Here is a 57,671-nt window from a genome sequence, read left to right on the forward strand (position 1 = left end):
GACTCGATCACCGGGTAGTCGGCGCCCTTGAGGTTCAGGCCCTTCGGGACGTACCGCGCGAGCACCTGCCCGCGGCCCGACACGTGCACGAGCGACGGGCTGTACTCGTCGACCAGCCAGAACGTCCCGTCGTTCGCCCGGACGATGCCTTCGGTGTCGAGGCCGTTCGGGTTGATGCCGAGACGCGTGGAGGCGTCGAAGTTGTACGGGAGCTCGTCGCGGCTCTCCTGGTTGGACAGGCCGGTGACGGGCTTGCCGTGCCGGGTGGTGATCGGGATCGCGTCGATCACCTTCAGCTTCTTGCCGTCGACCTTCACCTTCACGATCGCCGGGTCGAAGCCCGGCACCGGGAACGTCCGCCGGTTCACATCGTCGATCTTGATCTGCCCGTTCGGCCCGCGGTCCGTCACGGTCCAGAACTCACCGCTCTTACCGGCCGGGAAGATGTCACTCCCGATCCCGCCGAGGTCGACCTTCCGGTCGTTGTCCACGGACCCGCGGATCAACCCGTTGGAGAACTTCGCCAAGGAGATGTCCGGCAACGTCGCCGTCCCCACCACCTTCGGCCCACGATCACCGGCCACGGCGGTCTGCGCCGTACCACCCACCAGCGCAGCAACCCCGACCAGCGAAGCCGCCACCACCCACTTACCACGAGACATGCGAACTCCCCTCACAGACGTCCCCGCGACCCTCGCCCGGCCGCGTGAACGTCACGTGAACACCACCCAAGACCTACTGAAAGGCTCAGGCGCGGGAACGCATTTCGGTGGCGAACGACTCTTGGAGGCGGCGCATGGCGGCGGCTTCTTGTGGGTCGGCGAAGAGGGTGGGGAGGTCGGCGGGGTTTACGTCGTAGAGGTGGGTTTGGATCCACCAGATGTTGCCGGCGGGGTCCTTGATGCGGGCGCCGCGGTCGCCGACGATTCTCGAGGTCGTCAGTTCGGTGACGATGGTTGCGCCGGCGGCGATGGCGCGGTCGACCGTCGCGTCGGCGTCGTCGACGAAGACGCTGAGGAAGCTCGGGGTGTCCGGCCAGTCGGGCTGGGAGTCGAAGGCCATCACTACCGAGTCGCCGATGGTGATCTCGGCGTGGCCGATCGTGCCGTCCTCGTTGGGGACGGCGAAGGCCGGCTGGGTGCCGAACGCCTCCTGCACGAACTCGAGCCAGGCCGCGGCCCCACGAACGGCCACATACGGAGTAACAGTCGACTTACCACCGGGATATTTGCTCATGGGTCTACTCTGCTCGCAGTAGTGGTCAGCTCCTGTCCTCTATTCAACACTGGCGGCCAACGGGCATCAGTTGGCTTCGTAGCGGTAGCAAGCCACGCGCGGATCTTGTGAGATTGCCTCATGACGACGTTCGTGCTGGTTCCCGGTGGCTGGAAGGGCTCGTGGGCTTATGAGGCGGTGGTTCCGCTGTTGGAGGGGCATGAGGTCCATGCGCTGACGCTCACCGGGCTGCGACCGGACGACGACGAGGCGACGGTCGCGACGGCCAACCTCGACACGCACACCGACGACGTACTGCGGTTGCTCGATCGCGCCGACCTCACCGACGTGACGCTGGTCGGGCACAGCTATGCCGGGATGGTGATCACGGCCGCCGCGGATCGCGCAGCAGACCGGATCTCGCGAGTGGTGCATCTCGACGCCTTCGTACCGCACGACGGCGAGTCGTGGTGGACGTTGACGAACGACTACTTCCACCAAGTCGCGACGGCCGGTGCCGCGACCAGCGGGTACGCCGTACGCCCGCCGGGCGACAAAGATCCCCGTCGCCGTCCTCAACCGCTCGCCTCGTTCATGCAGGCGATCCGGCTCACCGGCAAGGTCGACGAGATCCCTCGCCGGGACTTCGTCTACTGCACGGGGTGGGAGGACCAGACGCCGTTCGCCGAGCTCCACGCCCGGCTCCAGGCCGATCCTGCCTGGCAGGTCCACGTCGTCCCGACCGGCCACAACGTGATGAACGAGGCCCCGGAATTCGTCGCGAAGCTCCTACTCAGCTAGGCAGGTGCGAACGGCGTCGACCAGGCGGGCCGAGCGGGCGTCGCCGTGGCCCACCATCCTGTTGGCGGTGTACGCGAAGGCGATGCCGTGCTCGTCGTCGCCGAAGGCGAACTGGCCGCCCGCGCCGTCGTTCGCGAGGCTGCGCGGACCGAGGGTCGGGCGGAAGGGTGAGTCCAACAGGAAGCCGGATCCCCAACGAGCGCCGGCGTCGAAGCCCAAGTAGCTCGTTCCGGCGGAGACCTCGCGCGCCGCATCGTTGATCGTGTCGCGCGACAGCAGCGGATCCGCACCGTCGAGCCCGGTGATCGCCGCGGCGTACACACCGGCAAGGCCTGTTGCGGAGGCCACGGCACCGGCGCCGGGCAGCTCCATCGCAAGCAGCGCGGGATCGTTCCAGCCGTGCGGCTCGTCGATACCGGGGAACACCAAAGCCCCGTTCATCGTCACGATCCGCATCAACAGGTGCTCGGGATCCAACGCCGGCGGACGCCCCTCGGCCTCCTCGAGCCGAGCCAAGTTCGGCAACTCGGAAGCAGGCAATCCGATCCAGGCCCGCAACCCGAGCGGCTCACCGATGACGGTCCGGAAGTATGCCCCCGGCAACTGTCCGGTCAGCCGGCGCACCACCTCGCCGAGCGCGAACCCGAACACATGCCCGTGATACTCGTACGTCGTCCCCGGCTCCCAGAGCGGCTTCTGCTCCTCGACCGCGGTGATCACCGGCGTCCACGCCGCAATCTCCTCGAACGACGGCGTCGCGTCCAGCACCGGGATCCCGGCCCGATGCCCGAGCACCATCCGGCACGTGATCGCCTCCTTGCCGTTAGCAACGAACGAAGGCCAGTAGGTCCCGATCGGCTCGTCGAGCGACAACTTCCCCGACTGAGCCAGCAGATGTACGACGACGCTCACCAGCCCCTTGGCACACGAGAACACCGGTACGACGGTGTCCTGCGACCACGGCCGCCCCGGCGCGGCATCACCGTCCCAGAGCTCGACCACCTTGCGCCCACCGGCGTACACCGTGACGGCCGCGCCCAGCTCCGGGAACAGCGAGAAGTTCTCCGCGAAGGTGTCCGCGACCGCGCCGTACCCCTCGTCCACCCAACCCTTGCTCATACAGCAGACGATAGGTCCGACGCGATCGTCACAACGACTGAATTACGGCAGCACCCACTTCTGGCCGAGCCCGGTGGTGCAGGTCGCGAGGATCAGTTTGGTGCCGTTGGCGCTCAAACCGCCAGCGGCATTCAGACACAGGCCGGATGCTGCGTTGACCAACGTGCCGTTGGTCTGCGGCGTCCAGCGTTGGCCGGGTGAACCGTCGCAGCTCCACAACACCGCCGGGGTGTTGAGCGTGGCCGTGCGAGCCGACAGGCACTTGCCCATCGTGCGCACGGTCCCGTCCTCGAGCGACGGCGTCCACAGCTGGTTCGCCGACGACTTGCAGGTGTAGAGCGTCGTCGGCGTACCGTCCGCGCTCGCGGCCTGGTAGACGTCGATGCACTTGCCCCCGATCCCGGTCACGAGCCCCGTGTCCTGGAAGACCCCGAACTCCCACAGCGAGTAGTAGCTGCCGGCAACAGCACGCTTCGTCGCGTTGATCCGCACGTACCGCGCGTAGTTCGGCGAGAACACGAGGCTGTCGCTCCCGCCGTCACCGCTGACCGTCGACGCGACGGTCTTCCACGTCCGTCCGCTCCCGGACACCTGGATCTGGTACGACTTCGCGTACGCCGTCGACAACCAGTTCAGCAGCACCCGGTTGACCACCTGCACCGATCCCAGATCGATCCGGAGCCACTGCGGATCGGTCCGCGCACTCGACCACGCCGTCGCCATCGAATTGTCGACGGCCTTCGACGCCTCCCGCCCCGCGATATAGGTGCTAGAGGCAAGCGCCGGTCGACCGCGGGCCAGGTTCCGCTTCGCGCCGTACGACGCCGTGTACGTCGCGGTCGCTGCCGGTGCGACGAGGTTGTGATCGCGCGCACCGCCGTCCGACCACGACGCGAACCGGTACAGCTGATTCGCCGAAGCCTGCGTCGGTTCCGCGGACACCGAGACACTCGACCCGACGATCACCGTGGAGGTGAACGGGGTCTTCGCCGTCGTGTTCAGCGAGGTCAACGGCAACCCGGCAGGCGACGAGGCGAGTCTCAGCCCGACCGTCTTCGGATCGAGCCGCACGCTCTTCGTGTCGGTCAGCCCTTGCGCATCCGTCGCCGTCAGCTTCAGCTCGAGGTACGACGGGTACTCGTGATCCGGCGCCGTGAACGTACCGCTGGCCCCGGTCATCGACGTGATCGTGTGCGTGTGGCAGTCGCTCGGACAGTGATGCATGATCAGCGTCCACGTCAGCGCCGACGCGGGCAATGTCCCTTGCTCCGGATCGGTCGCCGAGCCCGAGAAGCTGATCGTGTCCCCGACCTTCCACGTCGTCGCCGGACCGGGTGACGTGATCAGCGCGGTCGGCGCCGTATTCGCCACGTTGATCTGCATCGACGTCGCACCGGTCGTATGACCGTCAGACACCTTCAACCGCGCGACGACTTCTCCCGCCGTCGTATAGGTGTGCTGGACAGTCGCGGCTGTCGAGTCGTCGTACACGCCGTCGCCGTCCAGGTCCCAGGCGTACGTCAACGCGTCGCCATCGGCGTCGTTGGAGGCAGTCCCGTCGAACGTCACGGTCAACGGCGTCGGCCCGCTCGACGGGTCCGCGTGGATGACCGCGGTCGGCGGATTGTTGGTCGCGTCGTACACGTAGCGCAGGATCCGCCCGTTGTCGTAGTCGACGGCGAACATGTCCCCGCCGGGACCGACCTGCAGTTTGGTCGCGCCGTACCCCGAGGCGAACGTCTGGATCTTCGCGGGATCCGGCAGACCGTTCGCGCCCGGCATCATCGCCCAGACGCAGTGGCGGCTGTAGTCCGCGAAGAACAGCGAGCCGTTGTACTCCGCCGGGTAGTTCCCGCTGCCGTAGAACTGCATCCCGGAGATCGACGAGCTGCCGACGGTGCAGGATTCGCCGGTCGCGATGTGGTCGGTGTGCTTGTACGCGTAGTACGGCGATGCGACCGCGGACGGGCCGGCGGCGTACAGGTTCTCGCAGAGGTTGACGTTGATCGCGTCGTACCCCGGTTGGCGGCCCGCACCTTCGTAGCAGGGCCAGCCGAAGTTCGTGACCTTTGCCGTCGGGTCGACGATCCGGTCGATCTCCTCCCAGGTCGAGTAGCCGACGTCGCCGATCCACATCTCCTTGGTTCCCGGGCGGAACGTGAACCGCATCGGGTTGCGCAGGCCGTTCGCGACGATGCGGCGCGTGTTCAGGTCCGCACTGCTCAACGCCGGGTTGCCGGGCGCCGCCTGACCGGTGTCGGGATCGATGCGGATGATCGAGCCGTCGAGGCCGGTCGGATCGCCGGTCGTCCGTACGTCCTGCGCCCGGAGTGCTCCGCCTTCGGCGGTCGGCGGTGTCAGCGTCGTACCGACGGCCGCAGGCCCATCACCACAAGGGTTGTCGGGCGTGAGGTCGGACGACGGGTAGCTGTCCTGGCCGTAGTCGACGTAGTTGAAGCTCCCGCCGTCACCGCCGCCGGCGTACAGCATGCCGTCCGGACCGAACTCGATCGAGCCGATCGAGTGGCTCGGGAACACCTGGCACCAGTCCTCGACCAGCACCTGCTCGGCGCCGTTCTCGTTCAGCACCGACAGCCGGGCACTGGCCTGGCAGCCGTCCGCGGTCGGGCCGGGCGGTGAAGGACAGGGGTCGTCGTTGGTGTCCGGCGTACCCCATTTGGGCGTTGGTCCGCCGATCAGTCCGTCGTGCGTGTACAGCACGTAGATGCGTGGATCCGTTGGGAAGTTGGGGTTCAGCGCCATGCCGAGCAGGCCGCGGTCCCAGTAGTTGTAGACCTCGGTGCGCAGATCGGCGTACACGCTCGGTGTCGGATCGTCGAGCGAGTCGAAGACCTTGATCAGTCCGCTCTTCTCGGCGACGAACACGCGGCCGTCGGGCGAGAACGCGACGTTCGTCGGATTCGTCAGCCCGGTGAACACCACCTGCTCGCTGAATCCGGTCGGCGCGACCGCGGCCTGTGCGGGCGCGATCACGGCGAGCGGCAGCAACACCAGTACACACAACGCAGGCAGCGCATGACGCAGCCATGTGGCGGATAACCTCACGAAGCCCCCCAGCCTCCCAAGTCCGGCGCTCGCCCTCACAGCCCCCAACGAGCACTCGGATCGCACGCCAGAATGACTGCCGCGTCCGGCGGTGCGCAACCCCCGATCTGCATTCGTTTCAAACACTCAACCGAATGTCACTCGCCCGGTCGGACCGGGCACACTGGGCTGATGATCAGCAGTGTCCGGGAGTTGCCGACAGTGCCGGGTGTGTACCGTTTCCGCGACGACGCCGGGAAGGTGCTGTATATCGGCCGCGCCCGCAACCTGCGGCGACGTGTGCAGTCGTATTGGGTGAACGTCGGTGACCGTCCGCATCTGACCCGGATGGTACGGCGGATCGCCCGCGTAGAAGGGGTTTCCTGCGATTCCGAACACGAGGCCGCGTGGTTGGAGCGGAATCTGCTCGAGCATTCGAAGCCGCGATGGAACCGGGTTGAGGGCGGCGCGGAGGTCGTGGGCTACATCCGGCTGGGTAGTGCTTCGCGGCCAGGGTTGACGTTCTCGCACACGGTCACCGGTTCGTCGCAGCACTTCGGTCCGTACCTCGGCGGATTGCGGATCCGGCAGGCGATCTCGGGGCTGCATCGGGTGTTGCCGTTGCAATACACAGTCTCCAGCGACGGTTCGGCCGAGGAGTTCGGCCGGCTGTTCGGGGTTGGGCCGGGGGATCGCGAGGCGTTGGCGCGTACTGCGATCGCCGTACTGGAAAGGGATCCGGCCGCGGTGGCGACGTTGCGGGAGGAGCTGGGGCGTCGTCGGGATCGCGCGGCGGCCGGACTGCGGTACGAGTTCGCCGCGAAGGTGCAGGGGGAGATCGAGGCGCTTGACTGGATCGTCGCCGAGCAGAAGGTCGCGTGGCTCGAGCCGCGGGATGCGGACGTGTACGGGTGGGCGGACGGCGTACTCGTACGGTTCGAACTGCGGGCCGGCCGGATGTGCACGTGGACGCAGAGGACGGTGGCTCAAGCGACGGCTCGCGAGCGGGTTGCGGCGACGCCGGAGCTGTGGCGGACGTTTGCCCAGCGGAACGCCGAACTCGCGGCACGCCTGCTCAAGGTGACTTCTTGACTACGTAGCATGTTGTCCCATGACGCAGCCGCCGGTCCCTCCGAACCAGCCGCCGTACCAGCAGGGACCGCCGCCGAACCAACCGCCGCTGCCGCCCCTCTTCCCCTCTCAGCCGCCGCCGAAGCGGTCCCGTGGGCTCGTGGTGCTCGTGAGCGGCCTTGTCCTGCTGCTCGGCGTGATCATCGCGGCCGCCGTCATCGTGATCGTCAACCGCGGCGACGACGGGAAGCAGCCGACCTCCGAGCCCTCTGCTCGCACCAAGCCGTCCGACCCGACCGCGGTCGAGTTCCGTCGCGTCCTCACGGTCAAAGCCGGCACCTGCCCCTCGCCGGCGCCCGCGGGTACGGCGTGCGACGCGAAGGGGATGCGCTACACGCTCGGCAAGGTCGAGCTCGACGGCAGCAACGTCACCGACGTCAAGTCGGCGATCCAGGAGAACGGCGCCGGCGGCTGGTATGTCGGCCTGACGCTCGACTCGAAGGGTGCCACGCTGTTCGAGCAGCTGACCGCTGCCCTTGCCAAGCAGACCCCGCCCGCGAACCAGTTGGCGATCGTGGTCCGCGGCCAGGTCGTCACCGCCCCGAGCGTCCAGTCGGCGATCGCCGGCGGCAAGATCGAGATCTCCGGCGGCTACACCCGCGACAGCGCCGAAGAACTCGCCACCAAGATCACCGGCTAGCCGCGACGTACTCCGCCTTGCCGGCGTACTTGAACCGGACGATCGCGTGCGGAGCCGGCCCCGGCCAGGGCGAATGCTCCACGCGGCGGTAGACGAAGTACCCGTCCTTGACCTTCGCGACTCCGACAAACCCGTCGGCAGTCTCGACTGTCACGCGCGGGGGAGTCCCGGCCGGCACCGCGCCGAACACAGTCGTCACACTCGAGCCAGGTTTCGCGCCGCGCCCTTCCGCGGCGCCCTTGCGCAGCACGATCTTCGTGCTGCCTGGTACGACGGAGTGTTTCGCCCCGTTGCCCCACTCGGTCGTGCAGAACGCCACGCTGCTCTTCGATCGCCGCACGACCGACATCCCGAACGTGTCCTGCGCGTACAGGACGACCGGCCAATTCCAGGCTGTGGCGCCTACACCGTCCGCAGTCGTGCAGAGGCCTGTACTGCCACCAGGCCCCACCGACGGTAGCCCGAGCGGCGTCTGGCTCGGTGTCCGCACCGGAGCGACGGGTTCTTCGCTGGATCGGCTGATCGTTCCGACAGCAATCGTGGTCGCACCCGCCACCACAGCAACCGCGGCGGCTGTCGCGATCGCCGTCGCCACTCGACGTCGCCGTGCCTGCCGACGACCGGTCTGCACTAGCGCGTCCACGTCGGGCACGTACGGCGCCTGCGCGTCGACGGCCTCGGTCATCAGGTCCTTGAGCTGGTTCGTCATGTCAGCCTCCCAGTTCGGCGAGGTCGAAGTCGGCGAGCGCCGGATGCAGGCGCAGCTTGTCGAGCGCACGCATCGTCTGGCTCTTCACGGTTCCCGGCCGGCAGCCCAGTACGTCGGCCGTCTCGTCAACGGACAGGTCGTCGAAGTACCGCAGGACGACGCAGGCCCGTTGCCGTTCCGGGAGCTCGGCGAGCGCCTGCGTGATCACTAGGCGCTGCTCGGCGCGGCCGACGTGGTCAGTGGGATCGGTCTCGCCGGTGAAGTAGGTGTCACCGCCGACGAGCTCGGTGCTCGACCGTCGGCGCAGGCCGTCGAGCGTCGCCGAGACGACCACCTTTCGCGCGTAGGTGACGATGCCGCCCTTGCGGGACAGCTTCGGCCAGCGCCGGTAGAGCCGGAGCAGCGCCTCCTGCGTCGCGTCCTCGGCCCGTCGACGGTCCCCGCAGAGCAGGTACGCCGTACGCCACATTGCGTTGGCGTGATGCGTCACGAACGCGGTGTACTCGCGCTCCGCCTCGCTGTCCAACCTGGCCTCCTCAACTCGCGCTGCGCAATAAACGCGTCGTCGCGAGATTCGGTTGCATCAGCGGTTGGTGATTGCGTCAGCGGTTCGTGACCTCGAAGGCGACGATCGCGGCGGCGACGGCGACGTTCAGGGACTCGACGCCGGCGTGCAGCGGGATCTGCAGGTCGGAGTCGGTGGACACGGTGATGCCGTTGGTCTCGCCGCCGAGCACGTAGACGGCGCGCGGGGCGAGCTCGGCCTTGAACAGCGAGTCCTGCGATCGGGCACTCAGGCCGTAGACGTGGTACCCGGCGCTCCGCAGCAGGTCGACCGCCGCCTTCGCGGTGGACGCGTTCACGATCGGCGCCTGGAACGCGATTCCGGCCGATGCCTTGATCACGAGCGGCCCGACGTGCGGCGTACCGGCCTTGGGCAGGATCACCCCGTCGAAGCCGGCGCCGGTCGCCGTACGCAGGATCATGCCGACGTTGCCCGGGTTCGTGACGCCGTCGAGCAGGAACACGTTCGTCGGCCGCTTCCCGCGGGTCCGGACGAACTCCTCCAGCGGCGTCATCCGCGGCGCGTTCACGTCCGCGACGACACCCTGGTCGTGCTTCCCGTTCCCCGCCAGCCACTTCACGCGGCTGGCCGTCGCCCGCTCGACCGGCGTCCCGTACTTCTCCGCGGCCCGCAGGATCTCCTGCATCGACCCGCCGGTCGCGTTGTCCGCCAGCACCACCTTCGCCACCGAGAGCTTCGGATCGTGCAACGCCTCCAACACAGGCTTCCGCCCGTAGACGGTGATCCACTTGTCCCGCGGCGACTTCTTCGATTCCACCCGCCTACGGTACGCCGAACGCCGTCACGGTCCTGCAACGGCGGGTCCCTGCATTTTCAAGCAATTGAATGCCGTCACCCAGAGTTGAATTCCAGGCACCAAAAGATTATCCCGGCAAAATGTCAACTTCCGCCTCCCCGCCAGCATCGAACAGGTGTCTCAAAGGGGGGACCAAAATGAAGCTGTTCCATTCTGTCCGAACCACGATCGCCTTACTCGCGGTGGCAGCAGTTCCAGTTGTCGCCGTACCCGCAACCGCCTCGGCTGCCACCGGTTGCCAGACCGCCTGGGGTTCTTTGCCGGAGGCAAGCAACAGGGTGAGCACCGCCACGCTGGCCACGGTCCGCGCCGGCCGGCACGCCTGCTTCGACCGCGTCGTCTTCGACCTCACGGGCACACCGACTGCCTACAGCGCGCACTATGTTTCGAACGTCTACCGCGACGGCGCCGGCCATCTGGTTCCACTCCGCGGTGGCGCGAAGCTGGAGATCATGCTCGGTGTCCGCGAGTTCGACGATGACGGGCACTGGGCCTTCGAGCCTGCCAACGATTCGGAACTCGCGAACGTCACCGGGTTCCGTACCCTTCGCCAGATCGGGTACGCCGGCAGCAACGAAGGCGCCGCCTGGGTAGGGATCGGCCTGCGTGCCCGTCTGCCGTTCCGCGTGTTCACCCTCGACGGTCCGGGCTCCGGCAGCCGAATCGTCGTCGACATCGCCCATCGATGGTGAAACGCGATAACCACCGCCGTACTGCCGCCCGCATCAGGAATGGCTCGAGGCGTGCGCGGCATTCGCCCCGACTACGCGTTGAGCGGGTTGGTTGCCTTGCCGTCGAGCCACAGCATGTTGCTGGGATCAGAATGGGTGCCGTTGGTGCCGACGTGCTTGTCGCTGATCTGCGGCCCGTTCTTGATCACCTGGACCAGCGCCATCGCGTGCCCGCGGCCGAGGTCGTAGTCCGCCTTGAGCCAGTCGCAGATCACGCCGGCCTTGGCATCTTTGTACCCGCGGCTGACGGCCTCGTCGACCAGCTCCCGCGGGGTCCGGCCGGTCTTCTCTTCGATCTTGTCCAAGTACGCCTGAAACGACATGTCCGTCTCCTCCTGTGATCGTTCGTACGCCAGTGCGTCGAGCGACTACCTAGGAAATCGACAGCTGATCGAAGACTTTCCGTACGGCGGCTGCCGAGCGGTCGATGTCTTCGGGGCCGGTGGTCCAGTTGGAGACCGAGATGCGCATGGCCGCCTTGCCCTGCCAGGTAGTGCCGGACATCCAGCAGGTGCCTTCGTTCTGTACTTCGGTGACCACGCGCCGGGTGATGGCGTCGTCACCGAACCTGACGAGGACCTGGTTGAGCACGACGTCGTTGAGGACCTCCATGTTGTTGGCCCTGAGGTTTTGCGCAAACCGATTCGCCATCGCGTGGCAACGGTCGACGATCTCGGCGATGCCATCACGCCCCAGCGCACGAATGGCGGCGTACACGGGGATGCCGCGTGCCCGGCGCGAGAACTCCGGGTTGTAGTCGAGCGAATCGCGCTCGCCGTTCTCGTCCTGGATCAAGTACGCGGCCCGGATCGACATCGCGGCGCGGTGGGGCTCGGGATGCGCACAGAGCACGATGCCCGAGTCGTACGGCACGTTCAGCCACTTGTGCGCATCGGTCGCCCAGGAATCGGCCCTGTCGATCCCGTCGACTAGTTGCCTGAGGCCCGGACTGACAGCCGCCCACAACCCGAACGCGCCGTCCACGTGAACCCACGCTTGCTGAGCGTGCGCGATCTCGCAGATCTCCGCGATCGGATCAAACGCTCCCGTGTTGACGTTGCCGGCCTGCGCACAAACGATCGTGGGCCTGTTGATCCCGCTGCGGCCCGTGGTCCGGCCGGGATCGGCGTCGAGCGCCCCGGCCAGCGCGTCGGCGCGCATCCTCCCTTGGTCATCCACCGCGATCGGCACGATGCTGTTGGTCCCCAAGCCGAGGAAGCGCAGTGCCCTGTCGATCGTGTCGTGCCGCTCCGCCCCGGCCAGCACCCGGATCGGCGGCGCTCCGATCAGGCCGTCCTGCTCGACGTCCCACCCGGCGCGTCGCAGTACCTCATGCCGTGCGGCCGCCAGCGCCGTGAAGTTCGCCATCTGCGCACCCGTGACGAAACCGACGGAGGTCGTGGGCGGCAGCCCGAAAAGCTCGACCAGCCAGCGCGCGGTGATGTCCTCCACCACGGCCGCGGCGGGCGACGCGGCGTACAGACCCGCGTTCTGATCCCAGACCGTCGTGAGCCAGTCCGCGGCAAGCGACGCCGGCGTGGCGCCCCCGAACACGAACCCGAAGAAGCGCCCACTTCCACTCGGCAACAGTCCGTCATCGACCCCTTTCGCAAGGTGCTCAACAACCTCACGCGGATCCGTCGGCCCGGTCGGCAACGGTCCACCGAGCGCCTCATGGAGCTCTTTTGCTGTCGCCCGCGGACCGACCCGTCGCTCCGGCAGCCCCTCCAGATAGGTCATCGCCCGCTCGTACGCCTCGGACAGCGGCCCCTCCCAATCAACCATTCCTCCTTTGTACGCCAGTCCCAGCGCTACAGTTCGCAGATGCGGATGCGGAGTCAGTGGCCGGCGATCGTCGGCTACTCCCTGGTCGGTGCAGCCACCCAGCTCGTCTGGCTCAACTTCGCCGGCGTCACCACCGTCGCAGCCGACCGGTACGGCGTCTCCGAGAGCGCCATCGGCTGGCTCGCGCAGGTCTTCCCACTCCTGTACGTCGTACTGGCGATCCCCTGCGGCCTAGCCCTGGACCGCTGGTTCCGCCCCGCCCTGATAGCCGGCGCCGTCCTGACCGCCCTCGGCGCGCTTGTGAGGTTGATCGGCGACGATTTCAGCTGGCTCCTCGCCGGCCAAATCATCGCCTCGATAGCCCAGCCCCTTGTCCTGAACGCCGTCACCGGCATCACCGGCCGCTACCTCGTGGAGAAGGACCGCCCTACCGGCATCGCGGTCGGCACCGCCAGCATCTTCGCCGGCATGGTGATCGCCTTCCTCCTGTCCGCCATCTTCACCACCTCGTCATCCCTGCCAACCATGCTGTGGCTCACCGCAGTCTTCTGCGTCCTGGCGGCAGCCGTCCTGATCTTCGTCGTACGCCGCCGCGGCCCCTTCGAGCCCGCCCACCCATCCGCGACAATCGCCTACTTCGACTACACCCCCCTGACCCCACAGGAAGAGCCCTCCGCCCCCCACACCGTCGCTGCACCTGCTGATGCGCCGGCCGCGTACTCGGGCTCGTCTGCCGGCTCCGCCCCGCTGTCCGGGCCCGAACGCGGCGCGCTGGCGACGGCCTGGGGCGACCCGCTGATCCGCCGCCTGTGCGTCCTCGCACTCTTCCCGTTCGGCGTATTCGTTGCCATGAGCACCTTCGCTCAGGCCCTCCTCGAACCAGCCGGCGTCAGCGGCGGCACCGCCAGCACCATCCTCCTGGTGAACGTCATCGCCGGCGTACTCGGCAGCGCGATCATCCCCATCCTCGTCGTACGCCGCCACGCCGAATCCACGCTCCTGGTGGTCAGCCTCACCGCGACCGCCTTGGCCTGCGTCCTCCTCGCGGTCGCCCCCGGCGTACTGACCGGCTTCGTCGCGATCACGCTGATCGGTCTGCTCCTACTCCCGGCCCTCCCGATCGTCCTCGAGCTGGTAGAACGCCGTACCGGAGAAGCCGAAGGCACCGCCGCCGGCCTGATCTGGATGTCCGGCAACCTAGGCGGCCTGATCGTCGCAGTCGTCGTAGGCCTGCTGGTCGATCATCCGACTGCAGCATTCCTCGTCATGGCCGCGATCGCGCTCATCGCCGTACCCGGGGCTCGTGCTCTCCGTCGCCCGATCGCCGAACTCCGATCGCAGTCGCAACCGTAGCGAGCAGCCCACCAGCCCCCGCGGTGATGAACGTCGTACGGGCGTCGGTGTGCTGGAGGAGCAGCCCGCCGATGACGTACGAGATCCCGGCCGCGATCCCGATCGCGCCGTACAGGTTGCCGAACACCCGACTCCTGAGGTGCGCCGGTACGACGCGCTGCAGGTGCGTGTTGATGCCGACGTCGACGCCCGCGATCCCGAGCCCACGGATCACCTGCAACGCGAGCGCCGCCCAGATCGCCCACGCCAGCCCCGTGACGAGATTCCCCATGCTGCTCACCGCGAACCCGGCGAGCATCAGAGTCGGCATCTTCATGCGTCCCGCGTACCGCGCCAGAATCATGAACCCGACGATCAGCCCGATCCCCACCCCGGCGTACAACGTCGCCGACGCCGAGTCACTCCCGTGCAACTCGTCCTTCGCCAGGAACACCATCGCAACGTCATCCACCCCGTTGAACGCGACCACGGCGAAGAACCCGATCCCGATGACCCGGACCGCCTTGGCGTGCCAGATGTACCCCAGCCCGTCCCGCGCATCCTTCAGAAAACTGTGCCCCGACGGCTCAGCCCGCGGGATCCGCGGCAACCGGCTCAGGAACGTCGCCGACACGAAGAACGTCGCCGCATCGATCAGCAGAATCCCGCGTACGTCGGTGATCAGGAAGAGTGCTCCGGCGATCAGCGGCCCGACCGCCTCCAGCCCGTTCGTCCCCGCCCCGAGCGCCGAGTTCGCCGCCTCGAGCTCCTCGTCCTTCACCAGCCCAGGCATAGCGTTCCGCGAACTGGCCTGAAACACCGTCGCCGTCACACTCCGGACCGCAACCATCACAAGCAACACCGGCAGCGGCGGCAGAACCAGCGCCATGACAACGGTCAGCACCCCCTGCACCAGGTCACAAACCACCATCACCCGCTTGAGATCAAACCGATCCCCGATCGCCCCCGCCAGCGCCCCGAACAACCCCGGCACAAAATCCCCCGCCAACAACAGCAACGCCACCGCCAACGCCGCCCCCGTAGACGCCTGCACATACAGCAGCAACGCCACGAGCCCCAGCGAGTCCCCCAAAAACGAGACCGACCGAGCCACCCAAAGCCGCCGAAACCCCACCGACCCCCACAGCACTCCCCACACAATCCACTACTATGTACCAGCACACCGGCCGGTGTGGCGCAACTGGCAGCGCACCGCTCTTGTAAAGCGGGGGTTACGGGTTCGAGTCCCGTCACCGGCTCTCTGACCTGGGAAGATAAGTAGCCGCTTATCTCACGGAAGGCGGCTACTCGAGGTTTACTCGAGGTTTTGCGCCGCGGAGCGCATCGGTTGTCGTCGTTTCACGTCCTTGATCAGCATTGCTCGGCGGTGCCGCGGACGGTGTCCTACAGCCGCGGGCCTGGTGGGTCGGCTCGATCCCGGTCGTGGACGTGGCGGAGGGCGTCTTCGAGGTGCTTGGCTGCTTCGGGGTTGCGGCGGCGGCGACCCAGGTAGTCGTCGATGGTGGTCGATGTCTGTGCGTGCCCGAGTTGGTCAGCGACCTGGCGCGGCGTCTGTCCAGCGTCTTCCAGGATCGTCGCCGTGGTCTTTCTGAATGCATGTGCGGTAACCCACGCCATCTCATCAGCGAGTGACTGCAGACCTGCCAGCTCGGTCGCTTCCAGTAGTGCGCCGCGATCCGTTCTGCTCAGCTCGTAGGCGTCGGCAAGGATGGTGGCCTCGTCGGCTGTCACTTTCACCCGACCGGTTTCGATCAGGCTGATCCGGGTCTTGCGCCAGCCGAGCTTGATGACCGTCTGAGTCTGTGTCAGGCCGGCGTCGCGGCGGTGATTGCGCAGGAGCTTGCCGAGTTCGCGGCGTCGCTGGCTGCCGATCGGGCGGCGGGCGTTGCGGATCGATTTCTGCACGTTGTGCGGGTCACGGAAGCCGCCGTTCGCGTCCGGGAAGATGGGCGTGTCCAGCGATGTCCCGGGAAGGCATCTGTCGGCGAGCATCTCGATGGCCCACGGGGGCAGACCGAGGATGCGGTCGCCCGCGGCCGACTTCACCCGTCGCCGTACAAGTCCTTTGCCCTTGACCCGTTGGATTTGGTGGCTGCAGTCGATCTCCGCGGTCTGCCGGTTCAGATCTCGCCAGGTAACGGCGAGCGTCTCGCCGATGCGTTCGCCGGTGGCGAGCATAAATTTGGTGATGTCGACCAGATCGGCTCGGACGGCTCTCTCGTCCTGGCGGAGAAGTTCGAACCAGTACTCGCGCTCGCCATCCTCCAGTGCCCGCGGAGGCTTCTTCTTCGATGTCGCGCGGATCGTGATCTCCCGGATCGGATTCGCCGTGAGTGCTCCGTGCGTCACCGCTAAGGAACAGGTCTTGCTCAGGATGGTCCGGCACGTCTTGGCGGTCGCGGCGCCGACCTCATCGCGGATCGCTCTAATGACATCGTTCGCGCGGGGAGTAGTCAGCTCGTGGAGCCGGAGTTCTGCAACGCGGGGAGCGAGGTTCTTGTCGTACTGGTACCGATACGTCTGATAGGTGTTCGGTGCGAGGACGTCCTGCTCGATCAGGTCGCTGACCTCGGCCAGGAACATCTCAACGGCAGTCGAGACCCGGTCTCTCGACTGGAGCCCGTTAGCCTGCCCTATCCGCTGCCGTGACTTGAGCGCTGTGCGCAGCTTGTTCTCTGCATCGGTCTTCGAGTTGCCCCACTTCGTCACCGGGCGCGTCCGTCCATCCAGATCCCGGTACCAGGCTCGTGCCTCGAACTTACGTGGTCGACCAGCATTGTCCCGGCTGACCACGCGAGACGACACGGATCCCCACGTCCCAAGCGGCAACGCTTCCCGTCCCATACGACCTCCTTGACCGAGTCCCAGAGGTCTGCTCAACGTTTGAGCACTGGCGACTTTGCTTGGCGTGCTGCAGGTTGGGCGGTTCCGTAGCCTCTGGCAACGACGCCGAGCGGGCATCTACTGAGCTCGGCTGTCGCTTGCAGCGAAATTCTGGATCTCGGTGCTGCGGCTCCGTTGGCGTGGGCAGACCAAATTCACGGTTGGTATCGTTCTGGTGATGTTCGGTAGTCGTCGAGTGGGCAGGGCTGCTTGATGGTGGTGCCGTCTTCCTTATGGCTCAGCGCAGCGCCGCTATCGCTGATCCTCGGGATGCGCGTGGCCGGCAGCGGCGCCGGTGGGTTATGGACCAGCTTCGTCAAGCCATCGCTGATGCACTGAAGGTCAGTTTCGAGGTCGGACGGTCAGGCAGAGCTGCTGACCGCTGAGTAGCGACTCGGAGGGTGGGGTTATCAGCCGGCTCCTTCCTGTCCGGAAGGATGGAGCCGCGCCATGTCGGGGACTCCTGGACTTCGGGTTCCGGGTTCTGCGTTGATCCGCGAAGCGCGACGCTCGGACAGGTGAACCGAGTTCGGGTAACGGTCGACGATCTTCGCAGGGCCTTCGAGACCGACGTACGGCGGAACTGGTCTGATGTGGCTTGGGCCCGGTGGCTTGAGGCCGCTGCTGTACTTCGCGGTCAGTCGTTCCGCAATGTCGTGCTCATCAAGCTGCAGATGCCGAACGCAAGCTGGGTCGACGCTCGACCCGGTTGGCAGCGCAGAGGACGTCACGTCGTCCGGGGCGCATCAGGTATCAGAATCGTTGCCGCGAGCGCCGAGGTGGATCGTTCAGCAGGTCCAGTGCAAGGGCATGGTGTGGCCACCGTGTGGGACGTCAGCCAAACAGACGGCCGACCATTCGGACTGGCCCCGGTCCGTCCGCCGCACGAGGTCCTTGCCTCCCTGCAAGAGGTTGCGATTGCCAGCGGCTACAGCGTCGAACGTGGTCCTTTGCCATCGCGCGCGGACGGAGCCGAAACCGCCGATCGCCGGCGGCGGATCGTCGTCGCCGACGATCTCGACGTGCCGATGGCAGCCGTGAGCCTTGCTCACGAATTGGCGCACCTACGGATGCACAAGCGCTTCCGCGGCGCGAGCTGCCACGGCGTCATGAGGCTGGAAGCGACGTCAGCCGCGTACCTGGTCCTCACGCGGCTTGGATGCCTGCCCGATCAGTCATCGGCGGACCTGATCGCCAGAACGACCGGCGTGGTCAGCCGGACGCCGCCTGTCCGACTGATCGAGACACTGGGCGGCAGAGTCGTAGCGGCCGCGAACCGTCTGCACGACGCTGTCGAGCGGCACCTGCCACCGCCGCATCTCCATCCTGCCAAACCGACTCTTCTCACCGACGCCACAGCAGGGTTGAGATCGAGGACTCCTGGACATCCTGATCCGGGTTCTGATCGCGGTCCAACGCCATGACGCTGACTCGAAGACGTTGCTGTCAGCAATGCACGGAAGGGGACCGTCATGGATCGAGTACCAGACAGGGAAGGCGACGCGCAGCCGGATGAGCCGGGTCCACTGGGGTGGTCGATCCGGCGGGCGATCGAGTTGCTGGACGAGGGGATCGACCGGATGGGGGAGCAGCTGACCCGTTCGGCCGGCCTTTGGGGTGACTCGCCGGCTGAGACAGAGGCGCCCACGGACCCGGGCGGTCCGGACCTACCTTGAGGCGGTGATTGGCGCGATGAGCCGTGACGATCGCCGGTTGATGGCAGCACAGATCGCCGCAGGACACTTCTTTCGTGCGCAGTTGCTGCAGTCTGGCGCCGGTTGGGCCGCTGCTCACCTGAACCAGCGTGGCCTTGGGCACGTGTTGAGATCCGTATCGCACTGGAATGTCGGCTACGCGCCCGATGGCTGGGCACACTTGGTTGAGCACCTCAGATCCCGGGGTTTCGACGACGAGACTCTGCTGGCCTCGGGGCTGGCGAGTGCGACCAAGAACGGGTACTTGGTCGATCGATTCCGTGACCGGATCATGTTCCCTGCCTGGGATTCGGGCCAGGAGCTCGTCGGATTCGTGGGGCGTTCGCGAGGTGGGCGGACGAAGTACCTGAACTCGCCGGCGACGCGGATCTACCAGAAGTCGCAGACGCTCGTCGGCTTCGCGGAGCAGCGCGACCTCCTGGACAGCGGGGCAACGCCTGTCTTCGTCGAGGGGCCGATGGACGCAGCGGCTGTGGACGAGCTGAGCCGGTTGACCTCTCGCGACTGGGCCGGTCTCGGTGTGTGCGGGACGGCGTTGTCGTCACACCAAGTCTCGATGGTTCGCCATTACTCGGACAGTGACACTGTGATCGTGGGAGTGGACGCAGACAGTGCCGGCAGCATTGCCGCCCGAAGGTGGCTCGATGACCTCTCGGCGGCCTTCGGGCGTGTGCAAGTGGCTGAGTTCCCGTCAGGGCATGACCCGTCTTCGCTGCTCGAGACACCTGCGGGTGCTGATCGGCTTTTCAAGGCTCTACATGAGCCCAGACCGCTTGCCGAGTTGGCGATCGAGGTCGAGTTGGCGCGGTGGTCGCCGGTGCTGGATCACATCAGTGGTCGGGTGAATGCGCTACGCCGGGTGGCGCCTCTTGTAGCGAGGTTGCCGCACGACCGGGTGGCGGCACAGCTTGGGAAACTCGCGAACGTCCTGCAGCTCGACCAGGAGATCATCTCGCGCGAGGTCCTTGAGTCCGTCGGTCGCTCGGCGCGTCGGCCTCTGCCGCACTCACCGCCGTACTTGACCGCCGCCATGGACCCGCCCGACAACCTCCCGACGCCTTGATCCGGTAATCCCCGATGTCGAAGTCCGGGTTCTTTGTCGAGCCGTCGGAGACGACCTTCTTAGCCAATGAGTTGTCGGTCTACGGAGGTTGTGATGAATGCTGTGTCATCGGATTCCGAGAACGTGCTGATCAGCGGTGAACGTCAGCGAATGATGGTGGCGAACATGGCTGCGGCCAGGTTCTACCGGCGAGAGTTGCTCAGGGCAAATGTCGGCTGGCCGATCGATCAGGTCCGGGAACGCGGCGTCGGTGGTGTCCTGGAGACGGGCTCGTCGTGGCGGATCGGGTACGCGCCTGACTCGTTCACCCGGCTGACCGATCACCTGCGTGAGAAGGGATTCGACTTCCGCACGCTGATCAGGGCCGGCCTGTCCGAGTGGACGCAGGAAGGTACGGCTGTTGATGTGTTTCGTGATCGGCTCATGCTGCTTTCGCGGGACGAACGGCTCGACCCTGTCGGTTTCGTCGGCGTCGGACCGGGTGCGAAGCCGGAGTACTCGGCGTCCCCGACGACGTTGATCCACCGTCCGTCGAACGCATTGGTTGGAATCGAGGAGCAACTAGACATCCTGACCGAGGGAGCGTTTGTCGTAGTCGTCAACGATCCGCTGGATGCGGTTGCGATTGAGAACCTCGGGCGCCTGGCAGGTGAGCGCTGGGCAGGTGTTCCGATGTGTGGTTCGCAGCTGTCCTCGGCTCAGGCGAAGACCCTGTACCGCTACACGGTCACCGACACCGTGATCGTTGCCTTGGACAGCGATCCGGCGTGGCGTCGTACGGCGATCGCCTCGCACCCTGACCTGTCCTACTTCTACAAGCGGGTCCGCGCTGTCGAGATCCCGGATGGTCAGACCGCGGCGAGTCTGCTGAAAACCGAGAACGGCCCGCAGCGTCTGTACGACGCGATGGTCTCGACGCGACCCCTGGCGGACTACAAGCCGAGCCGGCAGCAGCTACCAGAGTTCGACAGTCCTGACCCGTCGCCGACAGGCCCGTCCCTGTGACGAAATCCAGGACTCCGGGACTTCGTACTCCGGGTTCAGATCCGACCCGCTCCGGTCGAGATTGGTGCCGACAGCAAGCGTCAGTTCTCGGGCCAGGGTCCGAGACATCGGAAACGGAGTGAGCCAGTGACTGAAGAACTTCAGGCGCTCCTGGCCGACGCAGCGCACTCGGGGTGGGCGGAGGAGTCGTCGAAGCGACTTGCCGCTGCCATCGAGGAACGCATCGTCGCGGAGTTGCCCGGCCGGCTTCGGGCCGCCCTGGGCCACGACGAGGCAGCCCAGATGGCACGAGTTGTGGCATGGGAACGCTGCCATCGGTTGGCCGAGAAGCTCCCTGTCGGCCGAGTGACCTGGGGCTACCTGGCGAACATGGTGCGGTGGCGGCTGGCCGACGTCGTACGTCAGGAAGCGAGGCGGCGACAGCGGTATCCGTTGCTGGAATTCGTACCTGAATCCGTGGAGCCGAGCATGCTCGCGGAGCTGGGTCCACTGCTCGACCGCATCGGAGTGCGGTTGGAGAATGCCGGGCTCCGGGTTGGCGAAGTGCGGCGGCGCCTGGTTGTCGCGGCTGAGGGCCCTGGCTTCTCCAAGCACGCGATCACATCACGCCTGCGAGCCATCGGCGTACCGAGAGATCAAGCCGAGGGCTTGGCGTGGCTCCTCCACAACGGACCGATCCGGACGTCGGCGCTATCGCGCCTCGCGGCTGGGCAGCCGCCGGATGGGGTCTTCGCGGATCCAGTTGTCCGGCAGTGGATCGACCAAGCTGCGGGGAGGTCACCTCGTACGTCGTACCGATCCAGAAGGTTCGGTCGGCCGCCGGGTGCGTCGTGGCATGACGGTCTCGGACTGGGACTCGCTCACGCAGCCTGATTCGAAGTTACTCAGGGGTCACGAGGGCTCAGACGTTGAGCTTCCATGAACAACCTGGACAGGCATCCACTCCGCCGGAGCTGGCTCGTTCGGTACTACCTCGCCCAGTTCCGTTTCTACCTGCGCCTGCAGGCCGCTTTCGGCATCATCCCCGCGCCTGTCGCGCGCACACTCATCGCTCGGCTCAGGTCGGCGAAGACACGAAGGGAACTCTGACATGCGTCGAGTCACGAACTCGAAGCTCGTCGTACCGATCGTCATCCTGATCCTGCTTGTCATCGTGATCCTGGCGCTCGTGATCGGTTGGCGAGAAACTCCGCAGGTTGCTCATAGCGGGTCAGGACAATCCGATCCCGGCCACGTGACCGGTACGTCGACGCCTGGTCCGGCGCCGTTGTCGGTTTGGGTACGGCCCGCCACGACGGATCCGGTCGAGTATGCGATCGCGTTCGGCACGACAATTTGGACGTACGACACGGCGGTTCATACGTACGCCCAGTGGCAGAACGCCGTGTCGTCGTTCGCGGACTCGCTGGAGGCGCCGGACTCCGCGCCGATCGCACGCAGCATGCTCCCGTACGCCAGTCAATGGGAGGAGCTGAAGGCCCACGGGGCACGGGCGAGCCTGCGGGACGTGACGGCGACGACGACACCCAAGCTGGAGGCACTAGCGAGGGATCCCAGAGCACCGAAGGGCTGGCACGCTCTCCTCCTACGCGGAACGCAGGACAACGTGGTCGACGGTGCGACGACCAGGACTGAGCGGCATCTGACGGTCAGTGTGATCTGTCGGCCACAGTGCACGTTCTGGTCGGCCACCAACGAGCTGCCACAGTGATCGTCAAGCTCGTAGCCGTGGGCGCTTTCGTGGCGACAGCCGCTGGCCTGGTGACTCCGCTCGTGAGCGTGGCGAAGGGGGCGGAGGCATGTGAAGCGCGCCAGACCTCGAAGGCCTCCAGTCTCGACGCAGAGCAGGCCTCCAACCTGGCAGTGATCGTCGGCGTCGGCGATCGCTACGGAATGAGTGAAGCCGGCAAGGTCATCGCGGTCATGACAGCCATGACCGAGTCATCTCTGCGGAACACGGACCGAGGAGATGCAGGCGGTCCAGACTCGCGTGGGCTGTTCCAGCAGCGTGACGGCTGGGGCCCGGTCGAGGTCCGCATGGACCCGGCCGGTGCGGCGGGACTGTTCTACACAGCCCTCGCGAATGTGCCTGGTTGGACCGCGATGAAGCCGTGGGCTGCTGCGCAGGAGGTGCAGCGGTCGGCGTTCGCGGACGGCCGCAACTACCGGAGCAACTATGAGATGGCGGCCGGGCTCGTTAATTCGACACCCGGCGTCGGTGCGTGCGGGAGCTGGGGAGTTGTCGACACAGACCAGCTTCCCGGCGCCGACATGGCCATTCGCCGAGCACTCGACCTCGTCGGCAGCCGCGGCTACTACCAGCTGTGCGCTCGCTTGGCGTCGAACATCTGGGGCCGTTCCAACTCCGGCTATTACTCGGCAGCCGAGCAGTGGGACCAGATGGTCAGCAGCGGGAACGCCCGCCCCGATGACCGCCGGCCGCCAGTCGGTGCGCTGCTGTTCTGGTCAACCCAAGGTCCCTACGGGCACGTTGCGGTGTACGTCGGCAACGGCCAGATCGTGTCGAACGACATCGGCGATCGCGCGCCCGGCCAGGGCGGCGTGTACCTCGTCGACGTCGGCGCAATCGAGAAGCAATGGGGCGCCGCCTATCTCGGTTGGGCGCCACCGATCTACCCGACCACCTAATCAACCCAGTGGTGCTCTTCAGCACCAGGAGGCAACGCATGCTCAGCTTCTTCGAACTCCAAGATCCCGGGGTCAGTCCCAACTCCAGCGGTCTGCCCGGCCTCCCCGCACTGCGCGAGATCGTCGGTGCGCTGCAAACCTTCAGCCTCGTCGTCTGCGTGGCCGCATTCGTGATCTCCGCCGTCGCCTGGGCGATGGGGAGTCTTGGCAGCAACTCGCACTACGCAGGTCGGGGCAAACTCGGCTGCCTGATAGCAGCAGGCGCGGCGATTCTGATCGCCTCGGCCAACCCGATCATCCGCTTCTTCAGCGGCATCCAGATCGGCTAGGGGCCAGGGATGGCATGGAGTGAATGCCTCCTGAACCCCGTCGGATGCGCCGTCGGAGATCTGGGCAACAAGGCCGCGAACTCAGCCTGGGACTCGTTCCTCAGATGGTCCGCGAACGGTCTGTCCGACTTGTCGGTGACCGTGTTTCAAACGTTCAGCACCAGCACGTCGCCGACATTCGACCAGAAGTGGTGGAAGGACAACCTGGACCTGATGATCGGACTTTCGCTCCCGATCCTCGTCGCCGTCTTCATTCTGCAATGTGTCTCCGCCGTGATCCGTCGCGAGCCCGCCCGCCTCGGCCACGCGGCCGTCGGCGCCTTGGTCGGAACGGCCGGGGTGCCTTTGGCGGTCGGTGCTATTGCGACCTGCGGACGTGTCGTCGACGAGATCTCTACAGGCATCCTCGTCGGGAGCACCGCTACGGATGGCATCAAGAGGATGACCGACATCACGGTCTTCCTGACCGCACCGACGCTGGGCGGCATCCTTCTGCTGGCTGTCCAGCTCGGTCTACTTGCGATGTTCTCGCTGTACTTCGTCATGCTGATCCGCGACGTCGCACTGGTCGCGTTCGTCATCTTCGCGCCCGTCGCGATGGTCAGCTGGACCTGGTCGGCGACCCGTCATTGGCTTCGGCGGTGGATCGAGATCGTCGGCGCGCTGTTGTTCTCGAAGATCGCCATGGCGCTGGTCTTCACTCTTGGCTTCTCCGCTGTGGGAGCGCCCGGACAGGACGATGCGCCGAATATCGGCACGTTCATCGCCGGCATCCTGCTGGTCGCGATGGCGGCGTTCGCTCCAATGGCGACCTACTCGTTCATTCACTGGGCCGGTGACCAGGGCCAAGCGGCGACGCGCATCCTCCAGCAGGGCGCAGCGGGGGTCGAGGCGGGCAAGGACCAACTCGAGCGCCTGCAGCAGTGGGCAGCCGGAGACTTCAGCGGCTCGGACAAGGACGACCCATCACCGGTCGTCGGCGGCGATCAGGATCCCGATGACGGGTCGACGAGCGGCACTGGCAACGAGTCGACCGAGCAAACCGACCACGCCTCAGATCCGGTTAACGGCCAAGAGTCGCAGGGCGATTCGGCCCAGCCGGAACCAGCAGCACCACCGACGACGGGCTCGGACTCAGGACCGACAACCATCGCAGTGGAGGTCTCGGTCGACGGCGAGTCGGGTGGGCCAGGAAACGGGTCGAGCCAGCCAGCAGAGCAGGGTGACTGAGGATGTCGAACGCGCTCTCAGCACGATTTCCACGACCGCAGCGGAACTCGCTGCTGCTCGGTCTGCGACCGATCCAGGTAGCGCTGGTGATCATCGGCATCGTCTCGTCCCTGACCTCACTGCTCGCCGGCTGGTCGGCGCCGGTCCGGATGGCTGGTATGACCACCACAGTTGTCTGTGCAGTCACCGCATTCGGTCGCTTCGAGGGACTACCGGCGTACCGCTGGGTCGTCTTGCGAGCAGCCCATGTGATCCGCGGACTGCGCAAGAACCAGTCGTACCGAGCCAACCTACTGACGCCGCGACCGCACGGTTCTCTACAGCTGCCAGGCGAAGCCAGCCCGCTGCGGATCCTGGACACCCGATCGTCGATCGGCGCAGTACACGATCCGCGGCGCCGCCGGCTGATCGCAGTCGCGAAGATCGAGGGACCCGCACACCTCCTCCAGAACTCCGACGAGCAGGACCGGCGCGTCGCGGCGTACGGCCGAATGATCGCCGGCCTGTGCCAGAGCAACCGGATCGCCAGGGCGCAGATCCTCGAGCGGACCATCCCAGATCCCGGCGACGGACTGGGCGATTGGGCGCGCAAGCGCGGTCTGGACGCATCGAGCCCCGCGGGAGCGATCTACCGTGACCTATTGCAGCATGCGGCGCCGGCCGCGGCTCGGCACGAGACGCTGTTCAGCTTTGCGTTGAACCTGGAAGCGGTGTCGAAAGAGGTTCGTAAGTACGGCGGTGGACTGGCCGGAGCCATGGCCGTCCTGGACTCGGAGTCCCGTGCATTCCAGACCTCGTTCGCGGCAGCTGGCGTCGCAGGCGCCTGGCTCAACGCCGCCGATCTGGCCGCGAGTTTGCGAATAGCCTTCGACCCTGCTGCCACGCGGACGCTTGTCGCTGACATCGATCCCGTGGACGCAGCGCCTCTGGCCGTCGATGCGGCCTGGGACCACCTGCGGACTGACTCGTCGTTCCACAGGGTGTACGTCGTCACCGAGTGGCCCCGGTTGCGAGCGACGCCGTCATTCCTCAGTCCGCTCCTGCTCAAGCCAGGGATCAGACGGACCTTCTCACTCGTCCTGCAGCCAGTCCCGATCGGCAAAGCGCTCCGCGACGCCCGCCGTCACCAGGTTGAACGGGTCACTGATCGCGCGACCCGCAAGCGTGTCGGACAGATGGAAACCGAAGAAGACCGTCAGCTCGACGCCGACGTCGCTCAACGAGAGAAGGACCTTGCTGCCGGGCACGGCGACGTACGGTGGATCGGCCTGATCGCGGTTTCGGCGGACACCGAGGACGGTCTCGACGAGGCGTGTACCGAGATCGAGATCGCGGCGTCGCAGGCGCTGCTCGACGTACGTCGTCTCGCCGGCCAGCAGATGGAAGGGTTCCTCGCAGCGGCTCTGCCGTTCGGGGTCGGTCTCGGATGAAGGCGAACGCAGGGTGGTTCGAACCCACCGAGACAGATCGAAGAACGAGGCGAGCCAATCGGCGGGCCGGGCGGGTTGCGTCGCGCAGTACGACGCCCGCCAAGCGCTCGCCCGATGACGAGCACGTGCCGGCCGAGATTTCCGGCCTGCGTCGAAGGCTTCCGCTGCTGGTGGACAACCATCGCGCGACCACCAGAATCCTCCGGATCGCGTACCCGTTCCTCGCCGAAGGCGGGTTGGGTGCCAACGGCACCTACATCGGCAACGATGTCTTCAGCGGCGGGTCCTTCGTATACGACCCGTGGGAGTTGTACCAGTCGCGCGTCATCACCAACCCGAACCTGCTGCTAGCCGGAGTCATCGGCAGTGGGAAGTCCTCTACGGCCAAAGCGCTGATCACACGGTCCATCGCCCTGGGCCATCGGGCCTACGTGCCATGCGACCCGAAAGGGGAGTGGACGGCGGTTGCGGAGTCGGTGGGCGGATCGGTCATCAAGCTCGGGCCGGGCCTATCCACCAGACTCAACCCCCTGGACGCGGGAAGCCGTCCTGGCGGCGTCGCGGACGACGACTGGGACCGAATCGTCCGATCCCGCAGGCGCGCTTTGCTCGGAACACTTGCCGAGTCCACGCTGGGCCGACCGTTGTCAGCAGTGGAGCACACCGCGCTCGATCTGGCCGTCGACTACGCGTCCAGGATTCCAGTACCGACGATTCCCGACGTGGTCGAAGCTCTGTTCTCGCCTGGGCTCGGTGATGGTACGTCGGAGGCCGACAGTCGAGAGCTGGCCCACGCGATCCGACGGCTCGTGCACGGCGATCTGGCAGGTATGTTCGACGGCCCCTCGACGACCCGGTTCGACCCATCGCTGCCGATGGTCTCCCTCGACTCGTCGTGGATCAGTGCTGGAGGCAATGATCAGGCGCTGCGCCTGACACTCGCGTGTGCCTCGTCATGGCTGGAGGCAGCCGTCACCGATCCGGCCGGCGGGAAACGGTTCATCGTGTACGACGAAGGCTGGCGCGTGATGCGCGATCCCGCCCTGCTACGCCGGATGCAGGAGCAGTGGAAACTCTCGCGCGCGTGGGGTGTCTCCAACATCCTGATCGTCCACCGCCTGTCAGACCTGGCCGCCGTAGGCGATCTGGGGTCGGAGGCCCGCGCCCTCGCCGAAGGGCTGCTGGCCGACTGCTCCACACGGATCATGCTGCGGCAGGAACCCGACCAGCTCGCTCGTACGGCGACCCTGCTAGGGCTCACGGACGTCGAGGTATCCACCATCGCGAAGCTCCCCAAGGGTCGTGCACTGTGGCGGCTCCCGAGCAGGTCGTTCGTCGTACAGCTCGTTCGGCACGCCCGCGAGGCTCGGTTGTTCGACACCGACGGAAGGATGTGACATGGACACCGGGGGACGATCTCCCAGGGATCTCTCGGACATGGCCATCGTCGGCGGCGCACTATTGCTGTCGAGTGCAGGGATCCTTTATCTCGCAGGCGGTCTCAGCAGTCTTCTGACAACGCACGAGTGGATCCAAACACCTTGGGTCGGCGCGCTCAAGGTCGTGCTCGATCCGGGCGATCCTGCGCGGGTTTTCGGACTACCGAGCCGAGCGTTTCATCCCGCTGTCTATTGGGTCGTACTCACCGTGCTGCTCATGATCCCGATCACGGGTGGAGTCGGCGTCCACTACCTGTGGACGAAACGCCAGGCCGGCGGGGCACGTCGTACCAGATCTCTTGCCAAGCGGCCAGGGCTTGCTACCGCTGCCGACGTCGAGGCGTCGGTTGGGCGTGGCCAGGTGTTGGGCCGGGGTCGGTCCGCGCGGCCCGCCGTACGACGTCCGCAACCGTCAGATGTGGGACGGCTTCTGGGGCGATCGCACGGGCGCGAGTGTTGGGCTTCGGTCGAGGACTCCGAGATAGCACTCGGTCCGCCTCGCTCCGGCAAGGGCCTCCACCAGATCATCGGTGCCATCATCGACGCGCCCGGTGCCGTCGTCACCACCTCCACGCGGCCGGACAATCTCGTCGCTACTGTTGAGCTTCGCCGTACCCGCGGGCCGGTTGCGATCTTCGACCCGCAAGGTCTCGGGCAGGTCGAAGGTATCCGCTGGTCGCCGGTTCGTGGCTGCGAGAACCCGACTACAGCAATCGTGCGAGCCAGCGGGCTCGCTGCCGGCGCAGGCTTCACCAAAGGTGGTGTGTCCGACGGTGCGTTCTGGCACGGACAAACGGAGATGGCGTTGCGTGGGCTACTGCATGCGGCGGCCATCGACGGTGCCGGTGTGGCGCAGCTCTATCGCTGGAGCCTCGAACCCGCCTCAGCCATCGAGGCCGTCACCATCCTCAACCGATCGATCGACGCCGCAGAAGGCTGGGGCGACACCCTCGACGGCATCGTCCGCATGGACGGCCGAACCCGAGACGCGGTCTGGGCGGGGGTACGCTCGGCTCTTTCCGCCCTCGCCGATCCCGCCGTACGAAAGTCCTTCGACCCAGCAGACGGCGAGGGGCTCGATCCAAAGACCTTCATCGCGAACCGCGGCACCATCTACCTCCTCGGCACCGGCATCGGTGCGAGCGCAACGTCAGCGTTCATCGCGGCCCTCCTCGAAGACATCACCGAGACCGCCCGACAGCTTGCCGCCGGCAACCCAGGCGGTCGCCTCGAGCCCCCACTCGCTTTGATCCTCGACGAGATCGCCAACCTCTGCGCCGTACCGTCGCTGCCCTCCCTGATGGCCGACGGCGGCGGCTCAGGTATCTCGACTCTCGTCGTCATCCAGTCCCTGGCTCAGGCGAGGGACAAGTGGGGTGAGCAGGCCGCCGCAGCGATGTGGGACGCCGCGACCCTCCGCCTGATCCTCGGCGGATCCGCCCAACCTCGAGACCTGCAGGACCTGGCCGCCGTCTGCGGCGACCGGGACGAGGAAATCCGGAACTGGAGCCGCGGTCCCGACGGCAAACGCACCATCTCCACCAGCACCCGACGCATCCCGATCCTCCCACCCGACGTGATCCGAACCCTCCCACTCGGCACCGGCATCCTCCTCGCCCGTACCGCGCCACCGATCCTCCTGAACATGACTCCCTGGCCGGCCCGCCCGGATGCAGCCCAGATCCATAACAGCATCGCTCAATCGACCCGAGGCAGAAGGCCACCTGAATGACGTCGCGCGACGACCTCCTGAAGTCTTTCGACCTCGCCACCGACGATCCGTTCATCATCTGCTGGCGCGACCTCGACGCAGGGGCCGCCACCGAGGAACTCGAGCGCCTCGACACCTGGGTCGTGTGGCTAACAGGCCGCTACAACCTGGATCACAAGGTCATCCCACCCTGCTGGTCACACCACGGCGCCCTCGTCGAAGAACTCTCCGCCCTCCGCACGCTCTGGGAAGCCTCGTACCTCGAAGACGCCTCCCCCTCCAGCCCCCTCGCCTTCCACCGCGAGCTAGACCTAGCCCTCCGCCGCCTCCGCGAATGGACCTCCCGCCTCGGCTGCTCGAGAACAGAACACCGTCCCGAAGCCCAACCGAAACCCTCGCCCCAGAGGCATGAGTTGCCTTCGAAGATGGCGTAGATCTCTTCCAGCGTGGCGAACAGCTCGGCTGCAGATCGCCGAATAGAGCCCTGACCTGCGGTTTGGTCCGTCGATGATGATCAGCAGTGACTAGCGTTTGGCACCGTCCCCCGGAGCTGTGACGGAGCAGGATCTTGCCTACAGCAACTTTTAGGACCTCTGCCCAGCGGTATGCGGGTCGGCCCCGGCGAGAGGCGAAATCTCCAAGAGCGGAACTCCTGCCGGCATGTGGCGCCCAGCTTGACGAAAACCACAAGCAGGTGAAGGTCCACGTGTGCTGGCTCCCTCCGAACGTCGCACTCCTACCAAGCCTGCCAAGGATGGAGAGTCGGAGGCATGACGCAAGCGAGGTAGCGTCGAGAGCGGACCAGTTCGCGTTCAGCGAGCCCATGCGCTAGGGAATGAGGCCCCAGCAGGAGAGAATCGCGCCCACAGTTCGGGAGTCGTCAACCACGGCTTCCTGGTTCCGGATCAACCGTGATCTCAACGCCGACGAGAGCTCTGCGAGTCTCGCGGGCTTGAGCTGAGTGTCGTAGATGGTTGCGGCCCACGGTGACGCGCTGCCGCGCTGAGGTCGTGACGTGACCAGCACGGGCGCATCCATCTCGCCCGTGGTTTGGTCTGCCCAGACCAGCAGATCCCCGGGACGAACGCGGCTGCCAGTCCCAACCTGGCAGGCCCACGACTGGAACCGGGCGCCTGCGGCGATGGCGCCGAGGGCGACTTCGACGTACTTCGGTACAGGTGTTTGGTCAGGAACACCGTCGATGAGAACGAGCCTCCGAAGCTTGACCGGGAGGATGCTGCGAGGTCGTCGGCCCATGCCCGCACTCGGAAGGTGAGGCCGCCTCGTAGCGAACTGGGGCCTGTGGACCGTCACCCAATGGCTGTCCAGCGCAACGGCGTCGTCCTTGAGCCGCCGAAGGAAACGTTGCACCTGCTTCAAGGTCGAGGGGTCGTTCCCAAGCCAGATGGCCTCCTCCACACGGTTGGCCCGCTCCGAGAAGTTCGTGGAGCCAACTGCGGTCCAGCCTCCGCGCGTTTAACCTTCGCATGCAGGTCATCGTGGCTGCTCACGGTGACACCGAGTTCGAGCCACTTCTCGATCAGCGAAGGGTCGGTCACGCCTGTGAGCACGTTGTTCAGGCTGGCATTGACGATGATGTCGTCGCCGGCACCAAGCGGTAGGTGGTCATCGCGCGTTGCGTACGCGACAGCCGCGACGATCGCCTTCGTCCCCGGGAGCTTGCCCGCCAAGCGCTGCAGCGTCCCCGGACCCGAGATAAGGAACTGAGCCATTACCCCTCCTCTGTGCCGAAGCCGGAGCTTGACTCCTGTGAGCCACAGCGACTCATGTCGAGACGGGAGTTTAGAGCTTTGCGCCCCGCCCAACTCAGCTGTCCCTCGTTGAACATCGACCCGCCGATGCCGTACCCGAACGGCGCGGTCCGGAGCCTGCGGGTCTTCAGGCTGACCTGACACGGAATGAGGCGCCCTTCGCGACGATCGCAGGCCGGAATGAGTTGACCCCGGAAGTTCATCGCTTCGGGGGCATAGTCCGGGGTCAGAGAGCCCGTGACGGGCGTCGAACTCCTTTCTCCTTCCTGCCTCCTTGGTCAGTGTGGGCGGCCGAAGGCCGGCATACACTGGCGGCGCGTTACTCGCTCGTCAGCAACTCGATCTCGGCGACAGTTGAGGCGGCGTCGTGTAGGACTGTCAGGAACTCACGGACCTGCTTGGCGGCGATCGTCGGGACGCTCTCGTTGAGTGCATTGCGCAGCATGCTGATCGACAGCCCGGGCTGCGCTATCCCGATTCGACCGGCAGCGATCGGTGGTGGTCGATGGGCGAAGCCCCAGTTCGGATGGTCGGAGACCTGCCCGCAAAGGATTCGAAGCAGACGTTCGTTACCTTCCACGATGGTGATCTTTGGTGAGTCATGGCCGGCCAGACGGGCTCCGACGGTCCGCCAGAACGCTGGGTCCGTGATGTATCCGCGGCTCTTGACGGCCTGTTGAGTTACGGTCTGCATGTCGTTCACTCGGACGCCTGGCTTAGTGTTGTCGGCGGCCTTCGCATGCCAGAGCGACAAGGTGACCTGCCTACCAGGGTCGACCTCGATGACGATGTAGTCGGCGATCTCGCCAGCACCGTCGTTGCAGACAATCCACCGGTGCTTGGCCCGCTTCGGCTCACTTCGGAGGTACGTCTCGAGCTCCTCGTGGATCGACCGGCCGAGCTTCTTCTCCACCGCCTTCTTCCTTGTCTCGGCCTCCAGGTCTACCCCCTCCCAGCTGAGCCAGTTGTAAGCAAGAGGAGGCAGTGTCGTCCGCTGGCCGCGAGACTCGTACAACACCGGTCCGATGGCGGTGTGGCCGTCCAGGAAGAAGATGGTCGGCGGCTTCGCGGTGAGGAGTTCTTCCAACTGAAGAAGCGAGCCGAAGAAGCCCAGACGAACCTCCAAGGTCTGACCCGCGCAATGAAATCTACCTTCGATGTCCTGATAGCCCTCCCAGGCAGGTTCGGCTGGATTCATCGGATCGACCGCGACCACCGGGAGATGCTCAACTGTGCGCGGTCGTGAGACATCAACGTGGAGCTCAAGCGCATCGACTGGCCGACTGTCCACGGTCCTCCAATCCATGTTTCGGAGGCTCGGACTGTGCTCGATCACGGCGATGTCAGACTCTGGGAAGGCGGTCAGGCGTCGGCCTCGTGTCACGTTGGGCAGTAGCCGACCAGCCGCGGACGCAGTCGGCAGCCAGTATCTGGATGCGAGGTCGGCCGCGAAGACCTCATAGTTACGCAAGGAGAGGTAGCGGCCCTCCCAGTACTTGCTTTTGCCGGTGGCCACGCCAGCGGAGAACGCCCCACGCCCCGAGCCAACCTGTGCGATGGCATGGCCCAGCGCACGCTGATCGGTATCCGCGGCACGCAGCCCGCGGTCGACGCCACTTCCCGAGAACATCGTGTACGACGGAACGCCAGGGCTACCGCGATAGGTGTTGCGAACGCCGACTGACGAGACAGAGATCCGGTCGAGCGCATCGAATGCATCCTGCAGGCGTTGTGGATCGGTAGTCCGTGCGTGTGGCTCGGCGCCAAGAGCAGCCCGCAATTGGTTTCTGACCGTCCCATCGCCGCTGTTGAGGAGCAGGAGATGCGGCTCATCGATACGTGGTGAGCGTATCCAGGTGACTACGTGAAGGTCATAGATCGGTGCATCAAGACCAGGATTCGAAGTGTGCCAGCGAGGCCTGTTCATCGCGGTCGTCACGATAACGAGGCTTGAGTTGCTTGGGTTGACCCCGCTGTAGAGGATGGTCTGTCCACTAAGGCGTCGGCCTTCCGCAAGCTCATCCGGCACCTCACCGGCCGTGATCTGCGGTTCGTATCCGGACTGAGTGTCGACTTCGTAGAGAACAACGCTGCAAAGTGGCGTGATCGCGTTCAGGGCCAGGCTTGGAGGTGCCGAGGCGAAACCTGCGACGTAGGTTCGGTCTGCTCTGGCCTCAGCGATCTCGTCATCGATCAGTCCGGGAAGAACTTGAGCCCAGTCGACGTCTTCTGTGTACAGTTCGCGCACGGCGCCCTGCAGGTGTGGATGCACATCGATGTCCCGGGCCGCGATCAGGACTGACGGCTGTGGGTATTTGTCATCGACTCGTGCAAGTCGTCCGAGGAACTGCGCCGTCGCAGTTAGAGATCTGTGTTTGTCGTGATAGGCGGCAATGCGAAGTCTCGGAAGATCGAAGCCTTCACCCAGCATGTCGACGACTGCCACTGCGCGGCACTCCCCGGACCGAACCCGCCTCACCAGATCCTCTCGCACGACCTCATCCATGCCGCTGTGCAGCGTCTCGACCTCCATGCCGAGGCCTCGATACAGCTCTGCGAGGGCAGCTGCGCGCCTACGTGTCCGAGCCCTGATCAAGATGGAGCTCGTCCCATGTTCAGCTTCCCCAGCAAGGCGGATCGCCTCCGTCGCGATCAGCTGGTCGGCGCTTTCCTGCGTAGGTGTGGCTGGTAGCGCGAGGATCCGAGGCTCCACCGGTTTGTAGAAGCCGTTCTCCAAGGCGAGGCTGACCGGGTAGTGATAGAGCTCGGTACCGGGCAGTTGCTGCCGATCTCGCCGTCGCGGCGTGGCCGTCAGCAGAAGTGCGTTAGCGTCGTTGAAGTGGTCGAGGATCGCACGCCAAGTGGGAGCTGGCGAGTGGTGCGCCTCGTCCACGATCACGAGGTCGAACACGTCTTTGGGAGGCATCGATCCGTTCTCGTAGTACGCCGGGCTGATCGCGTTGGGGAGTGCGACGATGACGTCGTGCTCGCGTAGACGGCTCCAATCAGTAGTGACCCCAGAGAGCTCGAGGACGGCCGGATTGGACTCGTCGCTCATTGCGCCTACTCGCCGCAGCACAGCCTGGCCCCGAAAAGCCTCGACCGCCTGCCGACGCAGGTCACGGCTTGGTACGACGACCAGCACCCGCCGAGCCAATAGGAGATGTGGGGCGGCAACTGCCACTGCTGTCTTGCCAGCCCCCGTAGGGAGCGACACCAAGGCTGGAGGTTGACGCGGCAGTGACCAATAGCCAATCAGGGCGCCGAGCGCCCCGAGCTGTGCCTGCCTCCACCTCCGTCGAGAATCCGTCGTCAACAGACTGAAACCACGTTCGTCGTCGTAGTACCCCATCGCCCCCACCCCAGCCGTAGCGTGACCACCGGCCACGCTACGTAGCTTCACCTGCCCCGTGTATCCACTTTCGAGCACTTTCCGTTACAAGGACAACGCAGGTGAATCGCCTAAGGGCTCGAAGCGGCCGTTGGTTTGCGGCGCGGCCTCAACGAGAATTCACTCGTGACCTCACGCCAGAGACCGATATCCGCCTGGGTGGTGCGGTGGGAATCCGCCGGCCAACACGCTGCCGTTGATCGGGAGATCGCAGCAGTTCTACCTGCTCAATTGGGCGTCGACTCTGTAAAACGGGTTGTCGAGACGCTGTACGCCGAGCGAGAGTACACGCCCGCGGAGATGCTCGAGGCGGCAAGGCGCCGAGGACACAATCCGTACGCTGCGCAGCCTGGTACTTGCCCTGTGATCCGCGAGGACGGCACGCGGGGGCACGTCCCATGGGCGGGAGAGGTGATCTGCGGCCACAACCCATTCCTGGTTGCGAGGTTGGCCAGGGTCAGGCCCAATCCGGACGATCCAGAGAGCATTCATTACGACGACGTCCCGCGACCGATTATCGACTTCCGCAACTCGAACGCGTGCGCTGCTCCACTTGAGCCGCCCAGCCAACACGGCTTGGAATAGTGCGAGCAAGACTCGCAGGTCTCGCGATTCTCAGGATGAGAGGAGTCACATCGAAGGTTGGTTTCCCTCGTCGCTCCAGTCAGATCGCAGCGGGGGTCGGTAGCCGGCCGCGATCTCCTCGATCAAGGCTCGCTGTGCCTGCCTCTCGGTGGCTTGCTCCGCGTCTACCTGGTAGGGATCCAGTGCGTCCATACGGCGTGCTGACTAACCATCCATACCTGGTGGCGGGCGATCGCATGACCAAATCAGGCCCTGGCCGAGTCGTTCGTAATCATCACAGCCACTCCTGGGGAATGAGAGCGCGTCCGTCGCGCCAATCCTCGACGAGACTGGCGCGAAACCAGTCTTCGTCGATCTCGGCGTGCTCGGTCATGATTACCTGGAACCCGGCGTCGCCTTGAGTGGCGCTGTAAGCAACTCGCAACAGCCGCTCCGCAGCCGCCATGTCTCCGATTCGGTCTGGTGCGACTGTCGCTGCATCGGACTCGCGCGGGAAGTACACCTGACTTGGCTGGTCTAGAAACAGCATCCTTGGGACCGGACGGCCCGCGCTCGCGTACTGCTGGTGCAATGCGAGGTGGGTCACCATGTGATACGCCACCCAAGCCTCACCGCTTCCAACGCGGCGCAGAGGGATGGGTCCGCTAGGCCCGTCGACCACAACGGTGAGCTCACGCGCATCGAATCGGATCGGGTAGTTCGACCACTCGAGATTGAGCGGAGCCGCAGAGGCGGTCATGGCTTGTGAGAGGCGCGAGACGATTGATGCCATTCTGTCGCGGACCGCTGCGCTGCCAACCCTTGATTCGAGCTCCTGTATCTCGACCTGCAGGCGCGACACCCGCAGGCGGAGGTCGACGAGCTGGCTTTCCTCTGCCACAGACTCGAGGAACAGACTGACTCGGCCGTACCAGAGCATTCGCTGATCTCGCTGGTCGAAGCTCTCCTGCAGGCGGGCTGCTTCGAGATCGAGAGACTCGAGCTGCCCTCGAGCATTGACCATCTGCCGTCGCAGATCATTGGCGCGGCCGGTGAGGTCCTCAGCTAGAGCACGCAGCTGCGGCGGATCCTGGGAGAAGGCCGCGACTGTCTGCTCGAGACTGCGCAGCGACGCGAGGACGTCAGCATGCGTCGGCAGGTTCTGGTCGAGCTCGGAGGAACAGAGCGGACACTCGTGGAGAGCTTCTGCGCTGCCTGGCAGCTCGGCACCGAGTCGCAAGCGCTCGAGTTGGTCGGTCGCTGCTGCGTCGAAACTGGATCGCACGTCATAGAAATCGCGGGTCTCGGTCAACTGCTCCTGAGTAAGTTGATAGGCGTCCCTCAGAGACCGCATCTGCTCACGCAGGGCGCGTCGCCGCTCGCCGATTCGGTCGGTTACGCCGGCTACGTCAATCTCGCGCTCGCCCACCTCCTCCAGCGTGACGGCTCGGAGGGCTGCGATGACCTCCGAGCGCGCGCCAGATTCAGCGGCAACGTGCTCGATGACGCCCAGATCGACACCCTCAAGGAACAGCCTCGAGAGGCGAGAGCCCTCGACATCCGCAAGGTTCTCCAACTCCCTGACCTGCTGCTGGACGCGACGCAGCTCACGGCGCCGGTCAGCCATCCGACGAGCCGTGGCGAGGTCGTCGGCGTCTACCGCTCCGAGGAAGAATGGGAGAGTGTCGCGGATTGACGCCTTGACGAAATCGTCGCTCTGGCCATGGAACAGCAGAGTATTGCTGCTGATCTCGTTTTGACTCTGGAATAGCAGCCGAGAAGCGTGCCTGATGGTGGCGCTGTAAGTCGGCGCCAACCGTCCGTCCGGATCGGCGGTACGCGAGATGCCAGCGAGTTCGGTTAACAACCCCTCCAGACCCGCGACGTTGGTGACTGGCTCCAGCGAAGCCGCAGCGGGAAGGTCCTCTTGGTCGTATAGAACGCACACGTCGTTGGAGGCTGGCGAGCCCGTCTCAGGGCCTCGGCGGGCAACGAAGACGCGCGAACCAGGCACGACCAACTCCACGGCGTACCACGCCACGTTGTCGCGAATCACCCCATCGGCGACTCGGCACTCGCCACTGGCCAAGCAGTAGTCAACGATATCGATGATCGCTGACTTACCAGTGCCGGAGTCGCCCGTGATGATGTTCAGCGCGTTGAGCTCGAGAGGCAGGACTCGCGGGTCGCGGTCACCGTACGGGAACAGGACGATGCGACTCAACTGAAAGGTCACGCCGTCACTCCCCAAAGCGTCAGCTGGTACTGCCAGGAACCGTTGCGTGCCAGCCAACGGCCGAGTTTGGTGGCCTCCTTCACGACTTCGCCAGCTGTCGCGACGGTTCGGTCTAGACGTGCCTGTGTTATTCGCGTCGGTCCGTGGCTGATTGCCAGCGCGGGACGACCCAGGGTCAGGATCCCCTCCCTTACCCCAACTAAGAGCGCCTCTCGAACGTGCGGGCGCAGCAGCCTCACACGCCCAGGCGTAAGAAACCGAATGTCCGGGTGCTCCGTCAACCAGACGACCAGATCGGTTCGTGAGTTGTAAGGCAGCTGTTCGCGGGACTGCTCATGTAGCAGCAGCGGCACACACAGGAACGGGAACGGCCAAGGCAATGCCTCACCGCGCGCCGTTTCGTATGCTCGAGCCACTTGCCTGACAACGATGGCGAGAAAGTAAGGATTGAAGAGGTTTGCTTCCTCGCGAACCCGTTCCTCCCAGCTGGCGAGGGCCGTCATGCTGTGCTCTCCTCGATGGCGTCCGAAAGGATACTCATGAAGGCCGGGTGCCAGCCGACGCGCATCTGATCGCTGAGGATATGAAACGAGCCCCTGGTGACGAACGCTGCAGTGCAGCGCGGGCGGATCGGAAAGTGAGCCTCAAGTTCGATCCACCTGTAAAGCAGCTTGGCCTCGCGACGCATCTCCTCCTCGGCAGCTGTTGGTCCGAGTTCGTCGGACATGACGTTGAAGCGTCGCCGCCATTCAGCCACCAGTTCCGACTCGTACTCGGCTAGGTCGCCAACGGTCAGCAACTCCGAACCGAGCCATCGTGACCGCTGCGTGAATGCCTGCATGTAGTCCTTGGCCGCCTGCAGTACCCGTGCGCTCGAGACTGGCAGGAGGCTCAGTTGACGAGCGAACATGTTGCCTCCGACCACACCGAGCTCGTCTTCGAGCGGTTCCGGCACGTCGATGGGAAGATTGTCCGAACTAAGCGCATCGCTGAGCGCCTCGATCTTCAGATCGATCTCAGCTGAGTTGATGGGTCCGGGCGTCTTCTTACTGAGGTGTTGGGCACTCCGCGCGTACCACCATTCGACCATTCGTTCGCGGACGTAATTGACCTTGCTCGGCCGGGCGAAGCGGAGAATCTGATTCAGCCGATCATCCAACGCGTCAATCTCGGGAGCATCGGCAATCACACGCACTCGGTCGAGCAGGTTGAGGCGCTGAGCACGGCTCAGACCACAAAATGCCACCCGAGCGAGTCGAGTCGTTTTAGCTTCGCTGGCCTGCGCATAGCTGAATAACAGCGTTTCGGCCTTTTCAACATCGCGATCCGAGACACCAAGCAATGCCGGTGCGGAGTCGTCGGCGCATCCCGCCGTGGTAATAAGGAATAGATACGCGTCATCGGTCAGGTCACCGTCGGACAGCCTCGTGCACCAGACGCGCAGCGAACTCCACACGTCCACGCTGGCAGTCGTCAGGTCTACAGGCCGTTCGCCTTGGTGGTGCTTGAGTTGAAGTAGCTCCAACGGACCACTGCTCTGGGGAAACGTGACGTCATCCAGCGACTCGATCTCGATGAGCAGCGGCGCACCGTCCATCCGCTCCAGACAGGCTACGAGAGCGTACTTGCACTGGTACAAGTATCCCAATGCAGATGCGGATGCACTGAAAGGATCTGAGCTCAACTTTGTCTCCCCCTGCTGGACTCGAACGGAGCCTAACATCGGTAGGCCTGCTGGCGTCAGTGTTGACTAGCTGCTCAAAGAGGCATTCGGCGCCGATGCGATCGCAACTGGAAGCCACCCGGCGGACCTCCCTATTTACCACCACCGGCGCTCGCCGGACCACTCTCCTCAGCCGGCCACAACATCACCGACGAAGGCCCTCCATGCAATAACAGACTCTCTGCCGCGGGTGCGCGCACGTCCGGCGCGACGCCTAACCAGCCGTCGGTTACGCTCGCGCTAATCAGCACTCAGGGCTCAGTTGGTGCCGCCTGGAACGAGATCGAGGCGTATGTTTAAGGTGTGTGCTGCTCCCGAGACTCGCACTTTATTCGCGGTTCGGGCCGGAGGAACGACGCCCACGTCGGCAGGCTGACTCCGATCGTCATCGAGGCATGCGAGGTTGAGCTATCCGCCACTCGTCTTGGCGGTATCTGCGGCGACATTCGCGGGGTGATAGGCCCTCGGAGCAGGTGCGCCTCTACGCACCAAGGGAGGATGTGGCCGAAGTGACGCGGGTCATAGCCGGCCGGCCGGACTCCGTTGCGGCGTTCCACGACCATCGTCCGCAGGATCCATCGGCGCAATTGCCGGTCACGGACGTTCCGTCGCTTACCCATTGAGCCTCAGAGCCGCGGCTCGGCGGCACCAGCAGCTACATCCTCGACCAGGTGGCCAAGACTCCCGTCGCGGACATCCTGCTGGTCGACGGCGACGTGTTCGAGAACCACGTCTTCCGAGCCCCTGGCGCTCCCACCCTCCAGCAGCTCAGGGAGCGGCCCACCAAGGCCGAGTACTTCCAGGCGATCTACTCCCCCAGGCACAAGACCATCCGCGGCCGAGCCGACGTACCTGGACGACGACAACCTCGAGATTCTGGCCGGGACGACATTCGTTTCCTCGCCTCCGACGATCCGTTGAGCAAGGCACCGATCATCGCCTGGCTCGAGGAGCGCGGCCTTCCGTTCATCGACGTAGGCATGGGGATCGAGGAGGTTGACGGCCGTCTTACCGGGCTGCTGCGCGCCACGACCAGCCCGCCTAACTGGCGAGATCATGCACACGCCAACGGCAGGCTCCCAGCTGCGGACCTCCACGAGGACGACTACGGTCGCAACATCCAGACGGCCGACCTGAACGCCCTGAACGCCCAGCTCGCCATCGTCCGATGGAAGCGTCACCTGGGCTGCTTCGCCGACCTGACCCGCCAAGGGTTCTCGACGTACTCGGTAGCAACCAACGCGATCGCCAACGAAGACCAGCAACCATGAAGGGAACGACTCATCTCGTACCTGAGTTTGTCGAAAGCCTTCCCCAACCCCTGAAGGAAGGTGTCCTCTACATCTCGGTCGAGTTCCGCACCTGCGGCCACTTGTGCTGCTGCGGCTGCAGTGAGGAGGTCATCACACCACTCTCACCGGCGCAGTGGTCGATCACGTACGACGGCGAGCAGATCTCGCTCAACCCTTCAGTGGGCAACTGGTCTATCCCCTGCCGCTCTCACTACTGGATTCGGAAGGGTCGAGTCATCTGGGCCAGGTCTTACTCGCTACGCGAGATTCGGCAGGTGCAAGACGACGACCGCCGCGATCTTGAGGCTCACGTGAACGAATACGATGGTTGCCTCGTGCGGCTGCGGAAATCTCTCGGACGTTGGCGAAGCTAGTGGCTGGGGAGCATGGCGGCCCGCCTCGCTGACCTCCTAGTGGACGAACGGCTCGTCCGCCGTCGGTGCGCGGTCTTTGGCGGCGGAGGCCAGGGGGGCTCGCCGTGGTGGCGGCCGAGAGCGACGGCAAAGGCGTGGGGAGATGAGCCGACGCATCAGACGATGGTTGCCATGCCGAGGTCGCCTTTGCGGAGGTGGCCGCGGGAGAGCGCCACCGCCTTACAAGTGCGACGGGCGTCATCCGCCATGGGGTGTACGACGCATATCGCGACATCCATGACCCGTAGGCGAAGGATCAACGACTCGCCGGACGATCCAAGCCGCGAACACACTCTTGACCCGCCGAAATGAGGAGAGCACCACCGTCAAACCTCTCGCACGCTAGGCCGTGACTGCCGGGAAGGCGCAGATGTAGGTTCGTGCTCCTGCCGGGCCGCGCCCGTACCGGTCCAAAGATGTTAGCGCTCGATCCAGGGCTTGGTTGAGGATCTTGGGCTGGTGCTCGGGTTGGCATCAGCTGTCGGATCCTTTGAGAGGCCGTCGTTAAGAACCTGCTGCAACAAACCGCTGAGTCGACCGCGTTGGCGTTGTTGGGCATGTGTGGTCCCTTGCGCTCGGCCGAGGGGATCGGTATCGCTGATCCGGTAAAGCTCGCGGTATGCGGCGATGTCGCGGATGAGGTGACTGCGCAGCTCGCTTGTTTCTGGCGCGGACTCGGGGAGCAGCCGGTACCACGACTCGTTGGCTGATGCGGCGTGCTCGAGAAGCCATCCGGCCCGTTGGGCGATCTGAGACTCGATCTCCCTGAGGGCAGCCTTGAAGGTGGGGTTGGATACGTGGATGGCAGGGGTGACCAGGCCCGCGATGAGCGTGGGTGCTGTCGGGCGCGTACGTCGTTCGGTTCGTGTGATGAGTCGTTCGACGCGGGCATGGAGGACTGAGGCCAGGTCGTTGGCGTTGGTCAGGGACGACTGGTTGACGATCTGATGGAGGGTGGTGGGGACGTCGAGGCCGAGGTGTTCGGCTCGGCGTAGGGCGGTGATGAGGGGGCCGAAGGCGGGGGAGGATTGGAGGGCGGCTTGGTCGATGGGGTCGAGTCCGCTATTGGTGATGGCGGGGCGGTAGCGTTCTCGGGCGTCTAGTTGGCAGAGGTGTTCGTGGATGGGGATGAGGCGGTCGAGGCGGGTGGCGTTGTCGAGTTCGGTGCGCATGGTCTCGTGGGCTGAGCGCTCGATGCCGTCTTGTTCGAGGACGGCCTCGAGTATGTCCTGCATGGTTTGGGGGAACTTCGGTTCGTGCATCTCCGCGGTCGTCGTGTGCGTGGCGACGTACGCGCAGTTGCTGTGGCGGCCGCGGGTCATGCCGACGTACATGAGGGCGCGGGTGAGCTTGTCCGTGATCAGGAGGTGGGCGGTGTCGACGGTGGCGCCCTGGGCTCGGTGGGCCGTTGTGGCGTAGGCGAGTTCGACTGATTCGCGTACGTACGCTCTCGGCAGAGTCACGGTCTGGAGGTCGTCGTTCTGGACGGTAAGGGACCCGTCGTCCCAGCGGTGAATCACGGTCCAGCGGTTGCCGTTCTGAACGAATCCTCGCCGGCCGATGCGGAGGCGGCGGTTGTTGAGGCGGGTGACGATGTGGTCGCCGAGGCCGACCTGGGTGCCGTCATGGAGGAGGATTCCGTCCGGTTCGACCTCTCCGGTGGTGACTCGGTCGAGTCGCGCCCGGGCGTTGAGGCGGGCGACGGTGGCGTTGTCCGCCGCGATCAGGAGACTGCTCTTGCCAGCATTGGTGTCACGTTGCCAGGCGAGGTAAGCGGCGTCCTCCGTGTCTTCAAGTGATCCGTGTGACAGTCGATCGTGATCGTCGTAGAGATCGATGACTCGTGGGTGCCCCTCGCGGAGCTCCAGGCTGGCTTCACGTTCCCACTGGTTGGAGAAACGCCAGACGTCGCTGAGCTCGGCCGCGTTGGTGTCGCGGGCGATGAGGCGGAATGCGCCACCGACATCTGCGGCGCCGAGTTGGGCGTCGTCCCCGACGAGGAGGAGCTTTGCGCCGGCCTTGTCGGCTTCGCGAGCGAGGGTAGCGAGTTCCATCGTGCCGGCCATTGACGCCTCGTCGACGATCACCAGCTGGTTTTCGCGGAAGTGCCATCGGTCGCGGTCGGCGTACGCACGAGCCAGCTCCGCGATGGTTCGCCGGTGGCGTCGTCGGCGGCCGGTTGTCTCAGCTGTCTGTGCTGCTCGTTCGAGTTCGGTGATCCAGCGGTTGCGTTGATCGGCTGCGACGCCGACGGCCTCGTGGATCCACTTGGCGAGGTTGTCCGCGGGCAGGGACAGCGTGTCCGACAGTACGGTTGCTGCAGCAGAGGAAGGCGCCAGGGCGATGACGGATCCGTCGCCGTGCTGCGCTTCCCAGCTCGTGCGGAGCGCGGCGAGAAGGCTGGTTTTGCCGGTGCCTGCCGGTCCGACGAGAGCCTCGACTGTCTGACCGCTCTGCGTGATCCGCAGAAGTGCCTGGATCTTGTCGTCGCTGAGGCTCGAGGTCGTAAGGCGACGGTCGGAGATGGTCGGGGCGTCGAGCTTCGACGCAAGATCAAGGAGCAGGCTCTCGGCTCCTAGGATCACCGGAGACGTGAAGATCTCGCCGTTGTGAATGGTGAAGACGCTCTGCCCATCTGCACGGCGTACCGGTGTGGTGAAGCTCGCGGCCGGAGAGATGCTGATCGACTGCCGTTCCGCGTCGTGAACGATTGCCTCGAGCATCTGAATGCGGTCTTCGGTGGTCGAGAGACGGAGGAGGCGGGTCTGGCGGGACGCTTCCGCCAGGAGGTTCCACCGTGTCCAGGTTGCACGCTTCGTTTGCAGTGCCAGAACTGTCGTTGCGCCGTACGCGTGGATTGTCTCCGCGCTCAGATCGCCTGCGGTGAGTGGTCGGTCCATTCTTGAACCGAGAACCCTTTCGATGATGGCGGTGGCCTGTTCGTGTGTGACCCGTTCGGCGCGCTCGCGCCAGCTGCGCATGAGGTCCGCGAGCGGCTTCGCAAGGTGTTTCGCCGGCCGGTTCATCAGCGTCGCTTGTTGCCGCAATACATACATCTCACGTCGGCCTGGTGGACCGGAATCGTCGGCGCGGTGTTCCAGCAGAGTGGCGAGATTCGCCTCGATCTGCTCCGTGCGTGAGGAGAACTCGCGGATCAGTTCTTCCGGGATCCCCTCGATTTCGAAGCCTGGTGATCGGCGTTCTCCACGATCGTGGAGTTGCCAGGTGACCCCGAGCCGACGGCTGAGGTTGTCGGCGAGAAGCGTGTTGTGTACCTCGGACAAGGCCACGGCCGCAGCGTACAGAACCCTGCCATCGATTGTGCGCCAACATCCATCGTCTCCCTGGACGCGATTGGCTACAACGACGTGGGTGTGGAGTTGCGGGTCGCCGCTTCTGGTGTCCCAGTGGTCGAACGCGGTTGCGACAACGCCGCGGGTGTCGAGCTGTGAGACGCCATCGCGGCCGGTTCTGGTGAACACAGCTTGATCCTGCAGGACCTCGAGTACGTCGTTGACCGCCTCGTGGTGTGCCAGGATGATCTGTTCCTGCACGCCCACGTCAGCGGTCGCCCACATCGCCGAGACTGACTTGACCGGGGAGAACGTCAGGTCGAAGCCGGCAACGGCGTGCTTCGTCTTCTTGCGCGCTGCGGTCTTTCGTATCTGCTCGATCTCGAGCTCACGCAATGCTGCCGGCAGGGTTGGATCGAGGGCTCGTATCTGGTCCACGGCGCTCTCGGTCGGTGCCTTGTAGGTACGGTACGGCTCGCCGAGCGTTGCACCGGTGATCGGGTCTTCTGCTCGCCCGAACAGCGCCGCCATCTGTTCCTCAGTGACCTCTGTTCCAGCGCTCAACTCACCCTTGCTAAGGCCACTTAGCCCGCGCCCTAGCCATCTGCCTGCCGGATAGCCGGATGTTGCGTAGTACGCAGTGAGTGGTGTTGCCATTCGCCGATCCACGTCGCCGGTCGCGACGTGTTTGAGCAGATATGTGTAGCCGTCGCCAGCCGTCAATCGGTGGATGCTCAGCACGTGCTGCCGCGATCTTCCGGTGGCGCACCGGCTGTCAGATCGCCTGTCTGCGGTACGTCGTTCCGACGCTGAAGACGGACGCTCGCCTGCTCGAGTTTCGCCAGCTCGGCGAAGGCCGCCCGAAGCTGTTCGGCAACAGAGGCCCGTGGGCCGGCATCGATCAGTCCGAGAAGGATCTTCCGGATCGTCTGGGTGTGCGATGCGATTGAGTAGCGCTCATGCAAGGCCGCGTTGGCCGCCGACTTTTGTAAGCGCCAATGGCGCAGGCGGCAACGATCCGAGCAGAATCGATGGTCGGATCGGCGGGCGATGAAGAACGCGGCACAGTGCTCGCACGCTCGGTCCTTACAGCGCTCAGAGCTGCTCACGGTGTGCTTCATGAACGCTCAACGCTGGGGGCCCACGTCGGACCGCCTGGAAGCGTTTCGGCGACAGAAACGCCTCGGATGCAAGAAGTGTGAACGGTTTCTGCCTGGACGCGCCCAGCCCGTTCGCCGACCGCCACCTGGCGAGAGGTGGCCCGCGCCTTGGGGCAGTCCCGAACGTTGAACCTCTGCGACGTCTCGTGCCGCCCCGGTGAGAGGCGGAGTTGTCCACAGATTTGGCCCGAGCCTGCCGAGCAGCGGCAGCTCTGGCGCACCTTCCCCTGTGACGAAAGGAATTCCATGAACAACTTGGAAGTACCAACCCGCGTGATCGAGCTGGTCGTCGAGGCCGAGGCGATTGTGGAGGCGTCGGAGGCCAAGGCGCCTGGTGGGCGATGGGCTATGACGGCGTTCAGTCGGTTTCGATCTCTCCAGTTGCTTGGTGAGCCGTACCAGCCCTACGACGGTGATCTGGACGGCGACCCTGCCGAGCTCTACGAGCAGGCCGCCAGCGAGATCGACCAGCTCGATGTACCGATCGACCATCTCAGCTGGCGTCTCGCTCTGGCGGATGCTTTGAGGTCGGCAGCCGCGGACGTCCGGATGGTCCAGGATGCGTACGACGTATGAGGACTTGCTCCGAGTCGCGCGACGAGACGCGATAGCCGCATACAACCTGGCCGGTGGCGACAGAACAGACTTGATCACCGGCTGGCAGGCAGCGCTGACCGCAGCACGCCATCACTTCCGTTGGCTGCGTCTCGAGTTGTCGACGGGTGACTTCACGAAAGTTGACGGCGGCAGGGCGGCAGGCCCGCTCGCGGTACTCGCTCGATCGCTCGGCGCTGGAGGTGACCTCCTCGCATCGCAGAACAGAAGCACCAGCAGGGCCTTCGAAGACCGGTGGTTAGTGGCGGCTCGATCGGAGCTCGCTTCAATCACCGGACTGGCCGCCCGGGCGGCTGTCATCAGGCTCGCAAGCCACGAGACGCACGATGTTGAAGCGAGCCGGCGGTTGCTTAGTCACCTGGTCGATGTGATCGAGGAGCTCGAGTTCCACCGCACATCCGGTTCGTCGGACATAGGGCCCCTCCTTGGACTGGCGACAACGTTGCCGCACGCACCTGCCGCCAACGGCTCGCGGGTTGCCCTGCTGGCCGCCCGCTGGCAATCGACGCATGACGCGACAACTCCAGGCGGCGTACTGGCCCGCGACCTCCGGTCGACGACAGCCCAGTTGCGTACGGTCATCGGTTACAGCTGTCATCTCATAGGGCTCTTGAATCAAGCAGCCACGAGCGCCGAGTCGACCCGAGAACTGGAGAGGGCTCTGCGGACAGCGGGTTTGAGCACCCGATGTGTGATGGACTCGTTGCGGACTCGCGTTTCTGACATGGGTGGGCGCAGCGACGCGGCAGCCGAGGTGGCATTCGTCGAGTTGCTTCAAGAGCTCCGCAGATGGGTGTCCGACGGAAATCGGCTGAAGGATCGACGACAGCTTCTCGCCGACAGAGGAGCGGTTGCGCTTGCTCGCGATGTGGTCGACGAGCTGATGCACTCGGCCGTCAGGGTGGCAGAGCTCCAGCAGAAGACCGTGGCGTGGCAGATCGCTCGCGGTCAACTGTTCGTCCCAAAGCCACAGCTCGGCAAGCGAGATCGTGAATTCCACAACCGACCGGATGCCTGGCGGCTCAAGTATCCGCAGCCGTCGTGGGTAAGGACGAACCTGGCGTCATGCTTCGATCAGCTGACCGCGGACCTGGCGGAGCTGACCAAACAACTGTCGATCGCCGCTGACGCAGCGCGGAGCATCGCAGGAACGTCCACGTTGCGGCGCCCGTACGGGCCTGAGCACTTCAGCGGACCGCCGATCGTGCACGAGTCTCGTTGGCGCTGGACACCGCCGCCGTACGACGCCCTGTTTTCGGACAACATCTGCGATCCAGCCGGTCCCGAACGTTGAGCTTTCCCCGACTCAATCTGGAGGATCGATGGAGCGCCCAAGAGTCACCCCCGAGGATCTGCGCGACGCACTGCATTCGGAGATCCGCAAGCACAGCTCTGGCGTCGAGTGGGTCAAATGGCTCGATGCGTCAGTTGCTCTTCGCAACTACAGCTTCAGGAACGTCGTACTGATCACACTCCAGCTGCCGTACGCAAGCCAAGTCGCCAGATCCGATATCTGGAACAAGCTCGGAAGATCCGTCCAGAACAGTCAGCAGAACCGGGAGATCCGAATCCTGGCGCCCGTCATCCTGGAGCGCGGCCGTCGACTGACCATTGAGGCGAGCCAGCCGGAACTTGAGCTCGAACGTGCCAGGCAAGCGCGCGGTGGCGGTCGGCTGGTCGGATTCAAGGTCGCGGCCGTCTGGGACGTCTCGCAGACTGACGGCCCGATGCTGCCCCAGCCGACCGCGCCGTCCGTCGGCGCATCCACGAGCGAGCTCTGGCGGGCGCTCGCGCACGAGGTCAGTTCGTCCGGGTACAAGCTCGTTGAAACCAACCTTGGCGATGCGACTCTTGAAGGCTTCACCAATTTCCAGAAGCGAACTGTGGTGATCCGACGTGGCCTCGACGAGGTAACCGCTGTTTCTCGGCTTGCCCACGAGGTGGCGCACCTGCGCATGCACGCCCCGAATGAGCTGGCTGCGCCTGCGAGCGTGATGTGCCGCGGGATGCGCGAGATCGATGCAGAGTCGGTCGCCTACCTGCTGATGGCTCATCACGGATGGTCGACCGGCGGATCCTCGTTCCGGTACATCGCCGGCTGGGCCGCTCAGGTGAACAAGCGTGAGCCGGAGAAGGTGATCGAGCGGACGGGCGCGCGTGTGGTGTCCGTTGCACGACGCTTGATCGGTTCAGTTGATCGCCATCTTCGAGGCGGCGGGCCGAGTCCCCAACGGGGGGAGCTGCGCGATCTGTCCCGTGCCACTCTCGCCAACCGCCCCCAGACCGTTGACGGCCCCGTTGCGGGTCCTGAGTTGTGACGGAGCCAGGTTGATGACCAATGCAAGAGTTGCGGCCCTGCGGCGGGCGCGCGAACGTCAGGCGCGCATCGAAGCTGCGACTGCGCGTGCGAGCCGAGCGCAGGTTGCGCTGGAGCGGGCAATCAAGATGAGGCTACTCGCGGCGGAGCGGCACGATGAGCGAGTTCGAGCTGCTGAGGGAACTGCAGCTGCCCAGGCTGCTGAACTCGCGAAGGTCTGCGGTAGCGCTGATGCGGCAGCTGAGATTCTCGGTTGGAGCGTGCGACACGTCCGGAATGTTGTCAAGGCGGAGTATGGGCGTGGAGCGCCCGCACGCCGAGCGTCCAGAACAGCCTCGACGGCTCCTCTGCCTGAGGGAGGAGGCAACCGTGTCGACACCAGAGGCGACTGATCCGTTGTGGGACATTGACGAGGTGTCGGCGTACCTGAAGGTGCCCAAGCGCACCCTCTACCGCTGGCGGACGCACAAGTACGGACCGCAGGGAATCCGCATCGGGCGACACGTGCGCTACCGACGCAGTGTTGTGGTCGAGTGGATTGACCTCATGGAGCACAGCGATGACCAGTAGAGGTCGAATCGAGTGGCTCTAGCGGGGCGTTCGCCGGCGGCCTCGCGGCGCGAGAAATCCCAGCTCGGCGTCGTCATTTGCGCCGAGGATGAGGCCGAGAGCTGCTCGGTACTCCTCACATGGCCACCGCACCGCGCCCCGTTCCAGTTTCGCTATGTAGTGGCCGGTGATTGGGTACCTCTTGGTACTGACCGCGTACAGGAGCTCGCGTATCCGCTGGGCGAGTTCGCTCCGGCTCATCGGTCGCCCTGGCGCGTTGCGCGACACCGTGCGCATTCGCGCGGCGGTCAGGAGATGATTCGCGCCAGACGGATTCTCGGGGTTCACATCCGAAACAGGGCTTGGCTCGTAGTCGGAGCTGTGGACTCTGTATCCGTGCTTCAGATCGCTCCACTCCACTGACGTCCTCCGAGCTATTGAGGCCCTGCCACCGACAGGGGAGACGGTGGCAGGGCCCGGCCCCTCGCCGGGTGCACGACGAGGATTGGAAGGGCGTGACCGACGCGGAAGTGAGGCTCACACGCCGGCCACGCCGGTCTACAGGGGGTACTCGCCGGTGTTAGTGATCGCCGGATCTCCTTCGGGATCGAACGGATCGGGATCCAGCCATCGGATCTCCGATGCGCCGAGGTGGCCGTGGGTCTCCAGGAGCTCGCCGATGCCCGGCCAGAAAGCGATGTATGGGTTGTGGCCGAGCCACTTGACGGCTATCCACTGATGGCCATCCTCATTCGGTGGGAACTCGACCAGTAGGGCAACGACGCCGGTACCGCTGACTCTGGATGGATCTCGATACCGATACAGCTCCCCGCGACGCATCAATTCCGTCTCCCTGATTCGTTCCGGCGGCTGGTCATCGACAGTGACTCAAGACTCAATGCTCCGGCTTGGACAGGAAAACCGTGTCGTCTGACATTTGCGGACATTTGTCGCGCAGCTCAGAGCGTGAACGGTTGGTGGGGTGCCTCGACGCGATCTCCTGGCCTATCGCGATCAACCTGGGCGTCACGAACGGACCCTTGCGGGCGCCGACTCGGTCGTCGGCGGTAGCGGATCCGTGGTCACCCGCAGGCCGGCGAATCGACGTTCCATCGAGGACGCATACCGGTCGGCGAGGCTGGCAGGGGCGGTGTAGCTGGCGACCACGTGTTGCCCGAACCACACTCTGACCCAGTGAAGCGGTTCAAGGCGATCCCCCGGCATCACGCGCCTCGGATTTCGTCGTCGATCGCGGCGACAATCTGTACGTAGGTGCTCGCGGCAACAACAGCCATTACTCCGAAGGCGAGGGTGCTGTTCCAGCTCGGGATGGTGTCCAGCATCGCTGGTATCGCGTCGAGGTGAGCCAGCATGCCCAAGTACTCTTTCACGTATGCCTCCCGTGTGAACCGGGTGAGTCAGGCCCGTGAGACGAGCCACATGCCCGGGTCACAGGTAGCGCGGTGTTGCGCTAGATGACCGAGTGTCGGCGCGTTGACTGCGGTGTGATCAGCCCAGGATGGGGGTCCATGATGGACCCCCATGCGATTGGGCCGCGTGGTACAGACGGACTACTTGAAGCGGTGCCAGGTCGCGTCATCCTTGGCGAAGTAGCTGCGCAAGCGATGGCCGAGCTCCTCCGCAACATCTGGCCGGCCAAGGAGTCTCGCGATCACGCTGGTCACCAGTTGGAGGCCACGCACCTCACGCAAGACTGGCCAATTGGGGGAGGAGAACAGATCGAAGCCGTAAGCGGACGCGAAGTCTTCGTAGTCTCGGCGCGAGTCGGCGAACCGTTCCACGCCATGTGCGGCCGGGACCAAGTCCCACTCTGGAGGTCCGATACGAACTGAGTCCAGGTCGATCAAAACCACGCAATGCGGTGTACTGAGCAAGTTCCCAGCATGTGCGTCCCCGTGAATGACGCTGACCGGCAAGGCCCACTGGGCAGCCGCGACGGCGATACGTAGCTCGGCGCACCGCTGCAGCAGGCGATCGGCGACGCGAATGATTGGCAGATTGAGCTCACGCTTCGCCCAAGCGTGCAGATAGTCCATGGCTTCGCCCGTTGCCTCGGCCACCTTCCGCACGCGATTCTCGCAGCGATCGATCACATCCCATTCGGGGATGGCGAGACCGAGCTGATGGATGGAATGGATGGATCGCAGCGGAGTGGCAAGGTCGACCAGCTGATGCCGGTGACCAGCGGGTTGGGCTAGATAAGTCCATGCCGTTGCGGTCCACGTCGGCGTCTCGATCGGCTTCCTAAGTGTCGGTGCAAGCCGAACGGTCGGTAGATCCAGCTCGGCGAATCGGGTCGCGACCGCGGCGGTTTGGCGGACCTCGTCGAGGTGATCGGCCGGTGCGATTCGCAGTACGACGTCCGCTGCCGGAACGTAGAACACCGCGTTCATGGTGTATCGCAAGAGCCGGGCGCCAGTCGGGTCGATGCCGGCAGCGGCAGCAATCTCATACAGCGCCGTGTCGAGACGATCGCGTTCGTCGCGGCTGAGAGTCGTCACACCGTAGAAGTTAGCCTCCCTAAAGCGTTCAGAACACATTCGCCCACTCCCCGACGCCGGGCGGCCCAGCCCGCCGCGGACGGAGAAGTTCGTCAGTCCTATCGGCGCTACGACGGTGCTTCCGCCACCGCCCCGTGATGAAGCTAGCGGGCGGCCTATCAGTAGCAATCGCAGACACCGATCCTGCCGGCTGTCGAGCACACGCGAGAGCTCGACAAGCAGACATTTATGTACATCTCCATGCTACTGTCCAACAGACATCCATGGACATCTAGCGGCTGGCGGGTTGGGCACAATGAACGAAGTGCTTCGGCGAGCGATGTACGGCGCGAACCTGACTGAGACGGACGTCGCCGCCGTGGTGGCCGTCGATCCGAAGACAGTGCGGAACTGGCTGCACGGCCAGTTGCCGCAAGCTCGCCATCGCGCCGTCCTGACCAAGCTGCTCGGCATCAAGGAGGAGCGGACATGGCCTGAGCTGAATGGAGCTCGTGAGCCCGATCTCGTCGCCGTCTACCCTCGTCGCACGGCGATCATGCCCGAGTTTTGGCTATCGCTCTTCGAGTCTGCCGCCTCAGACATCGGCATCGTCGCCTACGACCCGATGTTTCTTCTGCAGGGCACGAACTTCGTGCAGTGCCTCCGCGAGAAGCGCGCGGCGGGCACTCGAGTCAGAGTGGGTCTGTGGGCTCCGGGGGTGGCGACGGCGGCACTTGGCGACCTCGATGCCGAGACCGAGATGAGAGTCGCGAACGCGCGAAGCGCAGTGTCACTACTGCAGCCACTGTTGCCGTACGACGGATTCGAGATCCGAACGCACGACGTCGTTCTCTACAACTCGCTGTACCGCGCAGACGACCAGCTGCTGGTCAACCAGCACGCCCATGGAATCGCGGCCGCCGAGTCGCCGGTCTTCCACTATCGGCGTGCTCCGGGTGGCCATTTGTTCCGGTCGTATCTCGCCAGTTTCGAGACCATCTGGTCGCAGGCTGAGTCGCTGCCCACTTTCAGACACTGAGCGCTCAGCTGACCTCCGGGATCTGATAACCAGTGTCGTCGGAGATCCGACAGGGCATCATGGCTCTCCGATCGGCAAGGCACTCTCCCAGACTCGCTCGAAACTCTCGAGGTAGTGGCTCGCGAGTTGGCCGCCAGGGATCCTTCGCAGATGCCACGCCGGAGCCTGTGCGGCGGGCAGCCCGTAGATGTGGGTGTTGACCAAGAGGCTGTCATCCGCGCGGAAGATCGAGTTGTAAAGAATCGTGCGGTGGGTCCGAAACTCGACTCCGGGGACTGCAGCCAAGTTGCTGAAGAGGACCATGGAGTTGCGGACCTTTGCAGCTAATGCCTCACCGATGCCCTGCTCCCTTCCGCGCTCTGCGACATGTGGGTCGTCGGGGTCCCCGAGCAGGATCCGCACACTCACGCCGGCCTTTGCCTTCTTGCGGATGAGTCGTTGCAGCTGAGTGCTTTCGGCAACGAACAGACCCGCGTACACGAGTACGCCGATGTCGTTGTCGCCGGACTCGAAGAACGTTCGCCACGCATCCCCCGAAATGTCGGCGAGCTGGGGGTAGACCCGAACGATCTCGCTCTCGGACACCGCTGCGGCGCGCTGACCGGTTACTGCGGTGGGGAACAGGTAGGCCTCGTCCCGCCCGAGCCGTGTGGCCAACCGATGGCGATTGCGGGGGAACGGGATGTAGTCGTGGGCTACCCATCGTTCGACCGTCTTGACGTTGACGCCCAACTCGCCGGCGAGCGCCAGGTAGGTGAGGTTGTGCTCGGCGAGCGCGGCGCGCAGTCGTTCGTTAGCCACGGAGACCAACCTAGGACATTTCCAGGCGTTTCGCCGGGAGGAAAACATCTTCGGACGTCTGTTGATGCCGTGTCGATGTCCTGGGCGGTCACGGCATCCTTCCTCCGACAGAAGGAGGAATCAGCTTCATGGCCGATCGGGAGCCGAACAGGCTACTGCGAAAAGCTCGAGGTCCCATGACACAGCGCCGCCTCGCTGACCTGGTGAGGGCGGAGGTCTACAGAGCCACGGGCGAGGAAAGTGTCATCACCGCGAAGTCCATCTCTGACTGGGAGTGTGGTTTGTACACCTGGCCGCCGGCGTATGTTCGGCAGGCTCTCTGTCGTGTGCTTCAGAAGCCAGAACCCGCCGATCTCGGCTTCTTCAGCAAGCGACGTATCAGCACGCCGCAGGCGCCGGACCACACCTCGCTCGTCGCCCTGTTGGCTGGCCAGTTGCCCTCGGCCCGGTCCAACGCCCTTCGTATCCCTGACGGCCGGTCGTTCTCCGGAGTGGACGTCGAGGCTCATCGTTTCGAGGCAGTGTCGCCGGGGGACGGATGGTTCATGGTCGACCCCGGACCCGATGCCGCGCTGAACCGGCCCGATCGTCGTACGTTTGTGGTGGTCGTTGATGACAAGATGCAGCTCTGCATCATGGACGGACGCCGGTTCGCTGACCGTGTCAGACGCCGAACGGGCCCGCAACCGGTCCCGTCGGCAACCTCGGTAGACGATTTGACGGTTGGAATCATCTGGGCAGTGACAAACACGGACGTGGCGCTGCTGGCTGACGACGGTCACCTCTCGATTCTTCGGGCAGGGCTGGCGCCTTACAACATGCATTGCTTGTCAGATCTGCCGCTGACCGAGGGCTCTACGCTTACCCCGGTCGCCAGCCAGTGGTTGGGGTCCTGGTTCTGCACTCAGCACATCACTCGCAATCTCGAGCGGTTGTCGCGTCAGCCGTACTTATGGACACGGGAGAGAAGCGGCGAGGATGCGACCTCGTGGCTGCTATGGCGACACAGGTTCGAGTACCTTCGTCGTGCCTCGCGCTGGTTCCCGGGTATGCGGCGCGACTTCTACATCCCGGAGACGGATGTTGCGGACTCGCCGACCTACGAGCGGGTTCTGCTCTTGCTGGCGGCCGCGCTGATGGAGGCGTTCGGAATCGCGGCGGCTCTGAGTTCTGAGCGTGAGCCCGCGGAGGTCGAGCCAATCGTGCGCGGCGACGAGTTGAACTTCGCCAAGTGGCTCGGCGCCTCGGGGCTGTGCTGCGTCGATGCGAGCGCACCGTGGTCGGATCGACGGGGGGTGCTAGGCGATGTCGCTGAGCAAGCGCGCGAGCGGTCGTCAGTCACAGCGCAGTCTTCGAAACGCAGGCTAGAGGCGATCGCGAACCATCTGGACGTGTCGTGGTCATGGTTCCAACGGCGATGCGCGGAGCTTGCACTTGAGGGAGTTGATGACATCGCGCATCCGCGTAGTCGGCTGCTTTCGACGCGTGGGTTGAACGTCGCGATTCGATACGTTGCCCACACGAACGATCTTTGAGAAGGCGAGGCGCCCACGTAGCCGTGAGCGCTATTCGGTGGGTGCGAAGTAGTTGACGAGCATGTCGGTGGTCCAGACCGGCTGGTGGGTCGCGCCTCTGGGGCCGAACTCGTCGAACCACGGCTTGATGTCCAGAACGGGAGTACCGTCCACGGCATCGAGATCCTCGACGTGAAGGTCGAGTCCATCGACCTTCAAAAGCCGGCAGCGGGAGATCCCGAGCCAGTTGATCCGGCGCATGTTCCGATGACCAAACGCGCCGACCTGGGGCCAGGCCGGGTTGTCCCTAGGCCGACGGGCGCCCAAGTTCAGATCGCTCTGATCGCTGAGGTGGAAGAAGAACACAACCTCAAGGTGAGAGAAGGCATCCAGCCCGACGGTGGATCGTTCGTCGAACCGCTCGCTGTCGATCCGTAGGATGGAGCGCGTGCCGCCCCAGTTGTCATCGGTAGGTTCGCTTCGGCCGCCGATGACCTGGGCGACGGACTCGACCGCGAGAGTGCGGTGTGTCATAGAAACATCCTTCGATCGACGAGGTTGCTGGCATGGGCGCGGGTGATCACCTCGCCACGGACGCGAGGTAGCGGGACGCTCGATGGTCGAGTTCGGTTGCGGCGGCGATGCGGCGGGCTCGGAACGGCGACAGTGCCGCGCGCATGTCGACGACTGTCTGACGCGTCCGGCCAGAGTGCACACCATCCATGGCGTCGAGAGCCGTCAACCAGGTCGAGCAGGCTTCGTCGATCGCGCCCTGACGAGCCTGAATCGCACCGAGATATCCCAGGGTCACGGCGTGCGTGCGGGTGAAGGTCGCCGCTTTTCGGGTACGCACGCTGTGCCTGAACTGGGATGTCGCCGCGGTCAGATCGCCGAGGTCGCGCAGAGTGCAGGCGGTTTCGTGGGCGAGGCTGGCTTCGCCGAAGAAGAACACCCTGCCGGGTTCGTCATCACCCTCGGTAGCGCTGGCAAGGTTGTCCTCAGCACGCAACAAGGCCTTTGCGGCTGCACTGCCGTCGCCGTCGGCCGCCAGCGCCCGGGCATGGACAACTTCGAGTAACGCCCGTTCACGGGGGCTGGCCAGGGCCGATCGCCGCCCGTCCAACGACGCCTTCGCGAGTTGGACAGCTTGGCGCGGGTGGCCCAGATCGACCGCCTGATGCGCCATCGCACGCAGGACGTGGCCGGCCAGCGGGGGGTCGTCGGCCTCGGCCGCGAGCTGGACGGCGATTGTGAAGTACTTCTGCGCGCTCGCATGCTCGGCATTGTCGAATGCCATCCAGCCACTGAGGTACGCAAGCTCGCCGGCGGTGGAGAACAGATCCCGGCGAATGTCAGTGCTGGAGTGGGCAGCTCTCAGCGCGCTGGCGACGTCCGAGGTCAGGTACTGAGTCACAGCTGTGCGCGCGTGCCCGCCGCCACGGCGCTGATCGATCCGGGTGAACATGTCCGCGATCTCCCGGATCGCTTCCAGGTCACCGGCGCCGATCACCCGGCCGCTCCGGGCAGAGCGCTCGGCTCCACGGCGCGCCATTGTGGCCCACCAAGCCTCCGTGGGCACCGCGAGTGCGGCCACAGAGTAGCCAGCGACTCGCAGGACAGACCGGCGCTCGATGTCCACGTTGCCTCTTCCCAGATCGGCGAGCGTCGTCAGCGTATCTGCGGACCAATCCAGTGCGGCAGGCGGCTGCGGACCGGACAGGCCGATCTCATCGACGGTGACAACGCGGCGGAGGCGGCGGGAAAGGGCCTCAACCAGGATTGCTGGCGCGTCGCCCGAGGGCGTCGACCCCGTGACCCAGTGCGAGACGTGGGACCTGCCCACCGAGATGAGGCGTTCGTTGCCGGCTTCCGCAGCGACACGACCCACCGCCAGCGCGAGTTGGGCATGCGACCAACCTGCCTCCGCGATGACGGCCGCGAGCTTGGTGTTGCGGCGCGGTTCAGCGCTCAACTTTCCCGTTCGCTCGTTCACCGCTTTCACCACTCTCGACGTCCGAACCTGTGTCCCACCCGAGGGAGCCATGGTTCGCTCATCGTATCCAAACCGAGAAGCAGAGGAGGGCGAGAAGTGCACGTGGTACGGCCAGATCCGCAGTGGTGGACCTCGGGGATGCACGGGGGACAGCTGCTGCGGGATCGCCTGGCCGCGCAAGACATCAAGACGTTGTTCTTGTTCCTGAGGGATCGGGGCTACAGCAGGAGCACGCTCGCAGCTGCGTCGGGCCTGACGGAAACCCGAGTGCGAAGCATTTCCCAGGGCAAGCAGTTGGTGACGTCGTACGACGTACTGGTGCGTATAGCGGATGGCTTCGGTATCGACCGCGGGCTGCTGGGCGTGGGGTCTCATGTGCAGAGTGGCGAAGCAAGGACCGATGCCAGACTGCGCGATCCGGGCGCAGCCCCAGGGTTCGTTGGGTCACTTGCTGCCCTGGCGGTTGGCCCGGCTCCAGCTGAGTTGAGCGAGTACGCGACTGCCAAGCATCCGGCCGCGTCCAATCTCCCTGAGCGCGTTACTGCAGCCCACATTGATCTGGTCCGCGCGGTCTGCGATGAACACCGCCAAATCGACGCCACGCGTGGCGGCGGATCCTGCCGGGATTCCGCAGCCAGCTATATCGCGTGGGCCAGCGGCATGTTGGACAGCAGGTTCGAGACGGAACGAACCGAGGTGGACTTCAAGGTCGCGTTGTCCGACATGTACCAGGTCGCTGGGTGGGCGAGTCACGATCTCGGCGACCACGCGGCTGCCCGCCACTACCTGACCGCTGGGCTTGTCCTCGCCCGGGAGGTCAACGAACTTGCCCTGATTGCCGGCGGTTTCTACCGTCTTGGTCGAGTCTCGATCCATCTGGGCCGGGCGCAGGAGGCGCTGCGGCTATGGCAGCTCGGGCAGATCGTTGCCCAGGACAGCGGAAACCTCGCCGCAGTCGCCGTCCTACATGCCAACGAGGCCTGGGCATACGCCATGCTGGGCGCCGCGGACAGAGTGTCGGACTCGCTGGCGCGTGCTCAAGACGAGCTCGGACGTGTCGACGAAGGCAAGGTTCCCTCGTGGGCAAGGTTCTTTCTCGCGCCCGCGGACCTTGATGGAATCTCCGGGGTCAT

51 protein-coding genes and 1 tRNA gene (2 of these 52 running past the window's edge) are annotated in these 57,671 nt (G+C 65.1%); 28 read left to right on the plus strand and 24 right to left on the minus strand.

Annotated elements, in window-relative coordinates:
• A protein-coding gene (locus ACQPYH_RS05905; protein ID WP_432887701.1) for an esterase-like activity of phytase family protein crosses the window boundary here: on the minus strand, positions 1-662 show its 5' portion. 631 nt of this gene lie to the left of the window's left edge; only the first 662 of its 1,293 coding nucleotides appear in the window; the start codon lies at positions 660-662; the stop codon falls past the left edge of the window.
• 85 nt (positions 663-747) lie between these two features.
• On the minus strand, positions 748-1,236 hold the full coding sequence (locus ACQPYH_RS05910; protein WP_432887703.1) for a VOC family protein: 489 nt from the start codon (positions 1,234-1,236) through the stop codon (positions 748-750).
• Positions 1,237-1,356: 120 nt separating this feature from the next.
• Here ACQPYH_RS05910 and ACQPYH_RS05915 point away from each other — a divergent pair, with 120 nt between their 5' ends.
• Positions 1,357-2,016 (plus strand): alpha/beta fold hydrolase, encoded by a 660-nt coding sequence (locus ACQPYH_RS05915; RefSeq protein ID WP_432887706.1) that lies wholly within the window; start codon positions 1,357-1,359, stop codon positions 2,014-2,016.
• Here ACQPYH_RS05915 and ACQPYH_RS05920 read toward each other — a convergent pair.
• Entirely contained in the window at positions 2,005-3,135 is a 1,131-nt protein-coding gene (locus tag ACQPYH_RS05920) for a serine hydrolase domain-containing protein (RefSeq protein ID WP_432887709.1), read from the minus strand. The genes ACQPYH_RS05915 and ACQPYH_RS05920 overlap by 12 nt on opposite strands.
• Before the next feature lie 42 nt (positions 3,136-3,177).
• A complete protein-coding gene (locus tag ACQPYH_RS05925) occupies positions 3,178-6,147 on the minus strand; it encodes a PQQ-dependent sugar dehydrogenase (RefSeq protein ID WP_432887711.1) in 2,970 nt (989 codons plus the stop codon).
• Between the two features lie 225 nt (positions 6,148-6,372).
• Here ACQPYH_RS05925 and ACQPYH_RS05930 point away from each other — a divergent pair, with 225 nt between their 5' ends.
• Both ACQPYH_RS05930 and ACQPYH_RS05935 read left to right on the plus strand, forming a co-directional pair.
• On the plus strand, positions 6,373-7,272 hold the full coding sequence (locus ACQPYH_RS05930) for a GIY-YIG nuclease family protein (RefSeq protein WP_432887713.1): 900 nt from the start codon (positions 6,373-6,375) through the stop codon (positions 7,270-7,272).
• 19 nt (positions 7,273-7,291) lie between these two features.
• Complete coding sequence (locus tag ACQPYH_RS05935) at positions 7,292-7,951, plus strand: SecDF P1 head subdomain-containing protein (RefSeq protein ID WP_432887716.1); 660 nt, start codon at positions 7,292-7,294, stop codon at positions 7,949-7,951.
• On the opposite strand, the gene ACQPYH_RS05940 is transcribed toward ACQPYH_RS05935, so the two are convergent.
• The 3 genes from ACQPYH_RS05940 to ACQPYH_RS05950 form a co-directional block, all read right to left on the minus strand.
• Positions 7,941-8,660 carry a hypothetical protein gene (locus ACQPYH_RS05940; protein WP_432887718.1) on the minus strand — a complete coding sequence of 240 codons (720 nt, stop codon included), beginning with the start codon at positions 8,658-8,660 and terminating at the stop codon, positions 7,941-7,943. The two genes, ACQPYH_RS05935 and ACQPYH_RS05940, sit on opposite strands and share 11 nt — an antisense overlap.
• 1 nt (position 8,661) lies before the next feature.
• A complete protein-coding gene (locus ACQPYH_RS05945; protein ID WP_432887721.1) occupies positions 8,662-9,186 on the minus strand; it encodes a SigE family RNA polymerase sigma factor in 525 nt (174 codons plus the stop codon).
• A gap of 76 nt (positions 9,187-9,262) precedes the next feature.
• Complete coding sequence (locus ACQPYH_RS05950; RefSeq protein ID WP_432887723.1) at positions 9,263-10,003, minus strand: TrmH family RNA methyltransferase; 741 nt, start codon at positions 10,001-10,003, stop codon at positions 9,263-9,265.
• Positions 10,004-10,179: 176 nt separating this feature from the next.
• Here ACQPYH_RS05950 and ACQPYH_RS05955 point away from each other — a divergent pair, with 176 nt between their 5' ends.
• On the plus strand, positions 10,180-10,734 hold the full coding sequence (locus ACQPYH_RS05955) for an AMIN-like domain-containing (lipo)protein (RefSeq protein WP_432887726.1): 555 nt from the start codon (positions 10,180-10,182) through the stop codon (positions 10,732-10,734).
• A 71-nt stretch (positions 10,735-10,805) separates the two neighbouring features.
• On the opposite strand, the gene ACQPYH_RS05960 is transcribed toward ACQPYH_RS05955, so the two are convergent.
• The gene (locus tag ACQPYH_RS05960; protein ID WP_432887729.1) at positions 10,806-11,096 is read right to left on the minus strand and encodes a DUF4287 domain-containing protein; all 291 of its coding nucleotides are present in this window, start codon (positions 11,094-11,096) and stop codon (positions 10,806-10,808) included.
• 49 nt (positions 11,097-11,145) lie between these two features.
• Complete coding sequence (locus tag ACQPYH_RS05965) at positions 11,146-12,558, minus strand: pyridoxal phosphate-dependent decarboxylase family protein (RefSeq protein WP_432887732.1); 1,413 nt, start codon at positions 12,556-12,558, stop codon at positions 11,146-11,148.
• A gap of 39 nt (positions 12,559-12,597) precedes the next feature.
• Between ACQPYH_RS05965 and ACQPYH_RS05970 the strand changes: the two genes are divergently transcribed.
• On the plus strand, positions 12,598-13,911 hold the full coding sequence (locus ACQPYH_RS05970; RefSeq protein WP_432887735.1) for an MFS transporter: 1,314 nt from the start codon (positions 12,598-12,600) through the stop codon (positions 13,909-13,911).
• Here ACQPYH_RS05970 and ACQPYH_RS05975 read toward each other — a convergent pair.
• Positions 13,841-14,962: an MFS transporter gene (locus tag ACQPYH_RS05975; RefSeq protein ID WP_432887737.1), complete on the minus strand. Its 1,122-nt coding sequence runs from the start codon at positions 14,960-14,962 to the stop codon at positions 13,841-13,843. The two genes, ACQPYH_RS05970 and ACQPYH_RS05975, sit on opposite strands and share 71 nt — an antisense overlap.
• Before the next feature lie 114 nt (positions 14,963-15,076).
• Here ACQPYH_RS05975 and ACQPYH_RS05980 point away from each other — a divergent pair.
• Positions 15,077-15,149 (plus strand) — tRNA-Thr (locus tag ACQPYH_RS05980).
• A gap of 145 nt (positions 15,150-15,294) precedes the next feature.
• On the opposite strand, the gene ACQPYH_RS05985 is transcribed toward ACQPYH_RS05980, so the two are convergent.
• Entirely contained in the window at positions 15,295-16,620 is a 1,326-nt protein-coding gene (locus ACQPYH_RS05985) for a helix-turn-helix domain-containing protein (RefSeq protein WP_432887740.1), read from the minus strand.
• Positions 16,621-17,312: 692 nt separating this feature from the next.
• Here ACQPYH_RS05985 and ACQPYH_RS05990 point away from each other — a divergent pair.
• From ACQPYH_RS05990 to ACQPYH_RS06050, 13 genes are all read left to right on the plus strand, one after another.
• Positions 17,313-18,218: a hypothetical protein gene (locus tag ACQPYH_RS05990; RefSeq protein ID WP_432887743.1), complete on the plus strand. Its 906-nt coding sequence runs from the start codon at positions 17,313-17,315 to the stop codon at positions 18,216-18,218.
• Positions 18,219-18,266: 48 nt separating this feature from the next.
• The gene (locus ACQPYH_RS05995; RefSeq protein WP_432887746.1) at positions 18,267-18,470 is read left to right on the plus strand and encodes a hypothetical protein; all 204 of its coding nucleotides are present in this window, start codon (positions 18,267-18,269) and stop codon (positions 18,468-18,470) included.
• Between the two features lie 40 nt (positions 18,471-18,510).
• Positions 18,511-19,572, plus strand: coding sequence for a toprim domain-containing protein (locus tag ACQPYH_RS06000; protein ID WP_432894351.1), 1,062 nt, complete (start codon positions 18,511-18,513; stop codon positions 19,570-19,572).
• Positions 19,573-19,665: 93 nt separating this feature from the next.
• The gene (locus tag ACQPYH_RS06005; RefSeq protein WP_432887749.1) at positions 19,666-20,577 is read left to right on the plus strand and encodes a hypothetical protein; all 912 of its coding nucleotides are present in this window, start codon (positions 19,666-19,668) and stop codon (positions 20,575-20,577) included.
• Positions 20,578-20,703: 126 nt separating this feature from the next.
• Positions 20,704-21,450 (plus strand): hypothetical protein, encoded by a 747-nt coding sequence (locus ACQPYH_RS06010; protein ID WP_432887752.1) that lies wholly within the window; start codon positions 20,704-20,706, stop codon positions 21,448-21,450.
• Between the two features lie 217 nt (positions 21,451-21,667).
• The gene (locus ACQPYH_RS06015; RefSeq protein WP_432887755.1) at positions 21,668-22,288 is read left to right on the plus strand and encodes a hypothetical protein; all 621 of its coding nucleotides are present in this window, start codon (positions 21,668-21,670) and stop codon (positions 22,286-22,288) included.
• Positions 22,289-22,305: 17 nt separating this feature from the next.
• Positions 22,306-23,226: a CHAP domain-containing protein gene (locus ACQPYH_RS06020; RefSeq protein ID WP_432887758.1), complete on the plus strand. Its 921-nt coding sequence runs from the start codon at positions 22,306-22,308 to the stop codon at positions 23,224-23,226.
• Between the two features lie 38 nt (positions 23,227-23,264).
• Positions 23,265-23,555 (plus strand): DUF6112 family protein, encoded by a 291-nt coding sequence (locus ACQPYH_RS06025; RefSeq protein ID WP_432887761.1) that lies wholly within the window; start codon positions 23,265-23,267, stop codon positions 23,553-23,555.
• A 9-nt stretch (positions 23,556-23,564) separates the two neighbouring features.
• Entirely contained in the window at positions 23,565-24,785 is a 1,221-nt protein-coding gene (locus tag ACQPYH_RS06030; protein WP_432887764.1) for a hypothetical protein, read from the plus strand.
• Positions 24,786-24,787: 2 nt separating this feature from the next.
• Positions 24,788-26,215, plus strand: a complete 1,428-nt coding sequence (locus ACQPYH_RS06035; RefSeq protein ID WP_432887767.1) for an SCO6880 family protein — start codon at positions 24,788-24,790, stop codon at positions 26,213-26,215.
• Positions 26,216-26,340: 125 nt separating this feature from the next.
• Positions 26,341-27,612, plus strand: coding sequence for an ATP-binding protein (locus ACQPYH_RS06040; protein ID WP_432887770.1), 1,272 nt, complete (start codon positions 26,341-26,343; stop codon positions 27,610-27,612).
• A 40-nt stretch (positions 27,613-27,652) separates the two neighbouring features.
• On the plus strand, positions 27,653-29,386 hold the full coding sequence (locus ACQPYH_RS06045; protein ID WP_432887773.1) for a type IV secretory system conjugative DNA transfer family protein: 1,734 nt from the start codon (positions 27,653-27,655) through the stop codon (positions 29,384-29,386).
• Positions 29,383-29,799 (plus strand): hypothetical protein, encoded by a 417-nt coding sequence (locus ACQPYH_RS06050; protein WP_432887776.1) that lies wholly within the window; start codon positions 29,383-29,385, stop codon positions 29,797-29,799. Before ACQPYH_RS06045 ends, ACQPYH_RS06050 begins: the two co-directional genes overlap by 4 nt.
• 1,657 nt (positions 29,800-31,456) lie before the next feature.
• On the opposite strand, the gene ACQPYH_RS06055 is transcribed toward ACQPYH_RS06050, so the two are convergent.
• From ACQPYH_RS06055 to ACQPYH_RS06070, 4 genes are all read right to left on the minus strand, one after another.
• The gene (locus ACQPYH_RS06055) at positions 31,457-34,489 is read right to left on the minus strand and encodes a DEAD/DEAH box helicase (protein ID WP_432887779.1); all 3,033 of its coding nucleotides are present in this window, start codon (positions 34,487-34,489) and stop codon (positions 31,457-31,459) included.
• An 898-nt stretch (positions 34,490-35,387) separates the two neighbouring features.
• Complete coding sequence (locus ACQPYH_RS06060) at positions 35,388-37,328, minus strand: DUF3732 domain-containing protein (protein ID WP_432887782.1); 1,941 nt, start codon at positions 37,326-37,328, stop codon at positions 35,388-35,390.
• Positions 37,325-37,831, minus strand: coding sequence for a three component ABC system middle component (locus ACQPYH_RS06065; protein WP_432887785.1), 507 nt, complete (start codon positions 37,829-37,831; stop codon positions 37,325-37,327). Before ACQPYH_RS06065 ends, ACQPYH_RS06060 begins: the two co-directional genes overlap by 4 nt.
• On the minus strand, positions 37,828-38,925 hold the full coding sequence (locus ACQPYH_RS06070) for an ABC-three component system protein (RefSeq protein WP_432887788.1): 1,098 nt from the start codon (positions 38,923-38,925) through the stop codon (positions 37,828-37,830). The genes ACQPYH_RS06065 and ACQPYH_RS06070 overlap by 4 nt, the downstream gene beginning before the upstream one ends.
• Before the next feature lie 797 nt (positions 38,926-39,722).
• Between ACQPYH_RS06070 and ACQPYH_RS06075 the strand changes: the two genes are divergently transcribed.
• Positions 39,723-40,322, plus strand: a complete 600-nt coding sequence (locus tag ACQPYH_RS06075; RefSeq protein WP_432887791.1) for a hypothetical protein — start codon at positions 39,723-39,725, stop codon at positions 40,320-40,322.
• Positions 40,319-40,717: a DUF6527 family protein gene (locus ACQPYH_RS06080; protein WP_432887794.1), complete on the plus strand. Its 399-nt coding sequence runs from the start codon at positions 40,319-40,321 to the stop codon at positions 40,715-40,717. Before ACQPYH_RS06075 ends, ACQPYH_RS06080 begins: the two co-directional genes overlap by 4 nt.
• A gap of 155 nt (positions 40,718-40,872) precedes the next feature.
• Here the strand turns inward: ACQPYH_RS06080 and ACQPYH_RS06085 are convergent, their stop codons facing one another.
• The 3 genes from ACQPYH_RS06085 to ACQPYH_RS06095 form a co-directional block, all read right to left on the minus strand.
• Entirely contained in the window at positions 40,873-40,995 is a 123-nt protein-coding gene (locus ACQPYH_RS06085; RefSeq protein WP_432887797.1) for a hypothetical protein, read from the minus strand.
• 180 nt (positions 40,996-41,175) lie between these two features.
• The gene (mobF, locus tag ACQPYH_RS06090; RefSeq protein WP_432887800.1) at positions 41,176-44,790 is read right to left on the minus strand and encodes a MobF family relaxase; all 3,615 of its coding nucleotides are present in this window, start codon (positions 44,788-44,790) and stop codon (positions 41,176-41,178) included.
• A complete protein-coding gene (locus ACQPYH_RS06095) occupies positions 44,784-45,170 on the minus strand; it encodes a hypothetical protein (RefSeq protein WP_432887803.1) in 387 nt (128 codons plus the stop codon). Before ACQPYH_RS06095 ends, mobF begins: the two co-directional genes overlap by 7 nt.
• 285 nt (positions 45,171-45,455) lie before the next feature.
• On the opposite strand from ACQPYH_RS06095, the gene ACQPYH_RS06100 reads away from it, so the two are divergent.
• From ACQPYH_RS06100 to ACQPYH_RS06115, 4 genes are all read left to right on the plus strand, one after another.
• Positions 45,456-45,785 (plus strand): hypothetical protein, encoded by a 330-nt coding sequence (locus ACQPYH_RS06100; RefSeq protein ID WP_432887806.1) that lies wholly within the window; start codon positions 45,456-45,458, stop codon positions 45,783-45,785.
• A gap of 763 nt (positions 45,786-46,548) precedes the next feature.
• Positions 46,549-47,118, plus strand: coding sequence for a hypothetical protein (locus tag ACQPYH_RS06105; RefSeq protein WP_432887809.1), 570 nt, complete (start codon positions 46,549-46,551; stop codon positions 47,116-47,118).
• 28 nt (positions 47,119-47,146) lie between these two features.
• The gene (locus ACQPYH_RS06110) at positions 47,147-48,142 is read left to right on the plus strand and encodes a hypothetical protein (protein WP_432887812.1); all 996 of its coding nucleotides are present in this window, start codon (positions 47,147-47,149) and stop codon (positions 48,140-48,142) included.
• Between the two features lie 368 nt (positions 48,143-48,510).
• Entirely contained in the window at positions 48,511-48,711 is a 201-nt protein-coding gene (locus tag ACQPYH_RS06115) for a helix-turn-helix transcriptional regulator (protein ID WP_432887815.1), read from the plus strand.
• A gap of 537 nt (positions 48,712-49,248) precedes the next feature.
• Here ACQPYH_RS06115 and ACQPYH_RS06120 read toward each other — a convergent pair.
• The 3 genes from ACQPYH_RS06120 to ACQPYH_RS06130 form a co-directional block, all read right to left on the minus strand.
• Positions 49,249-49,530: a hypothetical protein gene (locus tag ACQPYH_RS06120; protein ID WP_432887818.1), complete on the minus strand. Its 282-nt coding sequence runs from the start codon at positions 49,528-49,530 to the stop codon at positions 49,249-49,251.
• A gap of 383 nt (positions 49,531-49,913) precedes the next feature.
• Positions 49,914-50,081 carry a hypothetical protein gene (locus tag ACQPYH_RS06125; protein WP_432887821.1) on the minus strand — a complete coding sequence of 56 codons (168 nt, stop codon included), beginning with the start codon at positions 50,079-50,081 and terminating at the stop codon, positions 49,914-49,916.
• A 180-nt stretch (positions 50,082-50,261) separates the two neighbouring features.
• The gene (locus ACQPYH_RS06130; RefSeq protein WP_432887824.1) at positions 50,262-51,212 is read right to left on the minus strand and encodes a phosphotransferase family protein; all 951 of its coding nucleotides are present in this window, start codon (positions 51,210-51,212) and stop codon (positions 50,262-50,264) included.
• A gap of 319 nt (positions 51,213-51,531) precedes the next feature.
• Between ACQPYH_RS06130 and ACQPYH_RS06135 the strand changes: the two genes are divergently transcribed.
• Complete coding sequence (locus ACQPYH_RS06135; RefSeq protein ID WP_432887827.1) at positions 51,532-52,230, plus strand: XRE family transcriptional regulator; 699 nt, start codon at positions 51,532-51,534, stop codon at positions 52,228-52,230.
• Positions 52,231-52,287: 57 nt separating this feature from the next.
• Here ACQPYH_RS06135 and ACQPYH_RS06140 read toward each other — a convergent pair whose 3' ends face one another.
• Positions 52,288-53,031 carry an XRE family transcriptional regulator gene (locus ACQPYH_RS06140; protein WP_432887830.1) on the minus strand — a complete coding sequence of 248 codons (744 nt, stop codon included), beginning with the start codon at positions 53,029-53,031 and terminating at the stop codon, positions 52,288-52,290.
• 128 nt (positions 53,032-53,159) lie between these two features.
• On the opposite strand from ACQPYH_RS06140, the gene ACQPYH_RS06145 reads away from it, so the two are divergent.
• Positions 53,160-54,566, plus strand: coding sequence for a hypothetical protein (locus ACQPYH_RS06145; RefSeq protein ID WP_432887833.1), 1,407 nt, complete (start codon positions 53,160-53,162; stop codon positions 54,564-54,566).
• Positions 54,567-54,596: 30 nt separating this feature from the next.
• Here ACQPYH_RS06145 and ACQPYH_RS06150 read toward each other — a convergent pair whose 3' ends face one another.
• Positions 54,597-55,079 carry an SAM-dependent methyltransferase gene (locus tag ACQPYH_RS06150; RefSeq protein WP_432887836.1) on the minus strand — a complete coding sequence of 161 codons (483 nt, stop codon included), beginning with the start codon at positions 55,077-55,079 and terminating at the stop codon, positions 54,597-54,599.
• A 46-nt stretch (positions 55,080-55,125) separates the two neighbouring features.
• Positions 55,126-56,538 (minus strand): hypothetical protein, encoded by a 1,413-nt coding sequence (locus tag ACQPYH_RS06155; RefSeq protein WP_432887839.1) that lies wholly within the window; start codon positions 56,536-56,538, stop codon positions 55,126-55,128.
• Between the two features lie 96 nt (positions 56,539-56,634).
• Between ACQPYH_RS06155 and ACQPYH_RS06160 the strand changes: the two genes are divergently transcribed.
• Positions 56,635-57,671: the 5' portion of a helix-turn-helix domain-containing protein gene (locus tag ACQPYH_RS06160; protein ID WP_432887842.1), read on the plus strand. It continues 331 nt past the right edge of the window; the window shows 1,037 of its 1,368 coding nt (coding positions 1-1,037); the start codon lies at positions 56,635-56,637; its stop codon lies off the right edge, out of view.

Source organism: Kribbella sp. CA-245084 (genome assembly GCF_050942355.1).
Lineage (GTDB): Bacteria > Actinomycetota > Actinomycetes > Propionibacteriales > Kribbellaceae > Kribbella.

Bases quoted from the DNA above. Each gene is read 5' to 3' on its own strand.
- ACQPYH_RS06105 (WP_432887809.1), top strand. From the start codon at position 46,549: ATGGGTGGGCGCAGCGACGCGGCAGCCGAGGTGGCATTCGTCGAGTTG.
- ACQPYH_RS05965 (WP_432887732.1), bottom strand. From the start codon at position 12,558: ATGGTTGATTGGGAGGGGCCGCTGTCCGAGGCGTACGAGCGGGCGATG.
- ACQPYH_RS05935 (WP_432887716.1), top strand. From the start codon at position 7,292: ATGACGCAGCCGCCGGTCCCTCCGAACCAGCCGCCGTACCAGCAGGGA.
- ACQPYH_RS06150 (WP_432887836.1), bottom strand. From the start codon at position 55,079: ATGACACACCGCACTCTCGCGGTCGAGTCCGTCGCCCAGGTCATCGGC.
- ACQPYH_RS05955 (WP_432887726.1), top strand. From the start codon at position 10,180: ATGAAGCTGTTCCATTCTGTCCGAACCACGATCGCCTTACTCGCGGTG.
- ACQPYH_RS05970 (WP_432887735.1), top strand. From the start codon at position 12,598: ATGCGGATGCGGAGTCAGTGGCCGGCGATCGTCGGCTACTCCCTGGTC.
- ACQPYH_RS06145 (WP_432887833.1), top strand. From the start codon at position 53,160: ATGGCCGATCGGGAGCCGAACAGGCTACTGCGAAAAGCTCGAGGTCCC.
- ACQPYH_RS06095 (WP_432887803.1), bottom strand. From the start codon at position 45,170: ATGAAGCACACCGTGAGCAGCTCTGAGCGCTGTAAGGACCGAGCGTGC.
- ACQPYH_RS06085 (WP_432887797.1), bottom strand. From the start codon at position 40,995: ATGGATGTCGCGATATGCGTCGTACACCCCATGGCGGATGACGCCCGT.
- ACQPYH_RS06000 (WP_432894351.1), top strand. From the start codon at position 18,511: ATGGCAGCACAGATCGCCGCAGGACACTTCTTTCGTGCGCAGTTGCTG.
- ACQPYH_RS06050 (WP_432887776.1), top strand. From the start codon at position 29,383: ATGACGTCGCGCGACGACCTCCTGAAGTCTTTCGACCTCGCCACCGAC.
- ACQPYH_RS06015 (WP_432887755.1), top strand. From the start codon at position 21,668: ATGCGTCGAGTCACGAACTCGAAGCTCGTCGTACCGATCGTCATCCTG.
- ACQPYH_RS06065 (WP_432887785.1), bottom strand. From the start codon at position 37,831: ATGACGGCCCTCGCCAGCTGGGAGGAACGGGTTCGCGAGGAAGCAAAC.
- ACQPYH_RS06005 (WP_432887749.1), top strand. From the start codon at position 19,666: ATGAATGCTGTGTCATCGGATTCCGAGAACGTGCTGATCAGCGGTGAA.
- ACQPYH_RS06025 (WP_432887761.1), top strand. From the start codon at position 23,265: ATGCTCAGCTTCTTCGAACTCCAAGATCCCGGGGTCAGTCCCAACTCC.
- ACQPYH_RS06030 (WP_432887764.1), top strand. From the start codon at position 23,565: ATGGCATGGAGTGAATGCCTCCTGAACCCCGTCGGATGCGCCGTCGGA.
- ACQPYH_RS06055 (WP_432887779.1), bottom strand. From the start codon at position 34,489: ATGGGGTACTACGACGACGAACGTGGTTTCAGTCTGTTGACGACGGAT.
- ACQPYH_RS05995 (WP_432887746.1), top strand. From the start codon at position 18,267: ATGGATCGAGTACCAGACAGGGAAGGCGACGCGCAGCCGGATGAGCCG.
- ACQPYH_RS06110 (WP_432887812.1), top strand. From the start codon at position 47,147: ATGGAGCGCCCAAGAGTCACCCCCGAGGATCTGCGCGACGCACTGCAT.
- ACQPYH_RS06120 (WP_432887818.1), bottom strand. From the start codon at position 49,530: ATGCGTCGCGGGGAGCTGTATCGGTATCGAGATCCATCCAGAGTCAGC.
- ACQPYH_RS06080 (WP_432887794.1), top strand. From the start codon at position 40,319: ATGAAGGGAACGACTCATCTCGTACCTGAGTTTGTCGAAAGCCTTCCC.
- ACQPYH_RS05930 (WP_432887713.1), top strand. From the start codon at position 6,373: ATGATCAGCAGTGTCCGGGAGTTGCCGACAGTGCCGGGTGTGTACCGT.
- ACQPYH_RS06045 (WP_432887773.1), top strand. From the start codon at position 27,653: ATGGCCATCGTCGGCGGCGCACTATTGCTGTCGAGTGCAGGGATCCTT.
- ACQPYH_RS05940 (WP_432887718.1), bottom strand. From the start codon at position 8,660: ATGACGAACCAGCTCAAGGACCTGATGACCGAGGCCGTCGACGCGCAG.
- ACQPYH_RS05960 (WP_432887729.1), bottom strand. From the start codon at position 11,096: ATGTCGTTTCAGGCGTACTTGGACAAGATCGAAGAGAAGACCGGCCGG.
- ACQPYH_RS05915 (WP_432887706.1), top strand. From the start codon at position 1,357: ATGACGACGTTCGTGCTGGTTCCCGGTGGCTGGAAGGGCTCGTGGGCT.
- ACQPYH_RS05920 (WP_432887709.1), bottom strand. From the start codon at position 3,135: ATGAGCAAGGGTTGGGTGGACGAGGGGTACGGCGCGGTCGCGGACACC.
- ACQPYH_RS06135 (WP_432887827.1), top strand. From the start codon at position 51,532: ATGTACGGCGCGAACCTGACTGAGACGGACGTCGCCGCCGTGGTGGCC.
- ACQPYH_RS05910 (WP_432887703.1), bottom strand. From the start codon at position 1,236: ATGAGCAAATATCCCGGTGGTAAGTCGACTGTTACTCCGTATGTGGCC.
- ACQPYH_RS06100 (WP_432887806.1), top strand. From the start codon at position 45,456: ATGAACAACTTGGAAGTACCAACCCGCGTGATCGAGCTGGTCGTCGAG.
- ACQPYH_RS06070 (WP_432887788.1), bottom strand. From the start codon at position 38,925: ATGGACGGTGCGCCGCTGCTCATCGAGATCGAGTCGCTGGATGACGTC.
- ACQPYH_RS06035 (WP_432887767.1), top strand. From the start codon at position 24,788: ATGTCGAACGCGCTCTCAGCACGATTTCCACGACCGCAGCGGAACTCG.